The organism is Pseudomonas sp. RP-B7 (assembly GCF_059803535.1).
In genome coordinates this window covers 1-55,741 of sequence record NZ_JAPFHC010000036.1, presented here as the reverse complement: position 1 = coordinate 55,741, position 55,741 = coordinate 1, and the positions used below count along the sequence as shown (strand labels likewise).

The window sequence follows — 55,741 nt, the reverse complement described above, 5'->3', positions numbered from 1 at the left end:
GCACCGGCGTGCTGGCGCTGGCCTTGGCGCAGGTGCCGGTCAACCTGCCGGGCTTGTACGCCATCGCCGAAGGCTTGTGGTGGTTCACCATCGGCCTGTTTGTATTGTTCAGCGGATTGTATGCGGCCCGCTGGGTGATGTTTTTCCACGAGGCGCGGCGGATCTTCGGGCACTCCACGGTTTCGATGTTCTTCGGCACCATCCCCATGGGCCTGGCGACCATTCTCAACGGTTTGCTGTTGTTCGGCTTGCCGCGCTGGGGCGGCGATGTGATACCGCTGGCCGAAGCCCTGTGGTGGCTGGACGTGGCAATGGCCCTGGCCTGTGGCGTGTTGATCCCCTTCATGATGTTCACCCGCCAGGAACATAGCATCGACCAGATTACGGCCGTGTGGCTGCTGCCCGTGGTCGCTGCTGAAGTGGCCGCTGCCAGCGGTGGCCTGTTGGCGCCGCACTTGGCCGATGCCCATGGGCAACTGGTGATGCTGGTGACAGGCTACGTACTGTGGGCGTTTTCCTTGCCGGTGGCGTTCAGCATCCTGACCATCCTGATGTTGCGCATGGCCCTGCATAAACTGCCCCACGCCAATATGGCTGCGTCGAGCTGGCTGGCCCTTGGCCCGATCGGCACTGGTGCCCTGGGTATGTTGCTGCTCGGCGGCGACGCCCCGGCGATCTTTGCCGCCAACGGCATGCCCGGTGTCGGCGAGATGGCCAACGGCCTGGGCCTGGTGGCCGGTATTACCCTGTGGGGCTTCGGTTTGTGGTGGATGCTGATCGCCGTGTTGATCACCCTGCGTTACCTGCGTGCGGGCATCCCATTCAACCTCGGCTGGTGGGGGTTTACCTTTCCACTGGGCGTGTATGCGCTGGCCACGTTGAAGCTGGCGAGCCTGCTGCACCTGGGGTTCTTCAGTGTGTTCGGCAGTGTGCTGGTGCTGACGTTGGCGTTGATGTGGCTGATCGTCGCCAGGCGCACCGTGCAGGGCGCCTATAAAGGTGAGCTTTTTGTTTCGCCGTGTATTGCAGGACTAGGGAATAAGTAAGCCGGATTAGGTAAAGTCGTGGCCTGAATGCTTTTACAAAAAAACAGGCCACGCAGGAACACGGACGATGAGCCACCCCTCGCAATTCACCTTGCTGCGCACACGGCGCTTCCTGCCGTTTTTCATTACCCAGTTGCTGGGTGCTTTCAACGACAACATCTTCAAGCAATCGCTGATCCTCGCCATTCTCTACAAGCTGACCATCGACGGTGATCGTTCGATCTGGGTCAACCTGTGCGCGTTGCTGTTCATCCTGCCGTTCTTCCTGTTCTCGGCGCTGGCCGGGCAGTTTGGCGAGAAATTCAACAAGGACGCGTTGATCCGCGCGATCAAGATCGGCGAGATCGTGATCATGGCCGTGGGCGCCGCGGGCTTCTTGACCAACCATCTGGAATTGATGCTGCTGGCGTTGTTTGCCATGGGCACCCATTCGGCGCTGTTCGGGCCGGTGAAGTACTCGATCATGCCCCAGGCCCTGCACGAAGATGAGCTGGTGGGCGGCAACGGCCTGGTGGAGATGGGTACGTTCCTGGCGATCCTGGCCGGCACCATTGGCGCCGGGATCATGATGTCGTCGACCCATTACGCGCCAGTGGTAGCGGTGGCGATTGTCGGTGTGGCGGTGCTCGGTTACCTGGCCAGCCGCAGTATTCCGCGGGCGGCGGCGTCGACGCCGGGGCTGCGTTTGAACTGGAATATCTTCAGCGAATCCTGGGCCACTTTGCGCCTGGGCCTGGGGCAGACACCCGCGGTGTCACGGTCCATTGTCGGCAACTCGTGGTTCTGGTTTGTCGGTGCGATCTACCTGACGCAAATCCCGGCCTACGCCAAGGAATGGTTGTACGGCGACGAAACCGTAGTGACGCTGATCCTCACCGTGTTCTCGGTGGGTATCGCCCTCGGTTCGATGCTCTGCGAAAAACTCTCCGGGCGTAAGGTGGAAATCGGCCTGGTGCCGTTCGGTTCATTCGGCCTGACGGTGTTTGGCCTGCTGCTGTGGTGGCACTCCGGCGGCTTCCCGCAGAACGTACAGGCCAACGATTGGCTCGCGGTGTTGAGCCATGGCCAGGCGTGGTGGGTGTTGTTCGACATCCTCGGGCTGGGCGTGTTTGGCGGCTTTTATATTGTGCCGCTGTATGCGCTGATCCAGTCGCGTACTGCCGAGAACGAACGCGCACGGGTGATCGCGGCGAACAACATTCTCAATGCGTTGTTCATGGTGGTATCGGCGATTGTCTCGATCCTGCTGCTCAGCGTGGCCAAGCTGTCGATTCCGGAGTTGTTCCTGGTGGTGTCGCTGCTCAACATCGCGGTGAACACCTACATCTTCAGGATCGTGCCCGAGTTCACCATGCGTTTCATGATCTGGCTGCTCAGCCATTCCATGTACCGCGTGGAGCACCGCAACCTGGAAGCGATCCCGGATGAGGGCGCGGCATTGCTGGTGTGCAACCACGTGTCGTTTGTCGATGCGCTGTTGATTGGCGGCGCGGTGCGTCGGCCGATTCGCTTCGTCATGTACTACAAGATCTACCACTTGCCGGTACTGAACTTTATCTTCCGCACGGCTGGAGCGATTCCGATTGCCGGGCGGCATGAGGACATTCAGATCTACGAAAAGGCCTTCACGCGGATTGCGCAGTATCTGAAGGACGGCGAGTTGGTGTGCATCTTTCCGGAAGGCAAGTTGACGGCTGACGGCGAGATGAATGAGTTTCGCGGTGGGGTGACGCGGATTCTGGAGGAGACGCCGGTGCCGGTGATTCCGCTGGCGTTGCAGGGGTTGTGGGGGAGCTTTTTCAGTCGCGATCCGAACAAGGGCTTCTTTCACCGGGTCTGGTCGCGGGTGGTGTTGGTGGCGGGTGAGCCAGTGCCAGAGCCGACGCCTGCAAGATTGCAGGAGGTGGTTGGTGGGTTGCGGGGAAGTGTCAGGTAGGTTTGTGTTGAAGGGGCGGGCCTCTTCGCGAGCAAGCCCGCTTCCACATTTGACCGCGCTCCACTTTTGGAATATGGGCGAATGTGGGAGCGGGCTTGCTCGCGAAAGCGGTAGTGGCCTAAGTGCTGATCTTGAGCCCAATGAGCCCGCAAATAATCAACGCCACACTGGCCAACCGAAACAACGCCATGGATTCGCCAAACAGGATAATCCCGGCAATCACCGTACCCACGGCGCCCACGCCGGTCCAGACTGCATAGGCGGTGCCCAGCGGCAGTTCCTTCACGGCCAGCCCCAGCAGGCCAAGGCTGATGGCCATGGCGACAATCGTCAGGGCGGTGGGCAGGGGCTTGCTGAAGCCATCGGTGTATTTCAAGCCGACGGCCCAGCCGACTTCAAACAATCCGGCAAAAAACAGAATGATCCAGGACATGCTGACCCTCTTCTATATAGACGTGGGGTCGTCCCCGGATTAGGCGCTTGAGAGCGTCGCGGGGTCGTCCCCGCGAAGTTCGTTAGAGTGCCGAACTGTGCCCGGCGGATCAAGTTTGTGGGGTGTTTTCCAGTATGCGACGGTCTTCTTTCTCGCTCATGCGGCGGAAGTAGGTCGACAGCAATGCCCCGGAAATATTGTGCCAGACGCTGAACAGCGCACTCGGCACCGCCGCCAGCGGCGAGAAATGTGCACTGGCCAATGCGGCGCCCAGCCCGGAGTTCTGCATGCCGACTTCCAGCGCCAACGACTTGCGCTGCGCCAATGGCAGCTTGAACACGCGGCCGGTGAAGTAGCCCAGCAGGTAGCCGAAGCTGTTATGCAGCATCACCACGGCCATGATCAGCAGGCCCGATTCGGCGATCTTCGCCTGGCTGGCGGCCACCACCGCGGCGACTATGATCACGATGCTCACCACCGATACCAATGGCAACACGTCCACCGCATGCCTTACGCGTTCGCCGAGCACACGCTGCGCGACTACGCCGAGCACGATCGGCAGCAGCACCACTTGCAGGATCGACCAGAACAGCTCCATGAACGATACCGGCAGCCAGGCCGAGGCCAGCAACCAGATCAGCGCCGGGGTGAGCAGCGGGGCGAGGAGGGTAGTGACGGCGGCGATGGCCACCGACAGCGCCAGGTCGCCACGGGCCAGCCAGGTCATCACGTTGGACGAGGTGCCGCTTGGGCAGCAACCGACCAGAATCACGCCGACGGCAATTTCCGGCGGCAGGTGGAAGGCCTGGCACAGCAACCACGCCACGCCCGGCATGATCACAAAGTGCGCGACCACGCCCAGGGCGACGCGCCACGGATGGCGGGCGACCTCGGCGAAGTCATCAATCTTGAGGGTCAGCCCCATGCCGAACATCACCAGGCCCAGCAGCGGCACGATGGCGGTTTTCAGGCCGATGAACCAGCCCGGTTCGAGGAACGCCAGTACCGCGAAAATCAGCACCCAGTAGGCGAAGGTATTGCCGACGAAGCGGCTCAGGGCGGCGAGTGCGCGCATGGGAGTGTCCTTGTTATTAGTGAATGACTCTGCTTGGAAACCCAATCAAATGTGGGAGCGGGCTTGCCCGCGAATGCGGTGGCTCAGTAACGGATTTAGTGACTGACACTCCGCTTTCGCGAGCAAGCCCGCTCCCACACAAGCCCGCTCCTATAGGTGGAACTTCACATGGCTTAGATGCCTTGTGGCGTCTCTTCACCGCCCAGAGCTTCAACCAGTGCCGGGATGAACTCGCCGAACGTCAGCATCATCAGGGTGAAGCTTGCGTCCAGTTGGCCCAGGGCTTCGTCGCCGCCGTCCTGTTCCGCCTGGTCTTGCAGCAGGTCTTCGAACTTCAGGCGTTTGACGGTCATCTTGTCGTCAAGCATGAAGGACAGCTTGTCCTGCCAGGCCAGGGCCAGTTGGGTCACGACTTTGCCGGTGGTCAGGTGCAGCTGGATCTCTTCGCCGGTCAGGTCCTGGCGCTTGCAGCGTACGATGCCGCCGTCTTCGTGGGTGTCGCGCAGTTCGCATTCGTCGAGGACGAAGAAGTCATCGGCCGGTTTCTGGGTGGTGACCCAGTCGGTCATGATCGCGGTTGGCGCTGTTTTTACGGTCAGCGGGCGAACGGGCAGGGTGCCGATCACTTCACGCAGTGTCGACAGCAGATCTTCGGCGCGTTTCGGGCTGGCCGAGTTCACCAGGATCAGGCCCTGTTTCGGCGCGATGGCAGCGAAGGTCGACGAACGACGGATAAAGGCGCGCGGCAGGAAAGCCTGGATGATTTCATCCTTGAGCTGGTCGCGTTCCTTCTTATAGACCTTGCGCATTTGCTCGGCCTCGATTTCTTCGACTTTTTCTTTCAGTGCGTCACGCACCACGCTACCCGGCAGGATACGTTCTTCCTTGCGCGCAGCGATCAGCAAGAAGTCACCGCTGACGTGAACCAGGGGAGCGTCTTCACCTTTACCGAAAGGCGCGACGAAACCGTAAGTGGTCAACTCCTGGCTGGCACACGGGCGCGCCAGTTTGGTGGCCATGGCCGCTTCCAACGCCTCGGCATCAACAGGCAGATCTTGGGTCAGGCGATAGATAAGCAGGTTCTTGAACCACATGGGGTGAGTCTCTCCTTTATACAAAGGCGGGCATTATTGTCTTGATCACGTCTGAGGCCAACCCTGCCTAAGCCATTGGAAGGCCTCAAAAAAAAGATTTAAGAAAGTGCTTGCCAGACCTTGGGTCGCTCCGTAGAATGCGCGCCACACCGAGACGAAGGGTGATTAGCTCAGCTGGGAGAGCATCTGCCTTACAAGCAGAGGGTCGGCGGTTCGATCCCGTCATCACCCACCATTCGCTTCAAGTGTTACGCGCAGCGGTAGTTCAGTCGGTTAGAATACCGGCCTGTCACGCCGGGGGTCGCGGGTTCGAGTCCCGTCCGCTGCGCCATATTCGGTAACCTGGAACACTGAACGCCAGGCCACCACAGGAAGCCCGCTCATTGAGCGGGCTTTTTTGTGCCTGAAATTCCTTCCTTGCATATTTTCGTATGAACACACCTTGGATGTGGCGCGCGGTTACGTGCCGCTTCTTGCCCACGCGCACGCTCCGATAAATGAGAGCTACGCCACAAAAGGCGTCCTCGACGGTTTCTTTGCCTCTCTGAATTGCACTTTTCTGCTTACTCACGGACTAACGGCGCGTGTAGGAAGTTTCACTATCAGGGACGTGTCATGTTTTTTATACCCCATCCATTTGTTCGTGCGCTGGCCTGTTGGGCTGGGTCGTTGGTCTGTGCGGCGGATATGCGCAGGTTGCCTATGACCTGTTCAGCGCAACCCCTCTCAAGCAGCCCAGCCAATTCATTCTCGCCAGCGACCAGGGCTGTCCGGTGTTTTTGATGTCCTGGCTGAACTTCAGCGCCGAAGCTCACGCCGGGTTCGCTGCACATCTGCTACCAACCCTGTAGCCCGACGCTTCTCTCTCTGCCTCTGGCACCGCTCAGGAATGGCGCAGCTCAAAAGGAATTGAACATGAACAAGCATTTGTACCGCATCGTTTTCAACAAGGCTCGTGGCTTGTTGATGGTGGTCGCCGAGAACGTCAGCAGTGGCGCCAAAGCCGCCGGTAGCGTGGGTTGCACAACGGTTGCACCCGTCTGCGAAGTGCGGCTGACGCCTTTGCGTTTTGCCATGATGCTGGGGCTTGGCCTGATTACACTGGTGGCGGCTTCGGCTCAAGCCGCCGTGATTGCTGATCCCTCAGCGCCTGCGTGGCAGCGCCCGGGTATCGGTGCCACCGGTAGCGGTGTCACCCAAGTCAACATCACCGCGCCGAGTGCGGGTGGGGTGTCACGCAATACCTATCAGCAGTTTGATGTCGATTCACGCGGCGTCATTCTCAACAACTCGGCGACCAACAGTCGTACCCAATTGGGCGGTTGGATCGAAGGCAATGCGGCGCTGAGCGGCGGTTCGGCACGGGTGATTCTCAACGAAGTGAACTCGAGCAATCCGAGTCGCCTCAACCTCAAGAGTTATCAAAGATGCTGGAGTTAAATAAAATTGATGTGCTTATTCATAATTGATTGATGAGGGCTGCATGGATAACTTCGAAGGGGCAGACGAGCAATTGCTGGCGCGTCGCAAGGCTGGTTTTTCAACATTCAAATCCGAGCGCCTGCCGGTGCTCCATGAATTCTGCACCAGCCTAGGGTTTGAACAACCTCACGAGGTCCTGAACACGCCCGGGAAATTTTTGGCCCAATTGGACAGCGGTTTTCGAAGTGCAGTGATCAGTGAGGCCAACCGTGTATGGTTCATTACCCGTATCGGTTACTACATCGGCGAGTACCTGGCGACACGGTATGACGGGTATTGGCAGGTCGATGAAGACCCGGCGTCGCCTACCTTCGCACGTTATGTGGTCGGCGGTTTCTCCTTCGACGGGGTAACCACGCCAATGGTCGACCCCATGGAGATGGCTCAGCATTACGCCGATACGCCCGCACCAAGGTCTCTGGTTCAGGAAATCGATAAGGTGTTGGTCAAGTAAACGCGATGACTCATGATCAGATCCTGAAACACGTAGCCGACGCACGTGCGCTAGCACCTGGAACTTCGGTCCACTTGATTGAGTAGCAGACTGCTCAAGTGATCCGCGCCGCCTCATTGCAATATTGAACGTAGAAAGCCCGCTCAATGAGCGGGCTTTTTTTGTCTGCGATTTTTGTAGGAGCGCGTGGCGAGCAAGCTTGCTTACCACGGAGCGGGGTGTTTAGAAGTCCCAGCGGGTGGTGCAAAACTACCCGTTCACCCACGCGGCGGCGTTTGCCGATAAAACCATCAACCTCGATTACCTGACGCCTATTGCCAAGTTCGACTCGGATCAAACCGAAGCGTTGGACTTCTACAGACACCCATCGTCCGCGTGGATACCAGTACGTTGTCCGTGACCTATACGGTGGATGGTAAAGTCAGGACCAGAATTTTTGAAAATGAACCCAATAGAATTCCAGAGGGTTGAAGAATGATTACTGAAGATATCGAAGTCGTTAAAAAGATTTTTTCAATCATCGATGCCGGTATTGTCGAGGGTTATGACTATTTTTGTTATGACGTCACCGTGGGCGACGGCTTCATCGATACCGGCCTGGCCGTTGAGAGAGACGGCGTTGAGATCACTGATGCCAGAACTGATTTCGATGATACGGCGCTGTATATGCTTGCCAAGGAGCTCAATAAAAACGCCAGGGAACGCGGTGAGTGCTGGCGTTCTTTTGTGATGTCCTATCGGCGTGGAGGCCAGGTTAAAACAAACTTCAACTATGATTGAACGTAGAAAGCCCGCTCAATGAGCGGGCTTTTTTTGTCTGCGATTTTTATTTGTGGCGAGCAAGCTCCCTCGCCACAAGGTCTGTTGGCGTTTAGAAATCCCAGCGGGTAGTGACCATGAAGTTGCGCGGCTCGCCATAGGCCGCAGAGTTATAGAAGCCGATGTTGGTGTAGTAGGACTTGTCGAAGATATTGTTGACGTTCAACGTCGCCGACAGGTTTTTACTGATCTGGTATTTGCTCATCAAGTCCACCAGCCAATAGGCATCCTGGGAAAACTCTTCATAGCCGCCGCGCGGGCTGTTGTAGATGTCCTGCCAACCCACGCTCTGCCAGCGCACGCCGCCGCCGACGGTCAACTTGTCGAGGTTGCCCTTGAGTTTGTAGGTGGTGTACAGCTTGACCTGGTCTTCAGGCTCAAACGTGGAGATCTTCACGCCCTGATCGTCACGCACAATCTTGTGTGTGTAGCCCGCCTGGAGCTGCCAGCCCGGGGCGACTTCGCCGGACATCTCCACTTCATAACCCTTGGTTACCGCCTTGCTGCTCTTGTAGGCATAGTTGCTCGGTGTCGGCTTGAGATTGTTGTACTCGTCGTCAGACAGCGCGCGATTGGACTCATGGATCTCAAAGTACGCCGCGCTGGCGTTGACCCGGCCATCGAGGAAGTCGGCCTTGATCCCCAGCTCCCAGTTCTGGCCTTCGTCCGGCTCCAGCAGCTTGTTGTCGCGGTCGCGGTTGTAGTTTTCCTGGGGCATGAAAATGTCGGTGTAGCTGGCGTACACCGCGTACGTGTCGTTCAGGTCGTAGACCGCACCAACATACGGCACGACCCGCCCGGACTCGCGATAGTTGGGGTTGTAGCTGGTGACCTGATAGTTGACCAGGCGTGCGCCGAGCAACACCTTGAGGTCGTCGGCGAGGTTCAGGCGCGTGGTCGCATAGGCGCCGGTCTGGCGCACGGTGTCGTCGATCAGCGATTGCGCCTTGCCCCAGTCCGGCATCGTCGCGTGGCCGCGCCAGTTATTGAAGTCGACGATATTGGGCGCCAGGTTCCAATAACCTTTGCCATTCCATTCCGATGCGCTGATCGAACCACCCAGCACCAACTCATGTTCACGCCCACCGAGGCTGTACGGTCCACTCACATACAGGTCGGCGGAATCGCTGACGGTCTCGCCGGTGTATTTGCCCGAGGTCAATTGCGCGGTGCCATCCGGCTGCGGCTGGTCGCCCTGAATCGAGCCCATCAGCGCGTGGTAGCCGTTGATCTTGTGGTCCAGTTGCAGCTTGGTGATCCAGCCGTTGCCCAGGTCATGTTCCAGCATGGCGAATACCGTGCGGGTGTATTGCTCCCAACTGCTCCACTCGGCCGCGTTGTTGAACGAGCGCTTGACGCTGTTGCGATTGCCCTGGGAGTCGATCAGCGGAAAGCTGCCCGACCAGGACGAGCCCTTTGGCAGCGTGTCCTGGTAGTCACCGCCTACGGTCAACAGGGTATCGGGTGACAGGTCGAATTCCATGATGCCGTAGTACGTCGGGCTCTGGCGCGAGTAGTGGTCCATGAAGGAATGCTTGTCCTGGTACGCCGCGACGGCTCGGCCACGCACATTGCCGCTGTCGGTCAGCGGGCCGCTGACGTCCAGTTCGCTGCGATAGTTGTCCCACGAGCCGGCGCCGAGGCTCGCGTGGCCCTGGAAGTCTGCAGTGGGTTTCTTGCGCACCAGATTGATGGTCGCGCCCAGTGAGCCGGCGCCGGTGAGCAGGCCGGTGGCGCCCTTGAGTACTTCGACGCGGTCGTAGATCGCCATGTCGCTCAGGGTGTTGCCCGCCGAGTACGCGACATTACGTGCGGTCGAGGGGATGCCGTCGTACTGGAAGTTGTTGATCGAGAAGCCGCGCGCATAGTAGTTGCTGCGCTCGCTGTCGAAGGCCGACACGGTGATGCCGGGAGTGTGGCGCATCACGTCGTCGACGTTGTTCAGGCCGAAGTCATCCATGTGCTGGCGGGTGACTACCGACACCGATTGCGGGGTTTCCTTGGGCGTCAGCACCAGGCGGGTCGAGGTCGCGATGGCGCCGGGAGTGTAGGAACCGGTGTCTTCGGTGACGTTGCCCAGCAGGTTGGCGCTGACCTGGGTCGGGCCCAGTTCCAGGGTGCCGTTGTCGGCGGTGGGGGCGGGCTGCAGCGCATATACCTGGCCGTCTTTAACCGCGCGATAACCACTGCCTTGCAGCAGGCGGTCGAAGCCCTCCTGGATGGCGTAATTGCCTTGCAACCCCGGGCCGTTGAGGCCCTCCAGCGCGGGGGATTGAAACACGATGGCCACGCCGGCCTGTTGCGCAAAGCGATTGAGCGATGCACCCAGGGGGCCTGCGGGGATGTCGTAGGCGGGGGCGACGACGTTGGCCGTGTCGGCCTGCGCCGGTCTGATGTTCAGCACGGTGGCGGTGAGTATGGCCAAGGACAGGGGCGCGATTTTCAGTAGGTCAAAGCGCCCGCGTGAGTAGGAAGGGGTCTGCATGGTGAAGGCAATCCTTTACGTGTCGAATTACCTTGCTTGACGGGCAAGTCTGAGAAAACCGGAAGCTAATGCGAATAATTATTTTTTGGCGCTGTCGTCGCGGTCGACGAAGATCAGCCAATTGGTAAGATTTCTGACCTTGATCGGTAAGGTTTGCGCGAGTAACTGCAGGGCGTGGTCGCTGTCGTCCAGGGGGATCACCGCCGATACGCGCAGGTTTTGCAGGGCGGCGCGGTCGAATTGCACATGTGCGGCATGGTGACGGGCGATCTCATCGAGCACCTCGGGCAATGGCCGGTTGTCCACGACCAATTGGTGACGGCGCCAGGCTTCATTGATGCTGGCGGGGTCGATGCGGCCGCTCAGGCGCACGCCGTCGTGGCTGAGCAGGGCCTGGGTGCCGGCATCGACTTCCAGGGTCTGCTGGGTGTTCGCGCTCTGCGCCGCGACCCGCGACTGCAACATGCTCAATACGGTGACATCACCGTCACGCTTGACCACAAACCGCGTGCCCAGCGCCCGCAAGGTGCCTTGGGCGGTCTGCACGATAAACGGCCGGGCCGGGTCGTGAGCCACCTCCACCAGGATCTCGCCTTGCAGCAGCTCGATGCGGCGCTGCACGGCGTCGAAATGCAGGTTCGCCGCGCTGATCCCGTTCAGCGTCAACGTGGAACCGTCCGCCAGTTGCAGGGTTTGCCACTGACCCGGACCGTTGCGCACATCGGCCATCCATTGTTGCGGGTACGGGCTGACCAGCAGCGCCGCCGCTGGAATCGCCAGGCTGCACGCCAGCAGCAGGGCGCGTACGGCATTTTTGCGGCGATGGGCTTTCTGGTGGGCAAACGCCGCGCTTAATGCCGACCGCGCCGGCGACCTAGTGCCACGCAGGGCCTGCATCCGGGTGATGACTTCTTCCATGCGCGCGGCCGCTGCGGCGTAGTGCGGGCCCTGTTGCTTCCAGCATTCGAATGCCAGCTGCTGGGCCTCGCTCAGTTCCCCTTCGTGCAGGCGCAGCATCCATTCGGCGGCTTGCTCTTCGATCTGTTGGCGGGCGTCGGGCATGTGCGATCAAGTATCCAGGCTATGGCTGCAATGCATGAGTGCCTGTATCAGGTACTTGCGCACGGTGCGTTCCGACAACTTCAGCTGTTGGGCGATCTGTTGCTGGGTCAATTCTTCTAGGTAATAGAGTACGAACGCCTGGCGCGAGTACTCATGCATGCCTTCGAGGATAAACGCGATCTGCTCCAGGGCTTCGAGGGTGGTGTGGATCTGTTCCGGCGACTGGAACCCTTCCAGGGCGTCCACCGTCAGTGCCAACTCTTGCAGATACGCTTGTTCAATCTGCCTGCGTCGCGCCTGATCGATTACCAGGCGTCGCGCCGTGGTACTCAGGTACGCCCGTGGTTCGCGGATGTGCGCCACGGATTCGCGTGCATTGAGGATGCGCGCAAAGGTGTCTTGCGCCAGGTCCGCCGCGTTCTGGCGACAGCCCAATTTGCGCCGCAGCCACGCCAGCAGCCAGCCGTGATGCTCGCTGTAGAGCGCGGTAATTTCCCGCTGGAAGGGCGGTTCACCCACAGACATAGGCGTGGCTCGAGCGTTATTGAGAATGGTTTTTAATTGTGAGGCCAAGTGTCAGGTAAACGCAATAGAGTCGCGTTTGGGCCCCGCAAGCCCGTATTTACGGGGTTTGCGCCGTCTACAGAAAAATATTTCAAATAAATTGCATTTAAATCAAGACATTGCGGATTTTTGATGTATGATGCCGCCCACACCGAAACGAAGGGTGATTAGCTCAGCTGGGAGAGCATCTGCCTTACAAGCAGAGGGTCGGCGGTTCGATCCCGTCATCACCCACCATTCGCTTCAAGTGTTACGCGCAGCGGTAGTTCAGTCGGTTAGAATACCGGCCTGTCACGCCGGGGGTCGCGGGTTCGAGTCCCGTCCGCTGCGCCATATTCGGTAACCTGGAACACTGAACGCCAGGTCACCACTAGAAAGCCCGCTCATTGAGCGGGCTTTTTTTCGTCTGCGATTTTCCTCTTGGCGCCTTGCCGTTGTGCACTGCACGTTCACCTTGAACTGTGCCGGTGCGCCATGACGTGGGGGAATACCCCCATGCACATTGGTCGATTGCGCCCCTGGCCGCTTAAACGGTTATCTATAGCCACGCGAAGACTTCCAGGCGAGCTGCCGGCAGCAGGATGCTGCGGTGTCCGCCCTCTAACAATGGCCTTTCAAGGCGATAAAAATAGTCTGCAAGGGGAATGGCTCTACATGAAATATCCATTGCGTCCGTTGGTGTTCTGGCCAACTTTCCTGATCCTGCTGGCGGCGGTGATCGCCAGCTACGTCGACCTGAATGCATTCCTTGCGCTGAGCAAGCAGCTCAACAACCTGATCCTCAAGAACTTCTCCTGGCTGTTCAGCGCTGGCTCGTTTGCCATGGTGGTGCTGACCGCTATCGTGTATTTCTCCGCATTGGGCAAGGTGCGCATCGGCGGCGAAGACGCCCGGCCGTTGCTGAGCAAATGGCGCTGGTTCATGGTGGCGCTGTGCACCACGCTGGCGGTCGGCGTGCTGTTCTGGACCACCGCCGAACCGCTCTACCACCTGTACGGCCCGCCCACCAGCCTGCCGATTGAAGCGGGCAGCGCGGCGGCGAAAAGCTTTGCGATGTCGACGATGTTCCTGCACTGGACCATCACCCCATACGCCATCTACCTGGTGCCGTCCCTGGTATTTGCGCTGGTGTTCTACAACCGCCGCAGTAACTTCTCGATTGGCGCGATGCTCGAACCCTTGCTGGGCGCGGCGCGGGTCAAGCGCTACGCCGGGCTGATCGATACCTTGGCGATGTTCGCCCTGGTCGCCGGCATGGCCTCGTCCCTGGGCACGGGCGCACTGACCCTGGCCGGTGGCCTGAGCCAATACATCGGCGGCGAAACTACACCGTTCCGTTTAGCGGTCATCATCGCGATCATCGTCATCACCTTTGTCGCCTCGGCGGCCAGCGGCCTGCAGCGCGGCATTGTGATGCTGTCGTCGTTCAACACCTGGATCATGCTCGCCCTCGGCCTGTTCGTGCTGTTGTGCGGGCCGACCCTGTACATGTTCAGCCTCGGCGTCGAATCCCTCGGCGTGTACCTCGACACCTTCTTCAGCCGCAGCCTGTCCACCGGCGCCGCGAGCGGCGACACCTGGCCGCAGAGTTGGACGGTGTTCTACTGGTCGGTGTGGTTTGCCTGGGCGCCGGTCAGCGCGCTGTTCCTCGGCAAGATCGGTCGGGGCTACACCGTGCGCGAATTCATCCATATCAACATGCTCTACCCGGCGTTGTTCACGGCGGTGTGGATCTGCATCTTCTCCGGCGCCAGCCTGTATTTCGACGCGCTCGGTGACGGCAGCCTCAACCGCGTATTGAACGAACAGGGCGTGGAGCACGTGCTGTACCAGATGTTCCAGCACCTGCCGGCCAGCGGCTTGATGATCGCGTTCCTGCTGTTCGTGGCGTTCATCTCGTTTGTCACCGCGGCGGACTCCAGCACCGACGTGATCGCCAACCTGTGCAGCAAAGGTGTGACTGCCGACTCCGACCTCGACGGCAACCCGATGTTGAAGATCGTGTGGGGCGTGATCATCGGCACAGTGTCGTGGGTGATGGTGTCGTTCATCGGCATCGACGGGGTGAAGATGCTGTCCAACCTCGGTGGTTTGCCGGGGATGATCCTGGTGCTGCTGGCCAGTACCTCACTGATTTTCTGGCTGAAGAACCCGGCGTTGCTCGAGGTGAAACGCTTGCGACCGACCGCTGAGCCCGAGCTGCGTGGTACCAGCACCGTCACCGAATTCGCCCGCTAGACCCTCAAACCTGTGTGTCTGCCCACGCGCTCCACGACGAGCGCGGGGGCGTCGTTTGTTCGCAATAAAAGTTTGGAGTTACCGATGGAAACCGTTACCGAATTTGCCTACAAGGTCCGTGAAATCGAGCACTGCCTGATCCCGCTGAAGGACGGCACCCAGTTGGCCGCGCGCATCTGGATGCCGGAAGTCGCCGGCCTGCAAACCTTCCCCGCCATCCTCGAATACCTGCCGTACCGCAAACGCGACGGTACGGCCGTGCGCGATGCGCTGACTCACCCGTGGATGGCCGGGCAGGGCTATGTGTGTGTGCGTGTCGACATGCGCGGCAACGGCGAATCCGAAGGCTTGATGGCCGACGAATACCTGTTGCAGGAACAGGACGACGCCCTCGAAGTGATCGACTGGCTGTGCCAGCAGCCGTGGTGCGACGGCAACGTCGGCATGATGGGCATCTCCTGGGGCGGCTTCAACGGCCTGCAAGTCGCGGCGCGCCAACCCGAGGCGCTGAAGGCGATCATTACCCTGTGCTCCACCGACGACCGCTTCGCCGATGACATCCACTACAAGGGCGGCAACCTGCTGCTGGAGAACTTTGGCTGGGCCGCGACCATGCTCAATTTCAGCGCTGCCGTGCCCGACCCGCTACTGGTTGGCGACGCCTGGAAAACCCTTTGGCAGCAACGCCTGGACAGCATGCCGCTGCTCGCCGAAACCTGGTTGCAACACCAGACCCGCGACGATTACTGGCGCCACGGCTCGGTGTGCGAGGACTATTCACAGATCAAGGCGGCGGTGTATGCGGTGGGCGGTTGGGGTGATGCCTACCGCAATACCGTGTCGCGGCTGATGCAGCATCTTCCGGGGCCGAAGAAGGCAATGATCGGCCCGTGGATTCACAAATATCCACACTTCGCCGTGCCGAATCCGGCCATCGGCTTTCTGCAAGAAGCCAAGCGCTGGTGGGATCACTGGTTGAAAGGCATCGATAACGGGGTGATGGATGATGCAGCCTGCACATTCTTCCTACAGGATGTGCTGCCGCCCAAGGGCAGTTACGCCGAGCGGCCGGGGATCTGGGTGCAGACGGCGGGGTGGCCGGCCCCCCAGGTGCAGTGGACTGATTTCAGCCTCGGCGAGCACGGCCTGATCCCTGGCCGACAACCGTTGGCCACGCCGCGCAGTATCTGCTCGCCGCTGACCACCGGCCTGCACCAGGGCGAGTACTGCGCCATCTGGTTCGGCCCCGACGGCCCGACTGACCAGCGCCGCGACGACGCTCATTCGCTGTGCTTCGACTCGCCGGTGCTGACCGAACCGCTGGCGCTATTGGGCGATGCGCGTCTCACGCTGCGCCTGGCCAGCGACACGGCTTGCGGCCAATTGGTGGCGCGGCTGAATGCGATTGCGCCGGATGGCCAGGTCACACAGATCAGCTACGGCGTACTCAATCTCACGCTTCGTGAGGACTTTTCCCGTGTTACCCCTGTAGTCCCTGGTGCACCGATGGACGTGCACCTGAGCCTGGACCACATCGGCATGCGCTTGCCCGCTGGCTATCGTCTGCGCCTGGCTTTGAGCACCGCGAGTTTCCCGTTGCTGTGGCCGAGCCGTGAGCTGACCACCCTGACCTTGCTGCCCGCCCTGCAAAGCCTGCAACTGCCGGTGTTCAGCGGCGCGGCGGTGGACTGCCCGTTCGAAGCGCCGCAGGCCGCCACTCCGGTTGCCCTGCAAGTGCTGCGCGCCGCGGCGCCGAAACGCACCTTGATCGAAGACGTGGGCAGTGGCGAAGTCTGCGTGAAGATCGAGGACGACCTCGGCTCGGTGCGGTTTACCGACCACGGCCTGGCGGTGGACCAACGTTGCACCGAGCAATACCGCACCTCTGCCTGGGACCCGTTGTCGACCCGTGCCGACATCCAGTGGCACTACCGCGTCGGTCGCGACGAATGGGAGGTGGAGGTGGAAAGCCGTCTGAGCGTGCACGCCGATGCCGAGTGGTTCTATATCGAAGCGGAGCAGACTGCCTGGGAGAACGGCCAGCTGGAGCACCGCCGCCAATGGAGCAAGCGCGTGGCCAGGGTCGCGCTGTAAGCGGGCAACTGGCAGGATGCCTGCCAACGAATGCCAGTCGTCGGTAAAGGGCGAACGCACTACCTGTGGTGAGGGAGCTGGCTCCCTCGCCACAGGTGACGTTTTACGCTTTCGGGTGCTTGACTGGCTGGCATCAAGGGCACCCGAGTCTGTCTCTGCTATTGGAACCTGTCATGTCGCGCCGAAACGTCGATCTTCCCCCGCTCAATTGCTTGCAGACTTTCGAAGCGGCGGCCCGCCATTTGAGTTTTACCCAGGCCGCCCATGAATTGAACCTGACCCAGAGCGCGGTCAGCCGCCAGGTCAAGCGTCTGGAAGAAGACCTCGCCCGCCCGCTGTTCTATCGACTGGCCCAGGGGCTAAGCCTGACACCCGCCGGGGTGCGTTACTTCCGCACGATCCAGCGCCTGCTGCGCGAACTCGATCGTGAGTCCGCCGAACTGCGCCGACGCGGCGCCGACCGCCAGTTGACCCTGGCCAGCACGCCGACCATCAGCTCGATCTGGCTGGCCGGCTTGTTGCCGCAATTCCAGCGTGAACACCCGGACCTGGATATCCGCATCCTGTGCAGTGAAAGCCCCGGCCACCTGGATGTCAGCGAATATGACCTGGGCCTGTTCTATCACCTCGACGAACTGCCGGCGCCCCATGGCCTGGAGCTGTCGCCGGTGTTCGACACCGAGCAGGTCATCACTGTGTGCAGCCCTGCCTATATAGAGCGTCACGGTCCGATTCGCGATGTGGAGCACTTGCTCCACGCCCACACCTTATTGATCGTCGAGGACCACTACCACGACTGGCTGACCTGGACCGATTGGTTTGCCGATGTCGGCGCCCACTACCACACCCCGCGGCATGCGCTGCGCACCAACAGCTATCAGCTGTTGATGCAGTCGGCGGTCATGGGCCATGGCGTGGCCCTTGGCTGGAAGAGTCTGCTGCAAGGTGAACTCGACGCCGGTCGCCTGCAAATGGCCTTGCCCCACACCATGCACAGCCGGGGGCGCCTGCACCTGATGCAACCCCATCACCGCAACCCGCCATCGGCGGCGCGCAGTTTTCGCCAATGGCTGCTGGCCCATGCCAGCCATGTGAACAAGCCTCTCTGAGCCACCATGAACCTGACTTTTCTGACCTTCCCCGCGCTGTACAGCGCGACCATCCTGATGCTCACCGGCAACGGCTTGTTTTTCAGTTTTATCGGCCTGCGCTTGAGTAGCCAGGGCATCAACGAAGTGTGGATCGGTGCGCTGACGGCGGCGTACTACGGGGGGATGGTCTGCGGCGCCAAGTTCGGCCACCGCATGATCGCCGGCGTCGGGCACGTGCGCTCGTATGTGGCCTGTGCCGGAGTCGCCACCATCATCGTGCTGCTGCACGTGTTGTTCGAGCAGTTGGCGTTCTGGCTGGCGCTGCGATTTGTGATGGGCCTGGTGATGATGAACCAGTACATGGTCATCGAAAGCTGGCTCAACGAGCAGGCGGAAAACAACCGGCGCGGCGCGGTGTTCGCCGGTTACATGGTTGCGGTGTCCCTGGGCTTGATGCTGGGGCAGGGCGTGCTGATCTGGCGTCCGGAGCTGGATTTCAAACCGCTGATTATCGTCGCGATCTGCTTTGCCGCCTGCCTGCTGCCGGTGACCATGACCAAGCGCCTGCACCCGGCGAAGCTGGTAGCGGCACCGCTGGAAGTGGGGTTTTTCTGGCAACGGGTGCCCCAGGCGCTGACCACGGTGTTTGTCACCGGCCTGATGATCGGCGCGTTCTACGCCCTGGCCCCGGTGTTTGCCACACGCAACGGCTTGAGCACGGGCGAGGCAAGTACGTTTGTCGCGGTGTCGATTTTTGCCGGGCTGTGCGGCCAGTGGCCCATCGGCTGGCTGTCGGACCGCATTGACCGCTCGCGCTTGATTCGCGCCTGCGCGTTAGCGTTGGGGCTGTTGGTGATCCCGCTGTGGGGGCTGGTACAACTGCCTTACGCGTTGTTGTTGCTGTTCGGTTTTCTCAGCGGCTTGCTGCTGTTCACCCTCTACCCGTTGGCGGTGGCGCTGGCCAATGACAACGTCGAGCAGCCGCGACGTGTACCGTTGAGCGCGATGATGCTCGCCACCCACGGCATTGGTGCCAGCCTGGGGCCGATACTCAGCGGCGCGTTGATGAACAGCTACGGCCACGGCGCGTTCTACATGCTGTTTTCCGCCTGTGCGCTGCTGCTGATCTGGCGCGTGCAGCCCAAGCAGGTCACCGGCGAATACCTGGTCGACGGCGCACCGTTGCACCACGTCGCCATGCCCGAACACCCAATGGGCGCGGTACTTGATCCGCGTGTCGACGAGATCCCCGAGGCGCTGGTGATCAACGACCCGCCGCCCGACATCAAGGTGTGACGGCTATTCGGCTTTTTTCTTGCGCGGCCGGCGCGTGGCCAAATGCTCGAAACAAAACGACGCGGTGCCGAACACGGCGATCAGGGTCAGTACGAGCATGCCGAGGGTTGAGCTTTCCACGGTGAATTCCTACGTGATGGGGTAGGTGTTCACCGTAGTGGCGGGGCGAAAGAGCCTCAATAGACCCGACGTTTTCCTTACGGCGTCGGGCCCATTGTTACGCACTCTTTACGGGGCGTTACGGCTGTGACGGTAGTCGCTGACCGCTTCGTACACCGCTTTGCGCAAGCGGTTGATGCCGCCGATGGGGCGGTGTTCGGCGACGCCGAACCATGGGTTGAATGACTGGTTGTCGCACGCCAGGTTCAATGCCGGGGTGTCGAAGTCCTGCGCCGGGATCGTCACTTTCGCCACGGTTTCGTAAGGCGCATCGCTTTCCTTCCACTCGATGCTGGTGTCTTCGATCGGCATGAATTTCTGCGGGTTCTGCCGCTGGATCTGCAACACGAAACACGCTGCTACGCGGTCGGTCGACAACTGCTGGTTCAACGCACTGCGCAGGAAGTTCGGCAGGTCCTGGTTCTGCTTCGGCAACTGGTATTGCGGGCAGCTTTGCGGGTCGGGCGCAACACGGAATTTGGCGTTGGCCGCGCCGAACTTGTAGGGCGATACGGAAAAGTATGTGGTCTGCGTCGGGCTCGCCGGTGCGGGGGCCAGGGTTGCCAGGGCGATAAACAGATGGCGTACCTGCCAGCTGCGCGGGTCGGCCTTGGGGAAGAACGCCAGCACCTTTTTGCCGTCAGCCTGGGCGCCGATGTTCTGTGCGTACTCGGCCACATCGCTGACGAAAAAGTTCGGGTGACTGAACATCACGAAGTCCTGCTCGGTGCGGCTTTGCTGGTCGGCCAACAGCTGCTTGCCCGGTACATCCAGCAGCTTGATCGCCATGCCGCGTGCATCGCGGATGCTGTCGAACTGCGGGTACGCGTTGCCGTTGGACAGCCGCATCATCGCCTGCCAGGTCTTGCCCGGTTGGGCAAACACGCCCTGGCGCAACGCCGGGTCGAGGTCGGCGAGTACACTGACTTCGGCCTTCACGCAACCATGGGCCTTGGCATGGGCGTCACGCAGGTAGCGCGTGCCTTCGCGGTGCTGGTCAACGATGCGCACCGCAGTCTGGATAATGCCTTGGGTCATGGCGGCTTCACCCGCCGGGATCTGCTCCTGCGGCGACACCGGGCCGCTGTGTTGCCAGGCGAACCAGGCGCTGGAGGCCAGCCATCCCAGCAGGCCAAGGCCCACCAGCCACAGTAGGGTCTTGCCGAGAAACGCGCCGATGCGTAGCCAGAGGCGGGCGAGCAGGGAGGGTTGGTCGTATCGAGAACGGATAATCATGGCAGTTGTTGCTCCAGCGGGCCGCCCAGCACTTTGAGGTATTCCAGCAGCGCCCAGCGTTCCTGCGGCAGCAAGCCGCGGCCGATGACGCCATTGCCACGCTGGCCTGCACGGAATTCGTGGCCGCTGTTGTGGTTGCCGGTGATTTTGGTATCGAACAGGAACGCGTTCTTGAACGCGGTGGTTTCGAAGCCCAGGTGACGCGGGTCGTAGGCGAAGGTGCCTTTATAGAAGGTGGTGCTGCGTTCGTCCTGGGGCGAGAGCAACTGGTAGATTGTCGGCACCGAGCCGTTGTGCAGGAACGGTGGCGTGGCCCACACACCGGCCAGTGGTCGCGCCTTGTAGGCGCGCAACTCACGCACGCCGATGGGCAGGCCGTAGCCGTCCAGGCGCGGACGCTCGGCCGGGGTCACGCCGGCGGCGCGGTAGGCGTGCTCTTCGACGAATGCGGTGACGTAGGCCAGGCCCTTGGCCACGGACATCTTCTTCAGGTCCAGGGGTTCGGTCGGCGTGGGGTGCAGTTGCACATTCAGTTGGGCCAGCTCGGCCGGGTCCCATTGCAGGGCGCTGAGGTCGTAGCGTTGGTCGGCGATGTTATTGGCGGTGCCAGGGTCGGTGCCGATGTAGTCCACCGGCAGCATTTTCAGCTGTTGCACCGGGCGGCCGTTTTCCTGGGTGACGCTGGGTACGTGGCAGCCGGCGCAGTTTTCGGCGAACAGCGCGCGGCCTCTGGCGGCGAGGGGTTTGTCCACGGCACCGAACAGGTCCTCGGGCCAGGTCGGTGGCTTGAGGCGTTGCAGGGTTTCTTCGATCCTGTTGAGGTCGCGCACGCGCACGCTGGAGGGGTAACGCGCAGCGCCTTGCAGGGGTTGGCCGGCGTTGTCGAAGAGGGTCAGGGTGGCGCCGACGCCGAGGGCTTCGCCGATGTTGCGTGCCATGGGCTGCTGGGCCGAGCCGTTCCATTGCACCCAGTCGAAAGTCCAGATGTCCCACAGCTGCGGGTAGTCCACTGGTGCATTGGCGATGCGATAGTTCTCTGGGGAAATCGCGTCGCCGAAGCTGGCATTGGCGATACGGCCAAATGCGTCGGTACGGCCGGGGCCTTCTTCGGTGGGGTAGAGGCCGCGATGGGTGTCATTCCAGGCGACTTTGAGGAAGGTGTTCAGCGACTGTTTGAAGTCCTGGCGCAGTTGGCTGTGTTCGGCGTCGTAGCGATTCCCCAGCACCTGGCGGGCAAAGCGTTCGAACTTCCACGGGTTGTAGTAGGTGGCGGCAAGGCTGGCGACAAGGGCCTGGCCAAAGCTGCCGCCGCGCAGGGTCGGTACGCTGGAAGGCAGCACATGCTGGGCCGAACCGCCGTCGATGCGCAGGGCCTGGCCTTTGAAATGCAGCTCGCCGGTGTGGCAGGCGGCGCAGGTGATGTCCAGGTATTCGGCGGTGTTGTCGGCGTTCTTGTGCCGGGCGAAACCCACGGGCAGGTTGCCGGGGTTTTGAGCGCTGGGCACTTGCTTGGGGTCGACCAGGAAACCGAAGCGCGCCAGGTATTCCGGCGTGGCAAAGCGCTGCTCGGAGAACGGCAGTTCCAGGGCGGTGAACCAGTCGTAGTGCAGGCCTTTTACCTGGGTGCCCTGGGGCGTGAAGTAATAGGTCTGGCGGTCGGCGGCACTCCATTGGTCCCCGTAGTGCACCTGCTGCACGGGCACGTAGTCCGGCAGCTTGGGATTGACGACGTAATAGAGCACCACGGCCAGGATCAGCCCCAGAGCCGCGAGGATCAGGAGTAAAACGCGGGAAAAAATGCGCAAGATAACTATCCTTGTCGAGTGGTAGCGCTGTTATGCCACTACGCCACAGGTGCGGCAAGTGGCCATGAGCCTCGTTTGAGGTGGTCCCGCGATCCATCGCGGGCCTCCATCATGAATGAAAATGCTTTTAAACACGTGAACTTATCAGAAGTTTTCGGCTCACATGCCGGTAGCCATTGGTCGTGGCCGCCTGATAAGCTCGCGACTTTATTCGAATGCCCTTTAGGCGCATGAACAAGGAAATAGCATGAAACAGCATCGGTTGGCGGCGGCGGTGGCCCTGGTTAGCCTGGTACTTGCGGGTTGTGATTCGCAGACCAGCGTAGAGCTGAAAACCCCGGCGCAGAAAGCTTCCTACGGCATCGGCCTGAACATGGGCAAAAGCCTTGCCCAAGAAGGCATGGATGACCTGGATTCCAAAGCAGTAGCCCAAGGCATTGAAGATGCCGTCGGCAAGAAAGAGCAGAAGCTCAAAGACGACGAACTGGTTGAAGCGTTTGCCGCCCTGCAAAAGCGTGCTGAAGAACGCATGACTAAAATGAGCGAAGAGTCGGCAGCCGCCGGCAAGAAATTCCTCGAAGACAACGCCAAGAAAGACGGCGTCGTGACCACGGCTTCCGGCCTGCAGTACAAGATCATCAAGAAAGCCGACGGCGCCCAGCCCAAGCCGACCGACGTGGTGACTGTGCACTACACCGGCAAGCTCACCAACGGCACCACCTTTGACAGCTCCGTGGATCGCGGTAGCCCGATTGACCTGCCGGTCAGCGGTGTGATTCCGGGTTGGGTCGAAGGCCTGCAACTGATGCACGTAGGCGAGAAGGTCGAGCTGTTCATTCCTTCCGCATTGGCCTACGGCGACCAGAGCCCGAGCCCGGCGATTCCAGCCAACTCCGTGCTAGTATTCGACCTGGAACTGTTGGCCATCAAGGACCCAGCCAAGGCTGAAGCCCCTGAGGCACCTGCTGCACCCGCCGCCAAGAAGTAATCGGCGCCTGAACACACAACGCCCCGTCTCGACGGGGCGTTGTCGTTTGTAGTGAGCGGGCTTGCCCCGCGCTGGGGGGCAAGCCCGCTCACTACATGCGATTCAAGCGAACGTCTGTGACGGGTGACAGTCTGATATAACACTCGAACACGGCTAGCCGCACAGCAACGCCAAGTCAATGAAATATTGGGTTTTTTTCAAGTGCGCAAAAAACGCCCGATCTGACTGCAAGCCTTGTAAACCGTGGCTTTCAGCCAGCAAAACCGGCTCTGTTCACAAGGTTATCCACAATTTGTGTGGATAACATTTGTGTTCGCCTGGAACTGGAGTGACGAATGAAACCACCCTTCAATTTCACCCGTTTCCTGCCCATGGCGGCGCGTTTGCTCGGCCGTGGCCGTTTGCCTACGCTGCTCTTCGCGGTCGCTGCCAAGGGCTCCAGCCAGGGCAACCGCCTGGGTAAGCTCAAGGATGATCTCAAATTGCTTCAGGCCCTGTGCCTGGCGTACTGGCGTGGCGAGTATCGGGCGATCAGCCCCAAGGCACTGGTCTCGGTGGTGGCGGGGCTGATGTACTTTCTCAGTCCGATCGATGCGATCCCGGACTTTATCCCGTTGTTCGGCATGCTCGATGACATCGCCGTGCTGGCATGGCTCATGAAGACCCTGGACGACGAGCTGAGCGCTTTTCGTGCCTGGCGTGAGGCACAGCGTCCTGAAAAGCTCGCGGTGGTTGAGCGGCTCCCTGCGACGCCGGCACTGCTGGCCAAGGAAAACCCGCAAAAAAACTGACGATACGGCTATCCTCTGCGACCTTTGTGGCTGTTAGGATTACACTCCTAGGGAAAGAGCTTACTTAGTAAGTGTTGTTATCCTACGGGGCAGTCATGGATATTCAGATAATTTCACGCAATGGCGAACCCGAATACGCGGTGTTGCCTTGGGATCAATACCAGGCGCTGCTGAAAGCTGCCGGTCAGCAACAACCCGCTACACCTCCCCCCGTTTCTACTGCCCAAGCCGCCGTCCCGGATCTGCGCCCGCTCGCAGACCTGCGCGGCTTGCGCGAAGCCAAGGGCCTGGCAATCGAGGCCCTGGCCCGTACCGTGGGCATCAGCCCGTCGTATCTTGGATTGATCGAAAGTGGTGAACGCCAGCCGGATGCCGCGATCCGCCGCAGCCTGGCCTGGGAATTGGGCGTTGCAGGTTGGAGGGATGAATCTTGAGCCTACGTATCAGCCGTCAACATTGGGATGGGTTACTCAACGAACTGGACCAGGCGCGCCGCCAGCGCCATCTGCTGACGTACCGCGCGCTGCTGGAGCGCCTGCAATTCCCCACGCCGGCCATGCAAACCCTGGCCGCCGCCCTAGAACACCTGGCAGCGCTGGACGCCAAGGCCGAGCAGCCGTTGCGCAGTTCCCTGGTGATCAGCCAGGGTGCGAGCCGCCTGCCGCGTACCGGCTTCTTTGAATGTGTGGAGCGCCTGGGGCGTTTCAGCGGGCCGTCCGATGGCGTGGCCGCGGCATCCTGGCATGCCTCGGAAGTGGTACGGGTATTCGAGTACGAATACCCGGAATCTGCCGAGGCCTAAAGCGCCTGGGGCAGCGCGTCCATGCTGTCGATCACATGGATGCTGTAGCCGGCCACGTCCTTGGCATGGTGCTTGGCTTGCGACGCCAACTCCGCCAATTGGCTGGCATCGAGTTGTCCACAGGCCTGTGGATATAAATGCACCACGCCGATGGACAGCGACAGTAACGCGAACTCCTGACGTACGCCCTGGCGGTTCAACGCCACGAAGCAGCCAGCCTCGAGGTGCTCGGCACGGTAGAAGCGCCTGCACTGGGTGTGGAAGTCATCCAGCAGTTGGTTGAGCCGCTTGCGCCAATCCTGCGGCCCCAGTACCAGCAAGAAATCATCTCCGCCGATATGCCCGACAAAGTCGCGGCTGGCGTCGACCCGGTCGTTCAGGCACTGGGCCAGGCACAGCAACACTTCATCGCCACGCCCATAGCCGTAGATGTCGTTGAACGGCTTGAAGCTGTCGATATCCACGTAACAGATCACCGACTCCCGTTGTTGTTGCAACAACCGCGTCAGGCATTGCTGAATCGGTACGTTGCCGGGTAGCAACGTCAGCGGGTTGGCGTAGCGTGCCTGTTGGATTTTCAGCTCGGTGATCAGCTTGAGTACGTCGATCACGCGGCCCAGCCCCAGGTAATCGCCGTTGAGCGTAATGATGAAATCTTCTTCGATACGCTGCCGTGCACGGCTGGTCAGCAGGCGGCTGACCTGTTGCAGCGACTGGCTCAACTCCACCGCGAGAAAGTCGCTGCTCATCAAGCGGCTGATGGGCTTGCGCGCAAACAGGTCGGTGGCGAACGGCTTGAGCAGCGCATCCGACAGCGAATGCCGGTGCACGATACCCACCGGATGCCCGCGGCCATCAAGCACCGCCAGGGAGTTGAGGTTGGCCTGGCGGCGAAATGCCTCAAGCACCTGGGCGGTGGCGGTGTCCTGGTCCACGGCAGGTTGTTCGTTGAGCAGGGCGCTGAGGTCGCTGCCTTCGTCGCTCAGGGCCACGTTGGCGCTGTCGGGCCTGGGCAGCATTTGGCGTGGTTCCTGCGGTGGATTTTCCTGGGGACGACAGAGCAGATAGCCCTGCACCAGGTCCACGCCCATCTCCGTCAGCACCGCCAGCTCTTCCGGCAACTCGATGCCCTCGGCGATCACCTGGGCGCGGGAGGCCTTGGCGATTTGCAGGATCGAGCCGACAAACTCGCGCTTGAGCGCATCCTGATGGATGCCGTCGATAAAGTGCCGGTCGATCTTCACGTAATCCGGACGCAACTCCGACCACAAGCGCAGGCTGGAATAGCCGGCGCCGAGGTCGTCCAGGGCAATCGAGAACCCCATGTTGCGGTAGTGATGCAATGCGGTTTGCAGCAGGTCGAAATCGTCGGTGGGGGTCTGTTCGGTGAGCTCGATCACCACCTGGCTCGGTGGGATGCCATAGTCGCGCAGCAATTGCAGGGTGCGCCCGGGTTGGTGCGCCGTCTCCATCAAGGACTCCGGGGAGATATTGAGGAACAGCTTGCCCGGCAGTTTCTGTTCGCTGAAGCGCCGGCACGCGCTTTCGCGGCAGGCCATTTCCAATTCGCTCAGACGCCCCGCCTGGCTGGCCACCGAGAACAGCGCGACAGGGGAGTGCAGCGGGCTGTTGGAGGGGCCACGGCTAAGGGCCTCATAGCCGAGGATGCGTCGTTCGGACAGGCAGATGATCGGTTGGAACAGGCTGTGCAAACTGCCTTGAGCCAGGATTGAGCCCAATGCATTCAGCTGTTCGGTCATGGTCATGGCGATCTCGATCGAAAAAAAAGGACCGCGGGCGGTGAGCCGACGGTCCTTCATTTCACGACAGAATGATGTCTATATGATGACAGCTCGGGTCGCCATCACATTAAATTGCCATCATTTACTGCTTGGCCACCTGCTTGCTGATCTTCAGGTAGTCCAGCAGGATCCGGCCAGTCTCGGCCAGGTAGGCGTCGTCTTCCGGCTTGGTTTTTTCCGCCTCGGCCGGCAGCGCATCTTCATCTTCTTTCTTCAGCTCTTTGAGCGGGTCTTCGCCTTTGGCCTTGCGGCGGACGTTTTCCAGCACCAGTTGCTGATTCTCGATGTCGGCATGCTGCTTGCGGCGGTCGACTTCGTTGAGGCTGACGGATTTTTCTTCCATCAACTTTTTGGCCAGGGCCAGCTTGTCGCGGATGAACACGAACTCGGCATCCTTGGCGGAGCGGGTGTCGTGGTCAGCCTTCAACTGCACCAGGAATGGCTTGAACGGGTCGGACGCTGGCTTGATCGCAGGGCGGATGGTATCCCACGGCATGGCTTCCGGCAGGGCGCTTTCGCCGATTTCCTTAGTGTCGATGATCGACGGGAAATCGATGTCCGGCAGTACGCCCTGATGCTGGGTGCTCTGCCCGGAAACCCGGTAGAACTTGGCCAGCGTCAGCTTCAGCTCGCCATGGTTCAGCGGCTGGATGGTCTGCACGGTGCCTTTGCCGAAGGTCTGGCCGCCGATGATCAGCGCGCGGTGGTAGTCCTGCATGGCGCCGGCGAAAATCTCTGAGGCCGAGGCCGAGAGGCGGTTGACCAGCAACGCCATCGGGCCTTTGTAGAAGGCGCCCGGGTTCTCGTCTTCGAGCACGTCGACACGGCCGTCAGCGTTGCGTACCAACACGGTCGGGCCCTTGTCGATGAACAGGCTGGTCAGCTCGGTGGCCTCCTGCAGGGAACCGCCGCCGTTGTTGCGCAGGTCGATGACCACGCCGTCGACTTTTTCCTTCTGCAACTCTGTCAGGATTTTCTTAACGTCGCGAGTGGTGCTCTTGTAGTCCGGATCGCCAGCACGGAACGCCTTGAAGTCCAGGTAGAACGCCGGGATCTCAATCACGCCCAGTTTGTAGTCCTTGCCATCCTGCTTGAGGTTGAGGACTTTCTTCTGCACGGCCTGGTCTTCGAGCTTCACCGCTTCACGGGTGATGGACACGATCTTGCTGGTCTGGTCGTTTGGCGCATTGGTGTGTGGAATCACTTCAAGGCGCACCACGCTGCCTTTCGGCCCACGGATCAGCTTGACCACTTCGTCCAGGCGCCAGCCGACCACGTCGACCATCTCTTTGTCGGCCTGGGCCACGCCGATGATCTTGTCGGCCGGGGCGACCTGCTTGGTCTTGTCCGCCGGGCCTGCCGGCACCAGGCGCACGATCTTCACCTGGTCGTTGTCGCTTTGCAGGACGGCACCGATGCCTTCCAGGGACAGACTCATATTGATGTCGAAATTTTCCGCGTTATCTGGCGACAGATAATTGGTGTGCGGGTCGTAGGACATCGCGAAGGTGTTGATGTAGGCCTGGAAGATGTCTTCGGCACGGGTCTGGTCCAGGCGCGCCAGCTGGTTCTTGTAGCGCTTGGTCAGCAGTTCCTGGATCGCCTTGGGGTCTTTGCCGGCGATCTTCAGGCGCAGCACTTCGTCCTTGACGCGTTTGCGCCACAGGTCATCCAGTTCTGCGGTGGTCTTGAGCCAAGGGGCGTCCTTGCGGTCCACCAGAAGGGTTTCCTTCTCGGTGAAGTCGAGCTTGTCGGTGCCTTTGTTCAGCTCAGCCAAGGCGAAGTCCAGACGCGCTTTGACGCGGTCCAGATAACGCTTGTAGATGGTGAAGCCGGGCTGCAGGTCGCCGCTCTTGAGGAAGTCGTCGAACTGCGTCTTCCACTTGTCGAACTCAGCGATGTCGCTGGCCAGGAAGTAGCTGCGCGACGGATCCAGCAGCTTGAGGTAGCTGTCATAGATGATCACCGAGCGAGCGTCGTCGAGCGGCGGCTTGCTGTAGTGATGGCGCTTGAGCAACTCGACGACGTTAAGGCTGGCAATCACCTCATCGCGATCCGGCTGAAGGTTGTCCCAGCTGTTGGCTGCGAACGTATTGGTCGACATCGACGCGAAGCCGAGACCAATGAAAAGAGCGAGGGCGGTGCTTGGGAACAAATGCTTCATGCTGATTCGACGCGGGGGCAATTGATAACGCATATTAGGCCGTCTTTGAGGGAGCCGGTTCCATATGGTCCGGTCGCATAATGCAAAAAGCCCGGCGCTACTGCTACGGGCTCAGTCCAGACTCACTATGGAGGCACTGTGAAAGCATTGCAAGGCGTTGACGGTCACGTGGAGTGGTTGGAAGAACCCAGTCCTACCTGCGATGTAGGCCAAGTTCGCATTCGTGTGTCGGCAGCGGGCCTGAATCGCGCCGATTTATTACAGCGTGCGGGGCTTTATCCGCCCCCTCCGGGTGCCAGTGCAGTGCTGGGCCTGGAGTGTTCCGGGGTGATCAGTGAAGTGGGGGCGGGCTCGTCCTGGCAGGTCGGTGACCGCGTCTGCGCGCTGTTGGCCGGGGGTGGCATGGCCGAAGAAGTGGTGGTGGATGCGCGCCATGTATTGCCGGTGCCGGAGGGGCTGTCGCTGATCGAGGCGGCAGCGTTGCCTGAGGTGTACAGCACGGCGTGGCTGAATCTGTTCCAGTTGGCGGGCCTCAAGCCCGGTGAAAAAGTCTTGCTGCACGCAGGCGCCAGTGGCGTGGGCTCCGCGGCGATCCAGCTGTGCAAGGCATTTGGCAGCCCGTGCTGGGTCAGCGTGGGCTCGGCCGAGCGCCTGGCGTACTGCGAAGCTCTGGGTGCCCAAGGCGGCGTGGTACGTACGGATGGGATAGAAGGGCTGCGGGATTTCGGGCCGTTCGATGTGATTCTCGACCCGGTGGGCGGCGACTATGCAGCCCTTGACCTCAAGCTGTTGGCCCTGGATGGTCGCTGGGTGTTGATCGGCCTGATGGGCGGTCGCGAGGCCAAGCTGGACCTGGCCCAGGTGCTTGGCAAGCGCATCCAGTTGCTGGGTTCGACCCTGCGTAGTCGCAGTGATCAGTTCAAGGCTGGCCTGTTCAGCGACCTGAGCCAACATGTATGGCCGTTGTTTGTCGAGGGGCGCCTGAGCCCGCAGTTGGCCAAGACGTTCCCGATCAAGGATGCCGAGGCGGCGTTTGCCGAGCTGGCGACCAACCAGATTTCCGGGAAGCTGGTGTTGGTGATCGATGAGACGCTGGCCTGATCTTTAACTTGGAATGCAACCAATGTGGGAGCTGGCTTGCCTGCGATAGCGGTGTGTCAGATGAAGAATTCTTCACTGATATACCGCTATCGCAGGCAAGCCAGCTCCCACAGTTGATTGGATTTTCAATTCGGCAGGGTGTGATCAGATCCAGTGGTGGATGGGCCAGCCAGCTTGTTCCGCATGGGCGCGCAATACTGGATCGGGGTTCACTACTTGCGGATGATCCACTTTCAACAGCAACGGTAGATCATTACGCGAATCCGAGTAGAAATACGCCCCCTCCAACGTCTCGCCCTCCTGCTCCAGCCACTCCAGCAAACGCGTGATCTTGCCCTCGCGGTAAGTCAGTACGCCCACGGTTCGCCCGCTGTACACGCCATGACTGACCTCCAGTTCAATACCCAGCACTTCATCAATGCCGATCCGCGCTGCAATAGGCTGGACCAGATGGGTGCCCGACGCGGAGATCACCAGAATCCGGTCGCCATTTGCGCGGTGACGGGCGATGGCCCTGGTGGCGTCGCTGTAGATCAGCGGCTCGATCACGTCCTCGACCCACGGCTCTACCAGGTGCTCGATTTCCGCCGGTGTGCGGCCAATCATCGGCTCCAGGCTGAAGTCCATGTAGTCTTCCATCTTCAGCTCGCCCTGGCTGTAGGCGTCCATCAGTTCGTTGTTCTTGCGCATGAACGACGCCGGGTCGACCCAGCCCAGGCGGCCCATCTGCTCGCTCCACAGGGTGGCGCAGTCGCCGTGGATCAAGGTGTCGTCCAGATCAAAAATTACCAATGCCATCGGTCGTGCTCTCTCAGTAAATCGTTGCGTCAGGCTACTTCACACAGGGCGCTTGGGTCGATGGAAAGTGCCAGGCGCTGGCCGTCCGGATGCAGATCGTCGGCCGAGCGGTTGAGCACGTCCACCACCAGTTCCACGCCGCGCGCCTCGATGCGATAGCGGATCACATTGCCCAGCAGGCTGTGGCTGCGTACCAGGGCGTCGAGTTCGCCGCTGCGGCTCAACTCGATGGCCTCGGGGCGAATGGCGATGCGGCTGTTGATCGGACGTTGCAGCAGTTGGGTCGCCTTGTCGGCATCCAGCAGGTTGTAGTTGCCGATGAACCCGGCGGCGAATACGTCGACCGGCGCGGTGTAGAGGGTCTCGGCGTCGCCGCTCTGGACGATCTTGCCCTGATTCATCAGGAAGATGCGGTCGGACATGGTCAGGGCTTCTTCCTGGTCATGGGTCACGAAGATCGTGGTCAGGCCCAGTTCGCGCTGGATCTGGCGGATCTGTTCGCGCAGGTGCTTGCGAATCCGCGCATCCAGCGCCGACAACGGCTCATCCAGCAACAGCAGGCGCGGGCGGGTCACCAGGGAGCGGGCGAGGGCCACGCGCTGGCACTGGCCGCCGGACATCTGGTGCGGGTAGCGGCCGGCGAGGTCCTTGAGTTCCACCAGTTGCAGCACTTCCTGCACGCGCTTGTGGCTGTCGTCGGCGTTGACCTTCTGCATGCGCAGGCCAAAGGCGACGTTCTGTTCCACGGTCATGTTGGGAAACAGCGCATAGCTCTGGAACACCATGCCGATGTTTCGTTTCTGCGGGCTCAGCGGGACGATGTCCTGGTCATCCAGCAGGATTTTGCCACTGTCCACCGGCGTCAGCCCGGCGATGCAGCGCAGCAGCGTGGACTTGCCGCAACCGGACGGGCCGAGCAGGGTGACGAACTCACCCTTGGCGATCTCGCAGTTGATGTCACTGAATACCGGGGTGCCGGCGTAGCCTTTTTGCAGGTGTTGGACGCTGACGAAGCTCATTGGCTTTTGTCCTTGTTCAAGATATTGGCGGCCCAGGTCAGCACCAGCACAAAGAAGAAATAGGAGATCACGACGGCACTGGTGAAGTGGCCGCTGCTGTTACGCATGTTGTTCAGGTACACCTGCAACGTTTCGTAGCGGGTGCCGACGAGGATGTTGGCGAACACGAACTCGCCGAACAGGAACGAGAATGACAGCAGCAGCGCCACCATCAGGCCTTTGCGCAGGTTCGGCAGCACCACCAGGATCGCCGCCTGCCAGGTGCTGGCGCCGAGCAGTTGGGAGGCGTCCATCAGGTCGCGCAGGTTGATCGCTTGCAGGTTGTTGGTGATCGCGCGGTACATGAACGGCAGGGCGACGGTGAAGTAGCAACCGATCAGGATCCACGGTGTGCCGACCATCGCCAGCGGCCCGGAGCCGTAGAGTTGCAGCAGGCCCACGGACGACACCACCGGCGGCACCGCGAAGGGCAGCAGGATCAGGATGTTCATTAGCGCATCGAGTTTCGGGAAGTGGTAATGCACCACGAACAGCAGCGGCAGTATCAGCACCACCGACAGGATCAGCGCGCCGACGCACACCAGCAGCGACTGCCCGAACGCCATCAGAAAGCGCGGGTCGCTCCATAACTGCACGTACCACTTCAGGGTAAAACCGGCAGGCAGGATGGTCGCCGACCAACTGCTGGCGATGGAGTAGACAAAGGTGCCCACCAGCGGCAGCACCAGGATCGCAAACAACACATACACCACCACACGGTGGTAGAGGGAGGCCGGGCCGGCTTCAGCGCGAGACATGGTAGCTCCTCTTGAGCAGCAGTTGATGGACCACCGTGACCACGGTCATCAGCGCCACCAGTACCACGGCCAGGGCGCTGGCCATGTTCGGGTCGAGGGACACGTCGCCGGACACCAGCCCGGCAATACGGATCGGCAGCACGTTGAAGTTGCCGGTGGTCAAGGCATACACCGTTGCATAGGCGCCCAGGGCGTTGGCCAGCAGAATCACGAACGTACCGAGCAGGGCCGGAGTGAGCACCGGCAGGCCGATATGCCGCCAGAACTGCCAGCCATTCGCGCCGAGCAGTGCAGCCGACTCACGCCAGTCTTCGCGCAATGCATCGAAGGCCGGGTACAGCAGCAACACGCCCAGGGGAATCTGGAAGTAGGTATAGAGGATGATCAAGCCGGTCTTCGAGTACAGGTTGAAGTCCTGAATGATCCCCGCCTGCTTGAGCATGATCGTAATGCTGCCGTTGAAACCGAGCAAAATGATGAACGCGAACGCCAAGGGCACACCGGCAAAGTTGCTGGTCATGTTGGCGAAAGCGGTGACGAAATTGCGCAGCGGCGAATCCACCCGGCGTAACGAGTAGCTGCCCAGCGTGGCGATGATGATGCCGAATATGCTGGAGTAGAAGCTGATTTCCAGGCTGAACTGGATGGCTTGCAGGTAGAACTTCGAGCTGAAGATGCGCACGAAGTTTTCCATGCCCCAGCCGGCCTCTTCGGTTTGCAGGCTGTTGATCAGCACCCATACCAGCGGGGCGATTTCGAACACGATAAAGAACAGTGCGAAGGGCACCAGACACAGCAGCGCCAACCATTTGCCTCGGGTCATTTCAACAGCTCCCGGCAGACAGGTTTGTCGTGGGGCGCGCCCAGCAGTTCACAGACGGTGCCGCACAGGTCGGTCTGTTTCGGCGTGGCGTTGGGGTCCAGGCTGAAGGCATCGCCGAAGACAAACAGCGGCACTTCGCGTTCCTGCGCCAGCAGGCCGTTGTGGGAACGATCGTTGTTCATGCCGTGGTCGGCGGTCACCAGCACTTGGTAGCCGGCGTCGAGCCAGGCTTGCAGGTAATCGGCCAGGATAATGTCAGCCGAGCGTGCGCTGTTGCGGTATTGCGGGGTGTCAAGGCCGTGCTTGTGGCCGGCGTCGTCGATGTTCATCGGGTGCACCACCAGGAAGTTCGGTGCGTGTTTGCGGCGCAGGCTTTCGGCGTCGGCAAACAGGTGGGAGTCTGGGTAGTGGTCATGCCAGTAGAAATGCCCGTGCTGGATCGCCAGTGCCTTGTCGTCGGTATGACGGTCGCGGGCGGCGAGGAAGGGGGTGCGGTTATACAACTCGCTGACCCAGTGGTAAGCCGCCGCTGCGGTGGACAGACCGGCATCGGTGGCGTAATGGAAAATGCTGCGCTGGTTGGACAGGCGCGAGACGTTGTTGTGGACGATGCCGCTCTGGATCGGAGGCACGCCGGTGAGTATGCATTCATACAGCGGGCGGGACAGGGCGGGCAGTTCACATTCCAGCTTGTAGAGGGCTGCGCGTCCTGCGCCGACATAGGCCTGCAAGTGCCCCATGGCGTGCCTTGCAACCTCGAAGTTGAGGCCGTCGAGCACGACAAGGATGACATTGTGCTTCATGGGGGGAGGCGCTCCGCAACAGTAGGCTTGACTCAATTTCTCTGACACAACCGGACCAAATTGTGGGAGCAGGCAAGCCAGCTCCCACACCGACCGCATTTCAGGTCTGTTATTTCATCTCTACGATGACTTGCTCGTTCCACAGTTGTGGCAGCTTCTTGGCAGTCGCTTCCCAGGCGTCGGCATCCTTGATCGGTTGCGGGTTGGCCTTGGTGTACTGCTCGCCCGGGATCAGGTTCTTGGCGATTTCGGCCGGCAGTTTCAGGTCGGTTTCAGCGCGGATCGGGCGCGCATTGCCCTTCGCCAGGTTGAGCTGGCCGGCATCGCTGAAGATGTATTCGCGGGTCAGCTTGGCGGCGTTCGGGTGCTTGGCGTATTTGTTGATGATGGTGGTGTAGCCGGATTTCACCGAACCGTCGGATGGGATCAGCACCACGTAGTCATCCGGGTTGGCCATCTTGGCCTTGTAGCTGAGGCCGTTGAAGTCCCAGACCACGCCCACTTCGACTTCGCCTTTTTCCATGGTGGCGATGGTCGGGTTGGACAGGCCAAGGCGACCTTGCTGGGCAATCTTGGTGAAGAACTGCAGGCCTGGGGCGATGTTCTTTTCGTCGCCTTTGTTGGCGATGGCCGCCGCCAGCACGCCATTGGCCGCTTGGGCCGCAGTGCTTACGTCACCGATGGAAACCTTGTACTTGCCGGTCAGCAGGTCAGCCCAGCTGGTAGGCACTTCAGAGCCGTGCAGCAGCTTCTTGTTGACGATAAACGCGATGGTGCCGGTGTAGGCCAGGGCCCAGTGACCGTCTTTGTCCTTGGCCCAATCCGGCACCTGCGCCCAGGTGGACGGTTTGTACGGCTGGGTCACGTCCTGCTTCACTGCAATCGGGCCGAAGGCCGCGCCGACGTCGCCGATGTCGGCGCTGGCGTTGTCTTTCTCTGCCTTGAACTTGGCGATTTCCTGGGCCGAGCTCATGTCGGTGTCGATGTGCTTGAGGCCGTAGGTCTTGGCCAGGTCTTCCCAGGTGCCTTTCCAGTTGGCCCAGTCATCGGGCATGCCGACGCTGTTGACGGCGCCTTCCGCTTTCGCGGCGGCTTCAAGGGTTTTTAGATCGGTATCAGCGGCCATGGCGGCGGTGCACATGGCAATGGTCGAGCCTAACAGTGATGCCAGGAAAAGCTGTTTCATCCGAAGCTCCTTTGGGCGTTATCAACGCTGCGTTTTTATGAACGATTGCGGGGGGCGATTCATCACTGATTTCTTGGGGCGCGTCCCAAGAAATCAGTGATGAATCGCCCCAGTTGGTCTAGGTCAGCAATACCTGAGCCAATTTAGGCCCGGTGGATGACAGTTTCATGTCGATGTCGTTTTTAAATCGCTGATGTCGCTGCGCTCAGAGTGAGCGTAGACCATGCCCAGGTGCCCGCATTGATTGGACTTGGCCGATGTATTGCAGGGTGTTCTGCGCGGGGCAGACACGGACTGTCATCTGTCGGTCATCTGCAATGCCTAGGCTGACATGCAACTGCAACAGCCCAAATACAGCGCGGTTTCTGCACCCGAACGGTGCTGGTCTAGTCCAGATAGGTAACGTTGATGCGTGATGAGGCAATCAAGGCGGTGACATCCATCGGCCTGGCGCTGCAAGAGCAGATCGACCACGGCCTGTTGCCGCCCGCCAGCAAACTCCCGGCCGAGCGCAAGCTCAGCGAGTTGTTTGGTACCACCCGGATCACGGTGCGGGAAGCCTTGTTACAACTGGAGGCCCAGGGCCAGATCTATCGCGAAGAACGCCGTGGCTGGTTTGTCTCGCCGCCACGGCTGGCCTACAACCTGATGCAGCGTAGCCACTTTCACGCGATGGTCAGCGACCAGGGGCGGGTGGCGTCCACCGAAGTGATCTCGGCGCGCTTGCAGCCGGCGTCGGCAGCGGTGTGTGCGTGGTTGCAGTTGCCGGCGTTGTCGAGTGTGATCCAGATCTGCCGGGGTCGGCGGATCGACGGGCGCCTGGTGCTGTATGTGGAGCACTACCTGAACCCACAGTATTTCCCGGGGATTCTGGACTGCGATTTGAATCAGTCGATGACCGAGTTGTATGCCCGCAAGTACGACCTGCACTACGGGCGGGTGCGCTTTGAAATCGTGCCGACGTCACTGCCGGTGGAGGCTGCCGCGACGTTGCGTGTGTCGGTGGGCAGCCCCGGCTTGCGCATTGCCCGGGTCAATTATGACCAGCACCAGCGGTTGATCGATTGTGACCTGGAGTTCTGGCGGCATGATGCGATCCACGTGGGCGTGGATGTGGTGTGACCCTCGCCACAGTTGGATTTAGGGTGTGAGTGCCTTGAGCACCTGATCCACATTGGTTTCCAGCTCTGCCACCGGGTCTGCGCCATCCACATTCAATACCAGCAGTTGCGAACCGCCAGCGGCAACCGCCGCTTTTACCGCTTCGCTTGGCTGCCGGTGATGCAGCACCACGGCCACGTCGTTGTCTTTGAGCTCGGCACTGAGTTTCTGCAAGGCCTGCGGCGTCCACTCGGCGTCCGGCCGCGCATCGGTGCTGATGACTTCCAGGTTCAAGCTGCTGACCAGATACGCAAAGTGATCGCTCAGGCTGACAACGCTGAGGTTGTCTGCCTTGGCCAACCGCGCTTCGCTGTCGGCGGTGAGTTTGAGCAGGCGCTGTTTGAGGGCGGCGAGGTTGGCGTCGATCTTTGGCTTGGCACTCGGCGCCAGGCGGCTCAGGTCGGCGGCCAGCACGTCGGCCATGCGCCCCAGGTTGTTGCTTGATTGCCATGGCTGGCTGTTCAAGCCGTCGGCCACGCCGGGCTGCACGGCGATGCCCGGCAGGCCGCCGTCTACCGGGCGTGCGGCGTCGATTTCGACGATGCGGATGTTGCTGCGTCGCGCTACCGGGTACAGCGGGTCATCGGCCCACAGCGAGCGCAGGCCGATGGCGGCGTCGGCATCCGCGGCCAGCTTGCCCAGCGCCGGGGCGCCACGGCCGGTGAAGTAGGACACCTGCCGCGAACCCGGTAGGTTGGCTGGCGCGGCGCGTTCGAGTTGCACGTCGGTGCCTTTGAGCAAGACCTCGGCCAAGCCGTAGGTGACCGGCAGCGAAGCCAGCACCTTGACCGGCTTTATCGAGGTGGCCTTGCTGAGCGCGGCATGGCCGAGGCCGTGGTTGGTTTTGAAACCGTTGGGCTCGAAACCGTCGACAGCCAGTGCCGAGGTACTGATCAAACAAGCGATGGCCAAGGCCAGTGGGCGAAAGACGGGGCGCATTATCCTAGATTCCCTTTGAGGCTGGGCACGGTGCCGCGTGCGATGGCGGCGAGGGCGAAGGCGATGCCGGCCATCAGGATGATCGCGGCACCGGACGGGATCGGCAGGTCGAAGATGATCGGCAGCAGGATGCCGCACAGGGTGCTGACCGTGGCGATCACCACCGAGATCCAGAAGAAGCCCTTGAGTGACTGGCTCAACAGGCGTGCCGCTGCGGCCGGGATCACCAGCAACGCACCGACCAGGATCGCGCCGATCACCTTGACCGCCGCCACGGTGATCAGCGTCACCAGGATCACGAACAGATAATCCAGGGTCTTTACTGCCACGCCACGCACCGCCGCCAATTGCGGGTTGAAGCTGGCGAGCATGATGCGGTTGTACAGCGGCAACGCCAGGGCCATCACCAGCGCGCCGACAATCGCCAGCACCAGCAGGTCATTGCCGTTGACGGTCAACACCGAGCCGAACAGCACGTTTTCGAGGATGTGCACGTTGATCTTGCCCGCCAGGATCAGCAGCAGGCTCGCGCCCAATGCCAGCGACACCGAGAGGAACACGCCGATCAGGGTGTCCGGCGCCAGGCCCGTACGGTTGCGCAGGTAGTTGAGCAGGATGCCGAACAGCAGGCAGTAGCCAAACAACGCGCCATACGGCCCGGTGTAGGGTTCGCCGAGCAGGATGCCCACGGCCACGCCGGTCAGTGCGGCATGGCCGACCGCTTCGGAAAAAAACGCAAAGCGCTTGACCACCACCAGCGTGCCCAAACCACCGAGTACCGGCCCGATCAGCAGGCCGGCGAGCAGCGCGTTGACCACAAAACCATAGGCCAGCGCTTCCGGCAGGTACCCGGAAGAGGCCCAGCCCTGGACCATCAAGCGAAAAGCTTCATAACTCATTGCGCCGGGCTCCGAGGGTGGGTGGAGAACAGGGTCAGCAGGCGATCCGGGGTCAGTGCTTCTTTGGGCGTGGCGTCGAACAGCACGCGGCGGTTCAGGCCGGTGACGCGGTCGGCCAGGCGGCCGACGGCTTCGAGGTCGTGCTCGATCCACAGCACGGTGATCCCGGCCAGGCGCCAGTCATTGAGCAGGCGTTCGAACACCTGGATGCCGGCTTCATCGAGGGCCGACATCGGCTCATCCAACACCAGCAATTGCGGCGCCGGGATCAGCCCCTGGGCCAGCAACACGCGCTGACGTTCACCGCCGGACAGCGCGCCCATACGGCGCTTGCGCTTGTCCTGCATGCCAACGCGCTCCAGGGCATCGCCAATCGCGCTGGCGTAGTGTGTGGACAGGCCAAGAAATGCCGGGCGGCGCTGGCACATGGCAGCCATGAAGTCATCTACGGTCATCGGCAAGCCGCGGTCAAATTCCAGTGCCTGGGGGACGTAGCCGACGGTACCCACGGCTGTCGGCCAGTGCAGGCGCAATTGCCCCTGGTGCGGCGTTTGCCCCAGCAAGGTCTTGATCAGCGAGCTTTTGCCGCCGCCGTTGGGGCCGACCAGCGCGTGGATGCTGCCCGGCTCTACCTGGAAGCTCACGCCGTCGAGGATCGTGGTGCGGCCCAGGGTCAGGCAGATTTTGTCGAACTCGATCGTCGGGCCGACGCTGGCGACTTTCAGTTGCTCCGCCGCCGTCATGCTCCCGACTCCTGGATCGCCCGCACCACGGTGTTGAGGTTGCCGGTCATTTCCTTTTCGTACTTTTCAGGCGTGTATTCGCCGTAGGAAATATGCGACAGCGGGTACAGCTTGACCCCGGACTCACGCTGGATGGTCTCGACGTAGGTCGACGGGAAATCCATCTCCGAGAAGATCACCTTCACGTCCAGCGCGCGCAGTTCATCAATGGTTTTCTTCAACTGGCTCGGGCTCGGCTCGATGCCGTGGGCCGGTTCGACCACGGCGGTGACTTCCAGGCCGAATTCGCGCAGCAAGTAGTCGTAGGCCGCGTGCACGGTGGCCACGCGCAGGTCCGGGTTGGGCGCGCTGGTCAGTTTGGCCAGGGCGTCGGCGCGCATCTGGCGCAGGCGCTTGCCATAGGCGCGGGCATTCTGGGTGTAGGTCTTGGCGTTGTCCGGGTCGAGCTTGCCCAGCTCGCGGGCAATGTTGTTGACCTGGGCAATCGACGCGCTGATCGACAGGAAGGTGTGCGGGTTGACCACCTTGCCCGCACCGCGTGCGGCATTGCCGGTGGCGGCCAGCAGCGGCACGTTGGCGTTGGCTTCGATCACCGGGATGTCCGGGCGCTCGCTGGTGGCGATCATGCGGTCGGCGAAATCATCATGGCCGACGCCATTGAGCACGATCACGTCGAGGCTGCCGATGCGCTTGATGTCATCGGCGCGCGGCTCGTAGGCATGGGGATTGAAACCGGCGGGAATCAACGGCACGACCTCGGCCTTGTCGCCGACGATATTGCTCACATAGCTGTAGTACGGGTGCAGGGTGATGCCGATGCGCAGGCGCTTGGCCGCTTCGGCATTCGCCAGCGGGGCGAGCATCAGGCTGAGCAGGCCAACCAGCAACAGGCGCAACAGGGGGGATGAAATAGACATGGGCAATCGGTCTTCTCGTTCAGTGGCGGTGCTGGCGCGTCACGCCGGCATCGAATTGCGTGACCACCTGTTGCCAGCCGGCTGCGATCAGCGCCTGGTCAGAGAGGTCGGAAGGAGCGGCCAGGTTGGCGCTGCGATTGAGCCAGACATCCGGCTCGGTACCGTGCACGCGCATCAGCAGCGACCCGGCGGTGCCCGGCGCCTGGCTCAGGCCCAGGTAGGACGATGGCTCCAGCACCTGCCAGCGATGGTCGCCGCGGCTGACTGAACTGGCGTCCTGGGCGAAGGGCGCGAAGCCTTCTTCGGCCAATTGCGCGGGCGTTGGCAGGGCGCTGTGTTCCTGCTGCAGCAACTGGATTTCATCCAGGGTCACCCGCAGGTCGGCGTAGATCCCTTGCTCGGCGGCGCTCAGGTCGCGGCGTGCGTCGAGTTGATGGCTGGGCACGGCCGCGACGGTCTGGGTTTCGCCGTGCAACGCGATCACCGAGCCCGCCACCGCGAGGATGATCAGGCACAGCAGCAGGACGTAGAGGGTTTCGTGGCCGGCCCCGGCGGGGCGGACAACCTGTGTGGTACTCATTGTGGCTGGATGTCCGCTTGGTCGATTTCCACCACGTGGCCAGGGCCCGCATCAAACAGCACGTAGAACTCCGCGGAGGGTTTCTTGAAGGTCAGGGTCGAATCCTGGCCGAGCTTGCCGGGCACCAGGATGGTTTCGTCGTAGCCGATCACATCCAGGGTCACGCCGGGCGCGCCGCTGCCATCGGAGAAGCCGCCTTTGCACTGGATCTGCTCGCCGGGGATTTCCTTGCATTCGCACATCGGGTTGTGGGCCAGGGCCAGGGTGCTGAAACCGGCACCGATCAACAGGGCCGCGCAGGCGCGCGTCAGGCGCATCAAAGTCATGGTTTAACTCCTTGCTTGTTCAGCCAGGCAATGGTGGCAGGCGAGGCCTGGCTCAGCGGGATGGAACCCTGGTGCATGCTGCCGTCCCAGCCTTCCATGGTGATCCACACTTCGGCGTCTACCGGCGTGCGTTCCGGCACCGGCAGGGCGGCACCCATGCGGTACGGCGTGCCAAAGAAGATCACCCCGGCAGCCCGCAGGCTGCGAGGCTTGCCGATACGCAGGTAAGTGGCCTTGACCTGCTCGGCACAGGTGTCGCACAGGGCGGCGTTGAAGAACTTCATCGGGCCTGCCGGGTCCGGGCTCGGGCCTTCATTGCGAAACTCGGCGAGGGTCAGGCTCCAGGGCCCGACCTGCACGTCACCGGCTACGCGTTCGCCGATACCGCTGTCACCGCGGAACAACGCGGCGTCGGCAAAGTATTTGGGCATGAAGCCCAGAGGGATCAGCAACAGCAGGACATTGATGTGAAAACGCCACTTCAGCCAAAAGGCCCGCAGGGGCGAAGGCGGTGCGGCAAGGACCTTGCTCATGGGCGGGCCTCCGAAGTTTCAGCCTGCATGGCCGGGATAGCAGCCGGCGCGCGTTGCGTCTTGGCTTCGCGCTTGAGGGCATTGAGGGTGGCCAGGGCGGTGCGTTTGGTCCAGATCAGCAGGCCGCTCAAGACCATCATGCTCATGATCAGGCCGAAGAACGCCCAGATCAGCTTGATCCACAGGCCACCGAAGTCGCCGGTGTGCAGCGGGCGCATGGACTCGGTGACGAACTCCAGCTTTGAACGGTCGGAAAGCAGGTGCACGGCGGCGACCTCTCCGTCGTAGGGGTTGATCTGTGCGGTCTGGTACATCAGCGGGTACCAGCCGCGGCCACCAATCTGCAGGTGGCTGTAGGCGTTGAGCGGCAGGCTGACGAAACTCGCCTCCAGGCCCGGGATGCGCTGGGTGGCAATCTTGATTGCCTCGTCCACCGGAATCATCGGTGCCGGCACGCCGGGCTGCGACATGGGCACCTTTTCCCGGGCAATCACCGGGATCACAGGCTCCGTGGAGATCGAAATCTGGTTGTCCCCCAGGATCGCGCGGATCAGGAACCAGATGCCGGTGACAGCGATCACCAGGATGAACCAGATCGACCAGATCCCGCTCAGGCGGTGGAAGTCACCCCAGAAGATCCGCGCACCGTGGCGCACCCGCAGGGTCGGGCGCAGGAAGCCTTTCCAGAATTTCTTGTATACCACCAACCCGGTTACCAACGACGCCAGCAACGGAATGCCGAGCGCCGACACCAGGTACCAGCCCCAGCTGTAGCCATTGGTGAACGGCACCAGCCACCAGCCGTGCAGGGCGCGGGTAAAGGCCTGGAAGTTGAAGGACGGGCTGATGCCCTGGATCTTGCCGGTATACGGGTTGACGTAGACCTCCACCGAGCGCCCATCCGGGTAGCTGAGGTCGACGCTGAGGGCGAAATGCGATTCGTCGGGACGGCTGATCGACTGGACGAACACCTGGGGCTCATCGCGCTTGATGGCGGCGATCACCTGATCATAACTCAGCGGTTCGGCATCGTCCGATGGCTTGCTGGCGCGGATATCCGGGTTTGCCAGCCAGACGATCTCCTGGCTGACCACCGCCAGGGTGCCGGTGACGCAGACGATCAGTACAAAGAACCAGATGGGCAATGCCAGCCAGCTATGTACGAGAAACCAGAGTTTTGAGCGTGACTTCTTCGACATGTGAATGCGGGTCTTGATCGGAGGGGGGCGATGGAGGCCCGGGAAAGGCCGGTCGTAGCTTTTGCTGACGCGACGGGCTGTATCTAAGTTAAGACGGATGAGAATGAGAAATCCCTAACCGATAAATGAAAGTAAATGTTTCAGTGGCCTGTGAGCGAACACGTGATCACCCCGCAGCAGGGCTTTATCCTGCCTTGAGGTGGCAGCTGTGTTTTTCGAGGCCGGCGAACATGCAGGGACTCCTGATGCTGAGTACCTGCATCCTGGAATCACACGGGGCAAGGGTGAACGCGTGGGAGGGGGCAGGCCCCCTTCCACATTGTGATGGTGTTGCTCGTGGAGTCTCAGCCTTGCTGGAACATTTCCATGGCGCGTTGGCGGATCTGCGCTTCGGTCAGGTCTTCTTTGTGGGTGGCCACAAACCACACATGGCCGAACGGATCTTTCAGCGTGCCGCAGCGGTCGCCGTAGAACTGATCCTTGGGTTCAGAGATCACGGTGCCGCCGGCGGTGATGGCTTGTTTGTACTGCTTGTCGACGTCGTTCACATAGAGGTGGATGCCGACGCTGGTATGCCCATCGCGCGGGCTGCCAAAGGCACTTTCATCACAGGGCGAGCCCAGCATGATCGGCGAGCCGCCGATGCGCAGTTCCGCATGGCCGACCTTGCCGTCGGGCATGTCCAGGCGCATGACCGCAATAGCATCGAAGGCTTTTTTGTAGAACTCGATCGCTTCGGCGGCTTTTTCGATGCCCAGGTATGGGGTAATGCTCTGAAAGCCCTCGGGGATAGGTTTGACGCTCATTTCGTTCTCCTTAGATGGTGGTTTTGGAGGGACGGCCTTTTCACTATAGGTCACACCTTCGTGGCAACCACATTGACTGGCCCTTCACGTGGGCTCCAGCAACTGCGCCCCCGGCCCGCGCTCACCCAGTTGATCACCCTGATTACGCAACGGGCATGCTTCCAACGACAAACACCCACAGCCAATACAGCCGTTGAGCTTGTCGCGCAGCAGCAATAACTTGTTGATCCGTTCGTCGAGGTCTTCACGCCACAACGCGGATAGCCGCTCCCAATCCTTGGCCGTTGGTGCGCGCCCATCCGGCAAGGCATGCAGCGCTTCGCCAATGGTTGCCAGGGGAATCCCCAAACGCTGTGCGATCTTGATCACCACCACCCGTCGCAGCACATCCCGTGGATAACGCCTTTGGTTGCCCGCGTTACGATTGCTTTTGATCAGGCCCTTGGCCTCGTAGAAGTGCAGGGCCGTGACTGCCACGCCGCTGCGGGCGGCCAGTTGGCCAACAGTGAGTTCCTTGTTGAGCATGCATAAACTCCGAAACAGCGCTTGACCTCTAGTTAACTAGAGGTTTTACCCTGCGTGGCATCGAATCGCAAGATTCTGCCTACAGAGAAAGGGGAGTGTTCATGCAGGTATCAGAGAAGAATCGCGGTTTCACTCAACTGATCGAATTTCACATCGAACCCCGGCAGCAAGTTGCCCTGGTGGCGGCGTTGTCCATCCAAAGCGAACGCCTGGCCCAGGACCATGGCGGTTTTTTGAGTGCGAGCGTGCAGGTCAGCGATGACGGGCGGCGGGTGCTCAATTGTCTGCAATGGCAGTCCCGCGAGGATGGCGAGGCGGCGTTCCAGCGCTTTGAGCACGGCGAGGATGATTTCTGGACGCTGATTCGCGCCCACCAGGCCACGGCCGTGACCTTTGGTTCGTTCCAGGTGCTGCGCAGTTTCGAGCGCAGTCATGACGATGCGTTGCACTGCCGCCTAAATGGATAAGTGCAACATCCGTTCGCCTTGCACGTTTTCCCTCGGGCGACGTTTGTTCACCGCCAGCTCGCCGATCTTGATCAGGCGTGTACGTGTGACGTTGCGGCTCAGGCCCAGCAGGTTGGCGGTGTGCACTTGGTTGTAGTGGCTGAAACGATAGGCGGCACGCAACAGTGCATCCTCGACCTTTTCGTGCAGGGCACCGGCCTGTTCTTCGAAGAGTTTCTGGAAGGCTCGCTCCAGTAGCGCTTCGGCACTGTTGTCGGTGGCGTGCTGGCTGTCGTCCTGGCGCTCGATGCGCAGGTTCGACAGGCGCAGGTCGTCGCGTTCGATCACGCCGTTGCGGCAGATCAGCAAGGTGTGGTGAATCACGTTTTCCAGCTCGCGGATATTGCCCGGCCAGCTGTAGCTTTTAAGCTTGTGTTCGGCCTCGCGGCTGATCGTGATCGGCCCGTAGCCCAGGCGCTGGCTGTAGGCTTCGATGAAATGCCGGGTCAACGGCAAGATGTCGCCGGGGCGTTCGCGCAGTGGGCTGAGTTCCAGGCTGACCACGTCGAGGCGGTAGTAGAGGTCTTCGCGGAAATGCCCGGCGTTGATGGCCTTTTCCAGTTGCACGTTGGTCGCCGCCAATACACGCACATCAATCGCAATGCTCTTGCGCGAACCCAGGCGTACGACTTCGCGCTCCTGTAGGACGCGCAGCAACTTGACCTGGATCGCCATCGGCAAATCGCCGATCTCGTCGAGAAACAAGGTGCCGCCGTCGGCCTCCTCGAACCAGCCGGCCTTGGCACTGAGGGCGCCGGTGAAGGCGCCTTTTTCATGGCCGAACAGTTCGGCTTCCACCAGGGATTCGGAGAACGCCCCGCAGTTCACCGCCACGAATGGCCGGTTGCGCCGCGCGCTGAGGTTGTGGATATGCCGTGCCACCAGCTCTTTACCGGTGCCGGTCTCGCCGATGATCAACACGCTGGCTTCGCTGGGCGCCACTTGCTGGATGTGGTCGAGCAGCGCCTGGGATTTGGGGTCTTCGAAGACCTGGGCAGTGGCGCGGATCGAGGTCGCAAGGGCGGGCGAGGGCGGTAAGGTTAAAAGCTGCATGGGCACCTCTTCTTAGGAGTAGAACGTCGGAGTCGGCAGGGATTGGTTCAACGCCCAGTCCCCCAGTTCATGGAGTTTGTAGTCCACTGGATCGTGCAGGGTCTGGGTGCGCAGGTTGCGCCAGTGGCGGTCCAGGCGCAGCGACGCGTGGGTGGAGCGTGCACCTGTGACTTCAAACAGCCGGCTGCACAACTCCAGGCCCTGGCGGGTGGCGGCGACCTTGGCGGTGGCGATGGCAATCGCCAGTTGGCCACGTTCGTGTTCACGGAGGTTGGGGCCTTTGGCCCAGGCCTGGTCGAGCAAATCGGCGGCACGTTCCACTAACAGGCGCACGCCTTCCAAGGCCACCCAGAACTCGCCGTAGTGATGCAGCACGTACGGGTCGTTGCGCACCTCGGCGGCGGAGGATTTATGCCAGGCACGGGTTTCGGTGAGGGTGTAGTTGCGCGCTTCTTCGAAGGCGCCTTCGGCAATTCCGAGAAACATGTGCGTGAAGGTCAACTGCGCGATCAGTGGGCGCAGGCAGGCGAAGGGCGTGCTCAGCGGGCCGGGATCGAGCAGCAGTTCCGACTCTTCGACGCGGACCCGCTCGAAGCTGGCGCTGCCGCTGTCGGTCTGGCGCTGGCCGATGTTGTTCCAGTCGTTGTGCAGGGTGATGCCGCTGCGCCCGCTCGGGATGGCGGCGATCAGCAGTTTGCCGCCGGCGTTTTCATCCACCGCCGAGGCGATGAGCATTTCCGAATCGCTGGCGCCGGAGCAAAAACTTTTCTTGCCGGAGAACTCACGCCAGCCACCGAAGTCCTTGACCACCGTGCGAGTGTCCAGCGGGTTGAGGGCGTTGCCCCAGAACCAGTTTTTGCGTGCGGTCTGTTCGAACCAAGGTTGCCATTGGTCCGGGCGCGAAAACAGGCGCACGGTGGCGAGCATCAGGTGGTGGAAGCCGAAGACGTGGGCGATGGAACTGTCGACCTTGGCGAATTCACGCACGACGCCCAGGGTGTCGCTCCAACGTGCGCCGAGGCCGCCGTATTGGGTGGGAATACTCAGGGCCAGCAGGCCGCTGTGGCGCAGCGCGTCGCGTTCGGCCTTGGGCGTGCCGCCGCGCTCGTCGCGTTCGACGGCGCTGAGGGCGAATTCGGCGGCCAGCAGTTTGGCTGTCTGCAAGGGGGAAGGCAGGACGCTGTGGGGTTTGGCTGTCACGCGGGTTTCCTCACTATCGATTTGGTAATGAAGGCCAAATGAGGGAGCGGGCTTTTGTGGGAGCTGGCTTGCCTGCGATAGCATCACCTCGGGCTAACTGACATACCGAGGTGTCTGCATCGCGGGCAAGCCCGCTCCCACATAAAGCCGCTCTCACGGCCCTCAAGCCTTTTTCGTGGGCAGTACATCGTTGGCAATCATTTCGCCGAATGGACCAGTGAGGTTGGTGATACCGCGCCCGGCGAGGCTGGCGTATGGCTCCGGCAACAGCGGGAACACCAGTTCGGCAAAGCGATATGCCTCTTCCAGATGCGGATAGCCGGAGAAGATGAAGCTCTCGATGCCCAGGTCGGCGTACTCCTTGATGCGTGCCGCGACCTGTTGCGGGTTGCCCACCAGCGCCGTGCCGGCACCGCCGCGCACCAGGCCGACACCGGCCCACAGGTTGGGGGCGATTTCCAGGTTGTCGCGGCGCCCGTCGTGCAGGGCGGCCATGCGACGCTGGCCTTCGGAATCAAAGCGCGAGAAGGATTTTTGCGCAGCGGCGATGGTTTCATCGCTGATGTGCTCGATCAGTTTGTCGGCGGCTTTCCAGGCGTCTTCTTCGGTTTCGCGCACGATCACGTGCAAGCGAATGCCGAACTTGACGGTGCGGCCGTGACGGGCGGCGCGCTCACGCACATCCGCGAGTTTCTCCGCGACGGCAGCGGGCGGCTCGCCCCAGGTCAGGTACACGTCGACCTGCTCGGCGGCGAGGTCGTGGGCCGCGTCGGAGGACCCACCGAAATACAGCGGTGGGTAGGGCTTCTGCACGGGTGGGTAAAGGGCCTTGGCGTTCTGCACGCGCAGGTGTTTACCTTCGAAATCCACCGATTCGCCCTGCAACACGCGACGCCAGATCTTGAGGAACTCGTCGGAGACTTCGTAGCGTTCGCTGTGGTCGAGGAAACTGCCGTCGCCGCGGTTCTCGTCGGGGTCGCCGCCGGTGACCACGTTGATCAGCAGGCGGCCGTTGGACAGGCGATCCAGGGTTGCGGCCATGCGTGCTGAAACGGTCGGAGAAATAATCCCGGGGCGGATCGCTACCAGATAGCGCAGGCGTTCGGTCAACGGCACCAACGCGGAAGCGATGACCCAGGAGTCTTCGCACGAGCGTCCGGTAGGAATCAGCACGCCGTGGTAACCCAGGCTGTCAGCCGCTTGCGCGACTTGCTTCAGATAATTGAGGGTGACTGGCCGTGCACCTTGGGTAGTGCCCAGGTAATGACCGTCGCCGTGAGTCGGCAGAAACCAGAAAACATCCATGACAAATCCTTAAGCGATTTTCAGCAGGGAGGGGAAGTGCGCTGCAAACAACGGTGCAGCGCGTTCTGCCGCAAGACGGATACGGCCCTTCAAGGGCTCACTGGTTATTTGGTAGTCGGTGAAGTCGGCTTCGGTGGCGTACACACCAATCGGCAAGGTCAATGCCTGGAAGAAGCTGAACAGCGGACGCAACTGGTGATCGAGGACCAATGCGTGGCGTTCGCTGCCGCCGGTGGCGGCCAGCAGCACCGGGGTGTTGATCAGCGCGTTGAGGCCGACCAGGTCGAAGAGGTGTTTGAGCAGGCCCGGGTAGGAGCCGCGATACACCGGCGCAGCGACGATCAGCAGGTCGGCCTGCTCGATGGCCAACAGTTGGCTTTCGACCTCGGCCGGCAATTCGTCGCGGGACAGCGCACCGCCCAGTGGCCGGGCAATGTCGCCCAACTCGATCAAGGTGGTCTGGATGGGCAGCAGGGTGGCGAGTTCCGCCAGCACGGCCTGGGTCAATACGAGGGTACGGGACGGGCGCCAGGTTCCGCCGGAGAGGGCAACGACATTCAGGGGACGGGTCATGAACAGTTCCTTTTTCAACAGTGGTTCACAGCAGGTGTGCAGCGTGTTGAGCAAGAGCTGTACCAAAGGCTGCGGGCCTTGAGTGGCGTGGGCTGTGGGCTCAGTGCTGGAAACTCCTGGTGTTGTCGGCCTGCTGATTTGTTGAATGGCTGTTGCCTGGGCAACAGTTGCGTGGCGAACAGTGCCCGTTGGGTGTGTTGCCATTTATAGAGGGTTAGGGTTATTCCGTAAATGAACGTATTTCCATATTTATAGATCGATAAAGAATATAAAAGGCGTAGCTATCGAAGGTGCCTCGGCGGCTGATAGCGACTATCACGGCAGGTGATTTTTCCCTGCCCAGGGGCGGGAGTAGCCTGTGTTCATTGACTCGAAACCCACTTCGCAGAGCCGCCACCATGAACCGATTGCTTGCTGTTGCCTTATTGCTTGTCACTTCCGTCGTCGCCGGGTGTGCGACTCATCCTGCGCCTGAGTTGCGTCCCTATTCGGTGGAAGAAAGCAGGCAGTTGGCCCTTGAAGCGCTGAGCCGTCGCGGCTTGTCGTTTGATGAATACCAACAGCAGCGTGCGGCACTGTTGGGGCAGCCACAAAAGTCCTACAGCTTCGATCGCCAGGGTGAAATGAACGCCGAACGCAGCGTAACCCTGCATGGTCGTCCCAGTTGAGTGGGGCATTGGCAGCGAAGAACCCGAGGTTTCCCTTAAGGAACCTCGGGTTTTTGTTTTCCATGGGGCGACTTCAGCCTGTTAAGCTGAATTTCAGGAGCGTTCCTACGCACATTTGCCTAAAGTGGTCCTTTTTTAATGGCATCCGATCGGTTAAACCTGACGACCTCTGTCCCGGTCGATGCCCCTGAGACGCTGCTCTCGGGAACCTGCTCTGCGAGTCTTTAATCTCATGAATAAACGTCCGTTGTATTTCGACTACGCCGCCACCACGCCGGTGGATGAGCGGGTCATCCAGGTCATGGTTGACTGCCTGGGTTTCAACGCTAATTTCGGCAACCCTGCGTCCAGTTCCCACGCGTTCGGCCAAGCCGCCCGGCAAACGGTCGAGCAGGCACGTCGCCAGGTTGCCGAACTGGTCGGTGCCGCGCCTGAGCAAATCGTCTGGACTTCCGGCGCGACGGAATCGAACAACCTCGCGATCAAGGGCGTGGCCCAGGCACGGGGCGTGGCGGGCGGGCATATCATCACCAGCCAGATCGAGCACAAGGCCACCCTGGATACCGCGCGGCAACTGCAGGAAGCCGGCGTGGCCGTGACCTATCTGGTGCCGGACGCCGATGGGCTGATCAGCGCCGATGCGGTCAGCGAAGCGTTGCGTGAAGACACCTTCCTGGTATCGCTGATGCTGGTGAACAACGAACTGGGCACACTCAACGATATTCCGGGCATTGGCGCGCGGGTGCGTGAACACGGTGCGTTGTTGCACGTGGATGCTGCGCAGGGCGCGGGCAAGGTGGCGATTGACCTGGGTGAGTGGCCGGTGGACTTGATGTCGTTTTCCGCGCACAAACTGTATGGCCCCAAGGGCATCGGCGCGTTGTATGTGGGGCCGCGGGCGCAGCAGAAGGTGTTGGCGCAGATTCACGGCGGCGGCCACGAAGGCGGCTTGCGCTCCGGCACCCTGGCGACCCATCAGATTGCTGGCATGGGCATGGCATTCGCGCTGGCAGCGGCGTCTTTTGTCGAAGAGAAGGCTGTGATCGTGGGGTTGCGCCAACGTCTGCTGGAGCAGTTGGAGTCGGTTGGCGGTGTGCGCCTCAATGGCAGCGCCACCCAGCGTATTCCCCATACCCTCAGCCTCACATTTGGCGAAGGTGAATTCAACGCTGCGGCCTTGAGCGCGGGCATGGCGTTTTCTGCGACCTCGGCCTGTAATTCGGCAAGCAATGCACCGTCCCACGTACTTCTGGCGCTGGGGCATGATGCGCGCAGCGCCGGGCGTACCATTCGCTTGAGCCTCGGACGGTTTACCACCGAGCAGGATATTGATCAGGCCGTGCAGTTGATCAAGGCGGCATTCGCCAGTGCACCGGCGTTCTGGGCGGTCTGAGCCATTTTTCGCAACACATAATAATTATTCGTGGTTAGCAGGAGACACAATGAGTACGCAGCCCTTGACCCATGGAACGGTTCCCCAGCGCCTGGCGCAGACCCGCGAACTGATGCGCCGCGAGGGCATCCACGCCCTGCTGGTGCCGTCGGCCGACCCGCACCTGTCCGAGTACTTGCCAGGTTATTGGCAGGGACGGCAATGGTTGTCGGGGTTCCATGGTTCGGTGGGGACGTTGATTGTCACTGCGGATTTCGCCGGTGTGTGGGCCGATAGCCGCTACTGGGAACAGGCAACCAAGGAACTCAAGGGCAGCGGTATCGAGTTGGTGAAACTGCAACCGGGCCAACCAGGGCCGCTGGAGTGGTTGGCCGAGCAAACTCCGGAAGGTGCGGTAGTGGCGGTTGATGGTGCGGTAATGGCCGTGGCTTCGGCGCGGACCCTGGGTGCAAAACTGGCAGAACGCGGCGCACGCCTGCGCACCGACATCGACCTGCTGAACGACGTCTGGCAAGATCGCCCGCCGCTGCCGGACCAACCGATCTATCAGCACTTGCCGCCGCAGGCCACCGTCAGCCGTGGCGAAAAGCTCACGGCGCTGCGTGCCAGTCTGAAAGAGAAGGGTGCTGAGTGGCACTTCATCGCCACCCTGGATGACATCGCGTGGCTGTTCAACCTGCGTGGCGCGGATGTTTCGTTTAACCCGGTGTTTGTGTCCTTTGCGTTGATCAATCAACAACAGGCCACTTTGTTTGTGGCGCTTAGTAAGGTCGACACTGCGTTGCGCGCGGTGTTGGAGCAGGACGGCGTAACCTTGCGCGACTACAGCGAAGTGGCGGATGCGTTGCGTGCGGTGCCATCGGGTGCCACTTTGCAGGTTGATCCTGCGCGCGTGACGGCTGGGCTGTTGGAGAACCTCGATGCTGGCGTCAAGCTGGTGGAAGGCATTAACCCGACCACACTGGCCAAGTCCCGCAAGAGCCTGGCGGATGCGCAACACATCCGCCAGGCGATGGAGCAGGATGGGGCCGCGCTGTGTGAGTTCTTTGCCTGGTTGGACAGTGCGCTGGGGCGCGAGCGCATCACCGAGCTGACCATCGACGAACACCTCACCGCTGCGCGTACGCGTCGTCCTGGGTATGTGTCGCTGAGCTTCAATACCATCGCTGCATTCAACGCCAATGGCGCGATGCCGCATTACCACGCAACCGAGGAAGAGCACGCGCTGATCGAAGGCGACGGTTTGTTGCTCATCGATTCGGGCGGCCAGTACCTGGGCGGTACAACCGACATCACGCGGATGGTGCCAATCGGTTCGCCGAGCGAGGAGCAGAAGCGTGACTGCACTCGTGTGCTCAAGGGCGTGATCGCCTTGTCTCGCGCTCATTTTCCCAAGGGCATCCTGTCGCCGCTGCTGGATGCCATCGCACGTGCGCCGATCTGGGCTGAAGGCGTGGACTACGGCCATGGTACAGGGCACGGTGTAGGTTATTTCCTCAACGTGCATGAAGGCCCGCAGGTGATCGCCTATCAGGCGGCCGCTGCGCCGCAAACGGCGATGCAGGCGGGCATGATCACCTCCATCGAGCCGGGCACTTACCGTCCGGGACGCTGGGGCGTGCGTATCGAGAACCTGGTGTTGAACCGGGAAGCGGGCAAGACCGAATTCGGCGAGTTCCTCAAGTTTGAAACCCTGACCCTGTGCCCGATCGACACCCGTTGCCTGGAGCTTTCGCTGCTGACGGCGGATGAGCGTGAGTGGTTCAACGCCTACCACGCCGAAGTGCGCGAGCGCCTCAGCCCGTTGCTCAGTGGCGCCGCGCTGGAGTGGTTGCAGGTGCGTACGGCGGCTATTTGATCAGGGCTTCGCGCACAAACTCCAGACGGTCCTGACCGAAGAACAGCTGGTTGCCTACAAAGAAGCTGGGCGCACCGAACACGCCGCGTTGAACGGCTTGTTCGGTTTTGTCCTTGAGGGCGGTTTTTACATCGTCATCGTTGGCCAGGGCCAGGACCTGCTCTGGATCAAAACCATGCCCGGCAAGGACACTGGCCACGACGGCTGGATCGCCCAGGTGCAGACCTTCGACCCAGAGGGCATGGAACAGGCAATCGACAAAATCGTCGAAGCGCTCGGGTTGGCGCATCTGCATGCCGGTGACGGCACGCATCAGCACCAGGGTGTTGATCGGGAAGTGCGGGTTGAACTTGAGCGTCACGCCGTAGCGTTGGGCGTATCGCGCCAGGTCATCCAGCATGTAGCGACCTTTGGCGGGGACCATAATCGGCGATGCGTTGCCGGTGGCCTTGAATACGCCACCCAACAACATGGGCTGGTACACCAGTTGCGCCGCGGTTTCAGCGCACAGTGCCGGTAGTTGGGTATAGGCGAGATAGGTGGCCGGGCTGCCGAGGTCGAAAAAGAACTCCAGGGTTTTGCTCATGATCGATGCTCGCTGCTTATGGTTATGGTTATGGTTATGGGGCGTGCTTACCAAGGTTCATTCCAGGGGCGCAGGTCCAGCTCGAAGGTCCAGGCGTCTCTGGGTTGGCTATGCAGGTACCAATAGTTTTCGGCAATGTGTTCGGGGTTGAGGATGCCGTCCTGGTCCTTGAGCGCATACTTTTGCGGAAAGTTGTCGCGAATGAAGTCGGTATCGATGGCGCCATCGACCACCACGTGGGCGACGTGGATATTTCTCGGGCCCAGTTCTCGCGCCATGCTTTGTGCCAGAGCGCGGATCCCGTGCTTGGCCCCGGCGAACGCGGCGAAACCTGCTGCGCCGCGTAAACCGGCGGTAGCGCCGGTGAACAGGATAGTGCCTCGGTTACGGGTGACCATGCGTTTGGCGACTTCACGGGCGTTCAAGAAGCCTGAGAAACAGGCCATTTCCCAAATCTTGAAATACTTGCGCGCCGTTTCGTCAAGGATGCTGCAGGGCACGTTGGCGCCGATATTGAAGACGAACGCTTCAATGGGGCCGAGCTCGGTTTCGATTTTCTCGATCAGCGCGATCACGTCTTCTTCTTTACGTGCGTCGCAGGCAAAGCCATGGGCTTCGCCGCCGGCCGAGTGAATGCTGTCGACCAGAGGTTGTAATTTGTCGGCGCTACGACGGGTGACACAGGCCACATACCCTTCCTGGGCGAAGCGCCTGGCGATGGCGCCGCCGGTGGCATCACCGGCGCCCACTACCAATACGATTTTCTTGTTGTGTGTCATGGGAACTCCGTTGGCTCGATTGTCGAGCAGGAGTCTAGACGCAACACCGCGAGGGGCTGGGTATGTATCAGGAATTTAAGATGAGCAGTCGGAGGCTGACTGCTCGGTCGTTTACTTGCAGATGACGATCATGCTGCGGCTGGTGTAGCCGGCGGGGTTGAGGCCGAAGGGGTAGTCCCCTGGCTCTTCGGAGTTGTCACCCGACTTGGCGATAACCCGGTAGCCTTTGGCGCCGCAGGAGTTGGTTGCACTGGTGTAGCACTGCTCCCAGGAGGACGACAGGCCGGAACAGTTGATATGCAGCCCTTTTTTGCCCCGTTTTACTTCTGTCTTGGTGGTCGCGGCACAGCCGGCAATCGCCACGATCATCAACAGCATCAAAATTCGCTTCATTCCCATCCTTAATAGCCGCTTCGCAATACTTGAAGCTGGCTCTACTCGCTCTCGAGTGTAGCGTTCGCGCTGTCCTTGTCGAAAGTCTCCATGAATGACATTCGTTTGCGGCTTTAACATGGCCTAAATAAGCGGCAAATACCAGAGCTACATTTCGATATGACTCAATCGGCAGGAACCAGCGGTTTGGAGCCGCTGCCCATCGTCAGCGTCGCCCCGACAGACGCCAGGATGATGCAGGTAATGGCCAGCCATTGCGCGAGGGAGAGGTGTTCTTGCAGGAAGAGCAGGCCTGAAAGTGCGCCGAATGCCGGTTCGATACTCATGAGCGTGCCAAAGGTGCGGGCGGGGAGACGTGTCAGCGCGACCATCTCCAGTGTGTAGGGCAGGGCAGTGGACAGGATGGCGACGCCGATAGCGATCGGAATCAGTGCAGGGGTCAGCAATGCGGCGCCGGCGTGGACGATTCCGATTGGCGCAATGAACAACGCGGCAATCATCACGCCGAGGGCAGCTGTTTGGACGCCGTTGTCGTTACCTGCTTTCTGGCCGAACAGAATATAGAGTGCCCAGCAGACGCCTGCGCCGAGTGCGTAGGCGGCGCCGATCAGGTCGATGCCGTGGCTGGTTTCTCCTGTAGGGATCAACAACAGCAGGCCAATGATGGCAAGGCCGATCCAGAGGAAATCCACCGCGCGCCGTGAGGCATATATCGCTACCGCGAGAGGGCCGGTAAATTCGAGTGCTACCGCAATGCCCAAGGGCACGCTGCGCAAGGACATATAGAAGAGGAAGTTCATGCCTCCCAATGCCAGGCCGTAGACGACGACGGTACGCAAGGATTTGGCTGTCAGCTTGGCGCGCCAGGGGCGTAATAGAAGCAGCATGATCACGCTGGCAAAAATCAGGCGCAGGGCGGTGGTGCCTTGTGCACCGACGATAGGGAACATGCTTTTGGCGAGCGAAGCGCCGGTCTGCACGGAAGCCATGGCGATCAACAGCAGGCCGACAGGGAATAATGTCGAGGCCAGGCTGCGAGAAGAGATGGTCATTGAGAGGGGGTGTCCGAGATCATTTTAAGAGTGGCGTAGGGCGCTATGATGCTCAACTGTTTAGCGTTGAGCAATATATTGCTCAGTCATTGGCGTTGTCCTTTCTATATAGAGTGGTTTTGGCGGTTTTCAGGCTAATTGATAGTAAAAACAAATTAATGGTTGACGGCAGATTCTGGATGTCTATAATTCGCCCCACTTCCGGCGCAGTCGAAACGGAAAACTCTTTGGTAAACAATGAGTTACGCAGTTTTCGGCAGCAGGTTGCTTCAGTTCATCGAAGCGCTCAGGAAGTTGAAAAAGA

At 61.0% G+C, this 55,741-nt stretch carries 53 protein-coding genes, 4 tRNA genes and 1 pseudogene (1 of these 58 cut by a window edge); 24 read left to right on the top strand and 34 right to left on the bottom strand.

Annotated elements, in window-relative coordinates:
- Positions 1-1,046, top strand: the 3' portion of a protein-coding gene (locus OPU96_RS24890; protein ID WP_498559880.1) for a TDT family transporter. The gene continues 103 nt to the left of window position 1, outside the view; only the last 1,046 of its 1,149 coding nucleotides appear in the window; the start codon falls outside the window, past its left edge; the stop codon is at positions 1,044-1,046.
- Between the two features lie 67 nt (positions 1,047-1,113).
- Positions 1,114-2,982, top strand: coding sequence for an MFS transporter (locus tag OPU96_RS24885; RefSeq protein WP_498559879.1), 1,869 nt, complete (start codon positions 1,114-1,116; stop codon positions 2,980-2,982).
- A gap of 118 nt (positions 2,983-3,100) precedes the next feature.
- Here the strand turns inward: OPU96_RS24885 and sugE are convergent, their stop codons facing one another.
- From sugE to rdgC, 3 genes are all read right to left on the bottom strand, one after another.
- A complete protein-coding gene (sugE, locus tag OPU96_RS24880) occupies positions 3,101-3,415 on the bottom strand; it encodes a quaternary ammonium compound efflux SMR transporter SugE (RefSeq protein WP_105524638.1) in 315 nt (104 codons plus the stop codon).
- Between the two features lie 109 nt (positions 3,416-3,524).
- Entirely contained in the window at positions 3,525-4,490 is a 966-nt protein-coding gene (locus OPU96_RS24875) for a bile acid:sodium symporter family protein (protein WP_192298868.1), read from the bottom strand.
- A gap of 173 nt (positions 4,491-4,663) precedes the next feature.
- Positions 4,664-5,584 carry a recombination-associated protein RdgC gene (gene rdgC, locus OPU96_RS24870; RefSeq protein ID WP_192298869.1) on the bottom strand — a complete coding sequence of 307 codons (921 nt, stop codon included), beginning with the start codon at positions 5,582-5,584 and terminating at the stop codon, positions 4,664-4,666.
- Between the two features lie 159 nt (positions 5,585-5,743).
- On the opposite strand from rdgC, the gene OPU96_RS24865 reads away from it, so the two are divergent.
- The 6 genes and pseudogenes from OPU96_RS24865 to OPU96_RS24840 all read left to right on the top strand — a co-directional run bounded on the left by OPU96_RS24865 (position 5,744) and on the right by OPU96_RS24840 (position 8,300).
- Positions 5,744-5,819 (top strand) — tRNA-Val (locus OPU96_RS24865).
- Between the two features lie 19 nt (positions 5,820-5,838).
- Positions 5,839-5,915: transfer RNA gene (locus OPU96_RS24860), tRNA-Asp, on the top strand.
- Positions 5,916-6,499: 584 nt separating this feature from the next.
- A pseudogene (locus tag OPU96_RS24855) lies at positions 6,500-6,991 on the top strand (ESPR domain-containing protein); the annotation flags it as partial.
- A 76-nt stretch (positions 6,992-7,067) separates the two neighbouring features.
- The gene (locus tag OPU96_RS24850) at positions 7,068-7,520 is read left to right on the top strand and encodes a hypothetical protein (protein WP_226455481.1); all 453 of its coding nucleotides are present in this window, start codon (positions 7,068-7,070) and stop codon (positions 7,518-7,520) included.
- 238 nt (positions 7,521-7,758) lie between these two features.
- Positions 7,759-7,920, top strand: a complete 162-nt coding sequence (locus tag OPU96_RS24845) for a hypothetical protein (protein ID WP_498559878.1) — start codon at positions 7,759-7,761, stop codon at positions 7,918-7,920.
- A 74-nt stretch (positions 7,921-7,994) separates the two neighbouring features.
- Positions 7,995-8,300, top strand: a complete 306-nt coding sequence (locus tag OPU96_RS24840; RefSeq protein ID WP_498559877.1) for a hypothetical protein — start codon at positions 7,995-7,997, stop codon at positions 8,298-8,300.
- Between the two features lie 91 nt (positions 8,301-8,391).
- Here OPU96_RS24840 and OPU96_RS24835 read toward each other — a convergent pair whose 3' ends face one another.
- The 3 genes from OPU96_RS24835 to OPU96_RS24825 form a co-directional block, all read right to left on the bottom strand.
- A complete protein-coding gene (locus OPU96_RS24835) occupies positions 8,392-10,824 on the bottom strand; it encodes a TonB-dependent siderophore receptor (RefSeq protein WP_498559876.1) in 2,433 nt (810 codons plus the stop codon).
- A gap of 78 nt (positions 10,825-10,902) precedes the next feature.
- On the bottom strand, positions 10,903-11,886 hold the full coding sequence (locus OPU96_RS24830; RefSeq protein WP_498559875.1) for a FecR family protein: 984 nt from the start codon (positions 11,884-11,886) through the stop codon (positions 10,903-10,905).
- A gap of 6 nt (positions 11,887-11,892) precedes the next feature.
- Positions 11,893-12,411, bottom strand: a complete 519-nt coding sequence (locus OPU96_RS24825; protein ID WP_498559874.1) for a sigma-70 family RNA polymerase sigma factor — start codon at positions 12,409-12,411, stop codon at positions 11,893-11,895.
- 200 nt (positions 12,412-12,611) lie between these two features.
- Here OPU96_RS24825 and OPU96_RS24820 point away from each other — a divergent pair.
- The 6 genes from OPU96_RS24820 (at position 12,612) to OPU96_RS24795 (ending at position 19,169) form a co-directional block, all read left to right on the top strand.
- Positions 12,612-12,687: transfer RNA gene (locus tag OPU96_RS24820), tRNA-Val, on the top strand.
- Between the two features lie 19 nt (positions 12,688-12,706).
- Positions 12,707-12,783 (top strand) — tRNA-Asp (locus OPU96_RS24815).
- Positions 12,784-13,104: 321 nt separating this feature from the next.
- Positions 13,105-14,688 carry a BCCT family transporter gene (locus OPU96_RS24810; RefSeq protein ID WP_498559873.1) on the top strand — a complete coding sequence of 528 codons (1,584 nt, stop codon included), beginning with the start codon at positions 13,105-13,107 and terminating at the stop codon, positions 14,686-14,688.
- 84 nt (positions 14,689-14,772) lie between these two features.
- On the top strand, positions 14,773-16,782 hold the full coding sequence (locus OPU96_RS24805; RefSeq protein ID WP_498559872.1) for a CocE/NonD family hydrolase: 2,010 nt from the start codon (positions 14,773-14,775) through the stop codon (positions 16,780-16,782).
- Positions 16,783-16,955: 173 nt separating this feature from the next.
- Positions 16,956-17,891 (top strand): LysR substrate-binding domain-containing protein, encoded by a 936-nt coding sequence (locus tag OPU96_RS24800; RefSeq protein ID WP_498559871.1) that lies wholly within the window; start codon positions 16,956-16,958, stop codon positions 17,889-17,891.
- Positions 17,892-17,897: 6 nt separating this feature from the next.
- On the top strand, positions 17,898-19,169 hold the full coding sequence (locus OPU96_RS24795) for an MFS transporter (RefSeq protein ID WP_226455488.1): 1,272 nt from the start codon (positions 17,898-17,900) through the stop codon (positions 19,167-19,169).
- A gap of 228 nt (positions 19,170-19,397) precedes the next feature.
- Here the strand turns inward: OPU96_RS24795 and OPU96_RS24790 are convergent, their stop codons facing one another.
- Both OPU96_RS24790 and OPU96_RS24785 read right to left on the bottom strand, forming a co-directional pair.
- Positions 19,398-20,564, bottom strand: coding sequence for a catalase family protein (locus OPU96_RS24790; protein ID WP_498559870.1), 1,167 nt, complete (start codon positions 20,562-20,564; stop codon positions 19,398-19,400).
- Complete coding sequence (locus OPU96_RS24785; RefSeq protein ID WP_498559869.1) at positions 20,561-22,369, bottom strand: di-heme-cytochrome C peroxidase; 1,809 nt, start codon at positions 22,367-22,369, stop codon at positions 20,561-20,563. Before OPU96_RS24785 ends, OPU96_RS24790 begins: the two co-directional genes overlap by 4 nt.
- Positions 22,370-22,616: 247 nt before the next feature.
- On the opposite strand from OPU96_RS24785, the gene bamJ reads away from it, so the two are divergent.
- The 4 genes from bamJ to OPU96_RS24765 all read left to right on the top strand — a co-directional run bounded on the left by bamJ (position 22,617) and on the right by OPU96_RS24765 (position 24,950).
- Positions 22,617-23,357, top strand: coding sequence for a BamJ family beta-barrel-assembly machinery protein (bamJ, locus tag OPU96_RS24780; RefSeq protein WP_192298880.1), 741 nt, complete (start codon positions 22,617-22,619; stop codon positions 23,355-23,357).
- Between the two features lie 335 nt (positions 23,358-23,692).
- Entirely contained in the window at positions 23,693-24,148 is a 456-nt protein-coding gene (locus tag OPU96_RS24775) for a YkvA family protein (protein ID WP_226455491.1), read from the top strand.
- A gap of 95 nt (positions 24,149-24,243) precedes the next feature.
- Positions 24,244-24,582, top strand: coding sequence for a helix-turn-helix domain-containing protein (locus OPU96_RS24770; protein ID WP_192301208.1), 339 nt, complete (start codon positions 24,244-24,246; stop codon positions 24,580-24,582).
- Complete coding sequence (locus OPU96_RS24765) at positions 24,579-24,950, top strand: hypothetical protein (protein WP_005786715.1); 372 nt, start codon at positions 24,579-24,581, stop codon at positions 24,948-24,950. Before OPU96_RS24770 ends, OPU96_RS24765 begins: the two co-directional genes overlap by 4 nt.
- Here OPU96_RS24765 and OPU96_RS24760 read toward each other — a convergent pair.
- Positions 24,947-26,716, bottom strand: a complete 1,770-nt coding sequence (locus tag OPU96_RS24760) for a bifunctional diguanylate cyclase/phosphodiesterase (protein ID WP_226455492.1) — start codon at positions 26,714-26,716, stop codon at positions 24,947-24,949. The genes OPU96_RS24765 and OPU96_RS24760 overlap by 4 nt on opposite strands.
- A gap of 118 nt (positions 26,717-26,834) precedes the next feature.
- Positions 26,835-28,916 carry a carboxy terminal-processing peptidase gene (locus tag OPU96_RS24755; RefSeq protein WP_226455493.1) on the bottom strand — a complete coding sequence of 694 codons (2,082 nt, stop codon included), beginning with the start codon at positions 28,914-28,916 and terminating at the stop codon, positions 26,835-26,837.
- 138 nt (positions 28,917-29,054) lie between these two features.
- Here OPU96_RS24755 and OPU96_RS24750 point away from each other — a divergent pair, with 138 nt between their 5' ends.
- Positions 29,055-30,017, top strand: coding sequence for a zinc-binding dehydrogenase (locus tag OPU96_RS24750; RefSeq protein WP_226455494.1), 963 nt, complete (start codon positions 29,055-29,057; stop codon positions 30,015-30,017).
- Between the two features lie 144 nt (positions 30,018-30,161).
- On the opposite strand, the gene OPU96_RS24745 is transcribed toward OPU96_RS24750, so the two are convergent.
- The 6 genes from OPU96_RS24745 to OPU96_RS24720 all read right to left on the bottom strand — a co-directional run bounded on the left by OPU96_RS24745 (position 30,162) and on the right by OPU96_RS24720 (position 35,443).
- Positions 30,162-30,815: an HAD family hydrolase gene (locus tag OPU96_RS24745; RefSeq protein WP_226455495.1), complete on the bottom strand. Its 654-nt coding sequence runs from the start codon at positions 30,813-30,815 to the stop codon at positions 30,162-30,164.
- Positions 30,816-30,844: 29 nt separating this feature from the next.
- On the bottom strand, positions 30,845-31,834 hold the full coding sequence (locus tag OPU96_RS24740; RefSeq protein ID WP_192301213.1) for an ABC transporter ATP-binding protein: 990 nt from the start codon (positions 31,832-31,834) through the stop codon (positions 30,845-30,847).
- A complete protein-coding gene (locus OPU96_RS24735; RefSeq protein ID WP_192301214.1) occupies positions 31,831-32,631 on the bottom strand; it encodes an ABC transporter permease in 801 nt (266 codons plus the stop codon). The genes OPU96_RS24740 and OPU96_RS24735 overlap by 4 nt, the downstream gene beginning before the upstream one ends.
- Positions 32,618-33,454, bottom strand: a complete 837-nt coding sequence (locus tag OPU96_RS24730; RefSeq protein WP_192301215.1) for an ABC transporter permease — start codon at positions 33,452-33,454, stop codon at positions 32,618-32,620. The genes OPU96_RS24735 and OPU96_RS24730 overlap by 14 nt, the downstream gene beginning before the upstream one ends.
- A complete protein-coding gene (locus OPU96_RS24725; protein ID WP_226455496.1) occupies positions 33,451-34,257 on the bottom strand; it encodes an alkaline phosphatase family protein in 807 nt (268 codons plus the stop codon). Before OPU96_RS24725 ends, OPU96_RS24730 begins: the two co-directional genes overlap by 4 nt.
- A gap of 109 nt (positions 34,258-34,366) precedes the next feature.
- The gene (locus OPU96_RS24720; RefSeq protein WP_226455497.1) at positions 34,367-35,443 is read right to left on the bottom strand and encodes an ABC transporter substrate-binding protein; all 1,077 of its coding nucleotides are present in this window, start codon (positions 35,441-35,443) and stop codon (positions 34,367-34,369) included.
- Between the two features lie 408 nt (positions 35,444-35,851).
- Between OPU96_RS24720 and OPU96_RS24715 the strand changes: the two genes are divergently transcribed.
- Positions 35,852-36,565, top strand: coding sequence for a UTRA domain-containing protein (locus tag OPU96_RS24715; protein WP_017734819.1), 714 nt, complete (start codon positions 35,852-35,854; stop codon positions 36,563-36,565).
- An 18-nt stretch (positions 36,566-36,583) separates the two neighbouring features.
- Here the strand turns inward: OPU96_RS24715 and OPU96_RS24710 are convergent, their stop codons facing one another.
- From OPU96_RS24710 to soxR, 10 genes are all read right to left on the bottom strand, one after another.
- Positions 36,584-37,543 carry a metal ABC transporter substrate-binding protein gene (locus tag OPU96_RS24710; protein ID WP_498559868.1) on the bottom strand — a complete coding sequence of 320 codons (960 nt, stop codon included), beginning with the start codon at positions 37,541-37,543 and terminating at the stop codon, positions 36,584-36,586.
- Positions 37,543-38,442 (bottom strand): metal ABC transporter permease, encoded by a 900-nt coding sequence (locus OPU96_RS24705; protein ID WP_192301219.1) that lies wholly within the window; start codon positions 38,440-38,442, stop codon positions 37,543-37,545. The genes OPU96_RS24710 and OPU96_RS24705 overlap by 1 nt, the downstream gene beginning before the upstream one ends.
- On the bottom strand, positions 38,439-39,185 hold the full coding sequence (locus tag OPU96_RS24700) for a metal ABC transporter ATP-binding protein (protein WP_192301220.1): 747 nt from the start codon (positions 39,183-39,185) through the stop codon (positions 38,439-38,441). The genes OPU96_RS24705 and OPU96_RS24700 overlap by 4 nt, the downstream gene beginning before the upstream one ends.
- Positions 39,182-40,102, bottom strand: coding sequence for a metal ABC transporter substrate-binding protein (locus OPU96_RS24695; RefSeq protein WP_192301221.1), 921 nt, complete (start codon positions 40,100-40,102; stop codon positions 39,182-39,184). The genes OPU96_RS24700 and OPU96_RS24695 overlap by 4 nt, the downstream gene beginning before the upstream one ends.
- Positions 40,103-40,121: 19 nt before the next feature.
- A complete protein-coding gene (locus OPU96_RS24690) occupies positions 40,122-40,682 on the bottom strand; it encodes a DUF6162 family protein (RefSeq protein ID WP_498559867.1) in 561 nt (186 codons plus the stop codon).
- Positions 40,679-41,008 carry a hypothetical protein gene (locus OPU96_RS24685; RefSeq protein WP_498559866.1) on the bottom strand — a complete coding sequence of 110 codons (330 nt, stop codon included), beginning with the start codon at positions 41,006-41,008 and terminating at the stop codon, positions 40,679-40,681. Before OPU96_RS24685 ends, OPU96_RS24690 begins: the two co-directional genes overlap by 4 nt.
- Entirely contained in the window at positions 41,005-41,541 is a 537-nt protein-coding gene (locus OPU96_RS24680; protein ID WP_192301224.1) for a PA2404 family protein, read from the bottom strand. The genes OPU96_RS24685 and OPU96_RS24680 overlap by 4 nt, the downstream gene beginning before the upstream one ends.
- Positions 41,538-42,740, bottom strand: a complete 1,203-nt coding sequence (locus OPU96_RS24675) for a PepSY-associated TM helix domain-containing protein (protein ID WP_498559865.1) — start codon at positions 42,738-42,740, stop codon at positions 41,538-41,540. The genes OPU96_RS24680 and OPU96_RS24675 overlap by 4 nt, the downstream gene beginning before the upstream one ends.
- Before the next feature lie 344 nt (positions 42,741-43,084).
- On the bottom strand, positions 43,085-43,546 hold the full coding sequence (locus OPU96_RS24670) for a VOC family protein (protein ID WP_226455503.1): 462 nt from the start codon (positions 43,544-43,546) through the stop codon (positions 43,085-43,087).
- Positions 43,547-43,630: 84 nt separating this feature from the next.
- Positions 43,631-44,071, bottom strand: a complete 441-nt coding sequence (soxR, locus tag OPU96_RS24665) for a redox-sensitive transcriptional activator SoxR (RefSeq protein WP_192301227.1) — start codon at positions 44,069-44,071, stop codon at positions 43,631-43,633.
- Positions 44,072-44,172: 101 nt separating this feature from the next.
- Here soxR and OPU96_RS24660 point away from each other — a divergent pair, with 101 nt between their 5' ends.
- Positions 44,173-44,538 carry an antibiotic biosynthesis monooxygenase gene (locus OPU96_RS24660; protein ID WP_192301228.1) on the top strand — a complete coding sequence of 122 codons (366 nt, stop codon included), beginning with the start codon at positions 44,173-44,175 and terminating at the stop codon, positions 44,536-44,538.
- Here the strand turns inward: OPU96_RS24660 and OPU96_RS24655 are convergent.
- From OPU96_RS24655 to msuE, 4 genes are all read right to left on the bottom strand, one after another.
- A complete protein-coding gene (locus OPU96_RS24655; protein WP_498559864.1) occupies positions 44,527-45,630 on the bottom strand; it encodes a sigma-54 interaction domain-containing protein in 1,104 nt (367 codons plus the stop codon). The two genes, OPU96_RS24660 and OPU96_RS24655, sit on opposite strands and share 12 nt — an antisense overlap.
- A gap of 12 nt (positions 45,631-45,642) precedes the next feature.
- Entirely contained in the window at positions 45,643-46,830 is a 1,188-nt protein-coding gene (locus OPU96_RS24650) for an acyl-CoA dehydrogenase family protein (protein WP_226455505.1), read from the bottom strand.
- A gap of 162 nt (positions 46,831-46,992) precedes the next feature.
- Entirely contained in the window at positions 46,993-48,135 is a 1,143-nt protein-coding gene (ssuD, locus tag OPU96_RS24645; RefSeq protein WP_226455506.1) for an FMNH2-dependent alkanesulfonate monooxygenase, read from the bottom strand.
- A 9-nt stretch (positions 48,136-48,144) separates the two neighbouring features.
- Positions 48,145-48,708, bottom strand: coding sequence for an FMN reductase (gene msuE, locus OPU96_RS24640; protein ID WP_498559863.1), 564 nt, complete (start codon positions 48,706-48,708; stop codon positions 48,145-48,147).
- A 398-nt stretch (positions 48,709-49,106) separates the two neighbouring features.
- Between msuE and OPU96_RS24635 the strand changes: the two genes are divergently transcribed.
- From OPU96_RS24635 to OPU96_RS24625, 3 genes are all read left to right on the top strand, one after another.
- Entirely contained in the window at positions 49,107-49,376 is a 270-nt protein-coding gene (locus OPU96_RS24635; protein WP_192301233.1) for a hypothetical protein, read from the top strand.
- A 232-nt stretch (positions 49,377-49,608) separates the two neighbouring features.
- On the top strand, positions 49,609-50,769 hold the full coding sequence (locus tag OPU96_RS24630; RefSeq protein ID WP_498559862.1) for a cysteine desulfurase family protein: 1,161 nt from the start codon (positions 49,609-49,611) through the stop codon (positions 50,767-50,769).
- A 49-nt stretch (positions 50,770-50,818) separates the two neighbouring features.
- Positions 50,819-52,627 carry an aminopeptidase P family protein gene (locus tag OPU96_RS24625; protein WP_498559861.1) on the top strand — a complete coding sequence of 603 codons (1,809 nt, stop codon included), beginning with the start codon at positions 50,819-50,821 and terminating at the stop codon, positions 52,625-52,627.
- Here OPU96_RS24625 and OPU96_RS24620 read toward each other — a convergent pair.
- The 4 genes from OPU96_RS24620 to rhtA all read right to left on the bottom strand — a co-directional run bounded on the left by OPU96_RS24620 (position 52,620) and on the right by rhtA (position 55,437).
- Entirely contained in the window at positions 52,620-53,213 is a 594-nt protein-coding gene (locus OPU96_RS24620; RefSeq protein WP_498559860.1) for a 2-hydroxychromene-2-carboxylate isomerase, read from the bottom strand. The genes OPU96_RS24625 and OPU96_RS24620 overlap by 8 nt on opposite strands.
- A 47-nt stretch (positions 53,214-53,260) precedes the next feature.
- The gene (locus OPU96_RS24615; protein ID WP_226455511.1) at positions 53,261-53,992 is read right to left on the bottom strand and encodes an SDR family oxidoreductase; all 732 of its coding nucleotides are present in this window, start codon (positions 53,990-53,992) and stop codon (positions 53,261-53,263) included.
- A gap of 111 nt (positions 53,993-54,103) precedes the next feature.
- Entirely contained in the window at positions 54,104-54,385 is a 282-nt protein-coding gene (locus OPU96_RS24610; RefSeq protein WP_192301238.1) for a hypothetical protein, read from the bottom strand.
- A 164-nt stretch (positions 54,386-54,549) separates the two neighbouring features.
- On the bottom strand, positions 54,550-55,437 hold the full coding sequence (gene rhtA, locus OPU96_RS24605) for a threonine/homoserine exporter RhtA (RefSeq protein WP_305392361.1): 888 nt from the start codon (positions 55,435-55,437) through the stop codon (positions 54,550-54,552).
- Between the last annotated feature and the right edge of the window lie 304 nt (positions 55,438-55,741).

What these genes read in the sequence shown, in the direction of transcription:
- OPU96_RS24745 (WP_226455495.1), bottom strand. Translation starts at nt 30,815, where the DNA reads ATGGCATTGGTAATTTTTGATCTGGACGACACCTTGATCCACGGCGAC.
- OPU96_RS24610 (WP_192301238.1), bottom strand. Translation starts at nt 54,385, where the DNA reads ATGAAGCGAATTTTGATGCTGTTGATGATCGTGGCGATTGCCGGCTGT.
- OPU96_RS24660 (WP_192301228.1), top strand. Translation starts at nt 44,173, where the DNA reads ATGCAGGTATCAGAGAAGAATCGCGGTTTCACTCAACTGATCGAATTT.
- OPU96_RS24795 (WP_226455488.1), top strand. Translation starts at nt 17,898, where the DNA reads ATGAACCTGACTTTTCTGACCTTCCCCGCGCTGTACAGCGCGACCATC.
- OPU96_RS24655 (WP_498559864.1), bottom strand. Translation starts at nt 45,630, where the DNA reads ATGCAGCTTTTAACCTTACCGCCCTCGCCCGCCCTTGCGACCTCGATC.
- OPU96_RS24830 (WP_498559875.1), bottom strand. Translation starts at nt 11,886, where the DNA reads ATGCCCGACGCCCGCCAACAGATCGAAGAGCAAGCCGCCGAATGGATG.
- OPU96_RS24775 (WP_226455491.1), top strand. Translation starts at nt 23,693, where the DNA reads ATGAAACCACCCTTCAATTTCACCCGTTTCCTGCCCATGGCGGCGCGT.
- OPU96_RS24805 (WP_498559872.1), top strand. Translation starts at nt 14,773, where the DNA reads ATGGAAACCGTTACCGAATTTGCCTACAAGGTCCGTGAAATCGAGCAC.
- ssuD (WP_226455506.1), bottom strand. Translation starts at nt 48,135, where the DNA reads ATGGATGTTTTCTGGTTTCTGCCGACTCACGGCGACGGTCATTACCTG.
- OPU96_RS24675 (WP_498559865.1), bottom strand. Translation starts at nt 42,740, where the DNA reads ATGTCGAAGAAGTCACGCTCAAAACTCTGGTTTCTCGTACATAGCTGG.
- OPU96_RS24690 (WP_498559867.1), bottom strand. Translation starts at nt 40,682, where the DNA reads ATGAGTACCACACAGGTTGTCCGCCCCGCCGGGGCCGGCCACGAAACC.
- OPU96_RS24770 (WP_192301208.1), top strand. Translation starts at nt 24,244, where the DNA reads ATGGATATTCAGATAATTTCACGCAATGGCGAACCCGAATACGCGGTG.
- OPU96_RS24715 (WP_017734819.1), top strand. Translation starts at nt 35,852, where the DNA reads ATGCGTGATGAGGCAATCAAGGCGGTGACATCCATCGGCCTGGCGCTG.
- OPU96_RS24755 (WP_226455493.1), bottom strand. Translation starts at nt 28,916, where the DNA reads ATGAAGCATTTGTTCCCAAGCACCGCCCTCGCTCTTTTCATTGGTCTC.
- OPU96_RS24790 (WP_498559870.1), bottom strand. Translation starts at nt 20,564, where the DNA reads ATGATTATCCGTTCTCGATACGACCAACCCTCCCTGCTCGCCCGCCTC.
- OPU96_RS24725 (WP_226455496.1), bottom strand. Translation starts at nt 34,257, where the DNA reads ATGAAGCACAATGTCATCCTTGTCGTGCTCGACGGCCTCAACTTCGAG.
- msuE (WP_498559863.1), bottom strand. Translation starts at nt 48,708, where the DNA reads ATGACCCGTCCCCTGAATGTCGTTGCCCTCTCCGGCGGAACCTGGCGC.
- OPU96_RS24710 (WP_498559868.1), bottom strand. Translation starts at nt 37,543, where the DNA reads ATGCGCCCCGTCTTTCGCCCACTGGCCTTGGCCATCGCTTGTTTGATC.
- OPU96_RS24760 (WP_226455492.1), bottom strand. Translation starts at nt 26,716, where the DNA reads ATGACCATGACCGAACAGCTGAATGCATTGGGCTCAATCCTGGCTCAA.
- OPU96_RS24700 (WP_192301220.1), bottom strand. Translation starts at nt 39,185, where the DNA reads ATGACGGCGGCGGAGCAACTGAAAGTCGCCAGCGTCGGCCCGACGATC.
- OPU96_RS24680 (WP_192301224.1), bottom strand. Translation starts at nt 41,541, where the DNA reads ATGAGCAAGGTCCTTGCCGCACCGCCTTCGCCCCTGCGGGCCTTTTGG.
- OPU96_RS24730 (WP_192301215.1), bottom strand. Translation starts at nt 33,454, where the DNA reads ATGACCCGAGGCAAATGGTTGGCGCTGCTGTGTCTGGTGCCCTTCGCA.
- OPU96_RS24740 (WP_192301213.1), bottom strand. Translation starts at nt 31,834, where the DNA reads ATGAGCTTCGTCAGCGTCCAACACCTGCAAAAAGGCTACGCCGGCACC.
- soxR (WP_192301227.1), bottom strand. Translation starts at nt 44,071, where the DNA reads ATGCTCAACAAGGAACTCACTGTTGGCCAACTGGCCGCCCGCAGCGGC.
- OPU96_RS24850 (WP_226455481.1), top strand. Translation starts at nt 7,068, where the DNA reads ATGGATAACTTCGAAGGGGCAGACGAGCAATTGCTGGCGCGTCGCAAG.
- sugE (WP_105524638.1), bottom strand. Translation starts at nt 3,415, where the DNA reads ATGTCCTGGATCATTCTGTTTTTTGCCGGATTGTTTGAAGTCGGCTGG.
- OPU96_RS24800 (WP_498559871.1), top strand. Translation starts at nt 16,956, where the DNA reads ATGTCGCGCCGAAACGTCGATCTTCCCCCGCTCAATTGCTTGCAGACT.
- bamJ (WP_192298880.1), top strand. Translation starts at nt 22,617, where the DNA reads ATGAAACAGCATCGGTTGGCGGCGGCGGTGGCCCTGGTTAGCCTGGTA.
- OPU96_RS24615 (WP_226455511.1), bottom strand. Translation starts at nt 53,992, where the DNA reads ATGACACACAACAAGAAAATCGTATTGGTAGTGGGCGCCGGTGATGCC.
- OPU96_RS24875 (WP_192298868.1), bottom strand. Translation starts at nt 4,490, where the DNA reads ATGCGCGCACTCGCCGCCCTGAGCCGCTTCGTCGGCAATACCTTCGCC.
- OPU96_RS24810 (WP_498559873.1), top strand. Translation starts at nt 13,105, where the DNA reads ATGAAATATCCATTGCGTCCGTTGGTGTTCTGGCCAACTTTCCTGATC.
- OPU96_RS24630 (WP_498559862.1), top strand. Translation starts at nt 49,609, where the DNA reads ATGAATAAACGTCCGTTGTATTTCGACTACGCCGCCACCACGCCGGTG.
- rdgC (WP_192298869.1), bottom strand. Translation starts at nt 5,584, where the DNA reads ATGTGGTTCAAGAACCTGCTTATCTATCGCCTGACCCAAGATCTGCCT.
- OPU96_RS24635 (WP_192301233.1), top strand. Translation starts at nt 49,107, where the DNA reads ATGAACCGATTGCTTGCTGTTGCCTTATTGCTTGTCACTTCCGTCGTC.
- OPU96_RS24840 (WP_498559877.1), top strand. Translation starts at nt 7,995, where the DNA reads ATGATTACTGAAGATATCGAAGTCGTTAAAAAGATTTTTTCAATCATC.
- OPU96_RS24835 (WP_498559876.1), bottom strand. Translation starts at nt 10,824, where the DNA reads ATGCAGACCCCTTCCTACTCACGCGGGCGCTTTGACCTACTGAAAATC.
- OPU96_RS24885 (WP_498559879.1), top strand. Translation starts at nt 1,114, where the DNA reads ATGAGCCACCCCTCGCAATTCACCTTGCTGCGCACACGGCGCTTCCTG.
- OPU96_RS24670 (WP_226455503.1), bottom strand. Translation starts at nt 43,546, where the DNA reads ATGAGCGTCAAACCTATCCCCGAGGGCTTTCAGAGCATTACCCCATAC.
- OPU96_RS24625 (WP_498559861.1), top strand. Translation starts at nt 50,819, where the DNA reads ATGAGTACGCAGCCCTTGACCCATGGAACGGTTCCCCAGCGCCTGGCG.
- OPU96_RS24705 (WP_192301219.1), bottom strand. Translation starts at nt 38,442, where the DNA reads ATGAGTTATGAAGCTTTTCGCTTGATGGTCCAGGGCTGGGCCTCTTCC.
- OPU96_RS24720 (WP_226455497.1), bottom strand. Translation starts at nt 35,443, where the DNA reads ATGAAACAGCTTTTCCTGGCATCACTGTTAGGCTCGACCATTGCCATG.
- OPU96_RS24825 (WP_498559874.1), bottom strand. Translation starts at nt 12,411, where the DNA reads ATGTCTGTGGGTGAACCGCCCTTCCAGCGGGAAATTACCGCGCTCTAC.
- OPU96_RS24695 (WP_192301221.1), bottom strand. Translation starts at nt 40,102, where the DNA reads ATGTCTATTTCATCCCCCCTGTTGCGCCTGTTGCTGGTTGGCCTGCTC.
- rhtA (WP_305392361.1), bottom strand. Translation starts at nt 55,437, where the DNA reads ATGACCATCTCTTCTCGCAGCCTGGCCTCGACATTATTCCCTGTCGGC.
- OPU96_RS24685 (WP_498559866.1), bottom strand. Translation starts at nt 41,008, where the DNA reads ATGACTTTGATGCGCCTGACGCGCGCCTGCGCGGCCCTGTTGATCGGT.
- OPU96_RS24620 (WP_498559860.1), bottom strand. Translation starts at nt 53,213, where the DNA reads ATGAGCAAAACCCTGGAGTTCTTTTTCGACCTCGGCAGCCCGGCCACC.
- OPU96_RS24735 (WP_192301214.1), bottom strand. Translation starts at nt 32,631, where the DNA reads ATGTCTCGCGCTGAAGCCGGCCCGGCCTCCCTCTACCACCGTGTGGTG.